49 protein-coding genes, 1 tRNA gene and 3 pseudogenes (1 of these 53 running past the window's edge) are annotated in these 57,671 nt (G+C 42.1%); 10 read left to right on the top strand and 43 right to left on the bottom strand.

The genetic code is table 11. From position 1 onward, the window contains the following. The 8 genes from ELQ35_RS14065 to ELQ35_RS14030 all read right to left on the bottom strand — a co-directional run. On the bottom strand, window positions 1-319 hold the 5' end (the start) of the coding sequence (locus ELQ35_RS14065) for an acetyl-CoA carboxylase biotin carboxylase subunit (protein WP_126865453.1). 1,040 nt of this gene lie to the left of the window's left edge; only the first 319 of its 1,359 coding nucleotides appear in the window; it begins with the start codon at window positions 317-319; the stop codon falls past the left edge of the window. 12 nt (window positions 320-331) lie between these two features. Continuing rightward, the gene (locus tag ELQ35_RS14060) at window positions 332-1,978 is read right to left on the bottom strand and encodes an AMP-binding protein (protein WP_126865452.1); all 1,647 of its coding nucleotides are present in this window, start codon (window positions 1,976-1,978) and stop codon (window positions 332-334) included. Between the two features lie 78 nt (window positions 1,979-2,056). Continuing rightward, window positions 2,057-3,199 carry an acyl-CoA dehydrogenase gene (locus ELQ35_RS14055; RefSeq protein WP_126865451.1) on the bottom strand — a complete coding sequence of 381 codons (1,143 nt, stop codon included), beginning with the start codon at window positions 3,197-3,199 and terminating at the stop codon, window positions 2,057-2,059. Window positions 3,200-3,274: 75 nt separating this feature from the next. Further along, a complete protein-coding gene (locus ELQ35_RS14050) occupies window positions 3,275-3,910 on the bottom strand; it encodes a TetR/AcrR family transcriptional regulator (protein WP_126865482.1) in 636 nt (211 codons plus the stop codon). 160 nt (window positions 3,911-4,070) lie between these two features. Next, window positions 4,071-4,874, bottom strand: coding sequence for a hypothetical protein (locus tag ELQ35_RS14045; RefSeq protein ID WP_126865450.1), 804 nt, complete (start codon window positions 4,872-4,874; stop codon window positions 4,071-4,073). Window positions 4,875-5,064: 190 nt separating this feature from the next. Beyond that, window positions 5,065-7,512, bottom strand: coding sequence for a DNA topoisomerase IV subunit A (gene parC / locus ELQ35_RS14040; RefSeq protein WP_126865449.1), 2,448 nt, complete (start codon window positions 7,510-7,512; stop codon window positions 5,065-5,067). Window positions 7,513-7,515: 3 nt separating this feature from the next. Then, entirely contained in the window at window positions 7,516-9,489 is a 1,974-nt protein-coding gene (parE, locus tag ELQ35_RS14035) for a DNA topoisomerase IV subunit B (protein WP_126865448.1), read from the bottom strand. Window positions 9,490-9,845: 356 nt separating this feature from the next. Further along, on the bottom strand, window positions 9,846-10,259 hold the full coding sequence (locus ELQ35_RS14030; protein ID WP_126865447.1) for a CoA-binding protein: 414 nt from the start codon (window positions 10,257-10,259) through the stop codon (window positions 9,846-9,848). 322 nt (window positions 10,260-10,581) lie between these two features. Between ELQ35_RS14030 and plsY the strand changes: the two genes are divergently transcribed. After that, the gene (gene plsY / locus ELQ35_RS14025) at window positions 10,582-11,172 is read left to right on the top strand and encodes a glycerol-3-phosphate 1-O-acyltransferase PlsY (protein ID WP_185861774.1); all 591 of its coding nucleotides are present in this window, start codon (window positions 10,582-10,584) and stop codon (window positions 11,170-11,172) included. 467 nt (window positions 11,173-11,639) lie between these two features. Here plsY and ELQ35_RS14020 read toward each other — a convergent pair whose 3' ends face one another. After that, window positions 11,640-11,969 carry a PadR family transcriptional regulator gene (locus ELQ35_RS14020; protein ID WP_246026079.1) on the bottom strand — a complete coding sequence of 110 codons (330 nt, stop codon included), beginning with the start codon at window positions 11,967-11,969 and terminating at the stop codon, window positions 11,640-11,642. 318 nt (window positions 11,970-12,287) lie between these two features. Here ELQ35_RS14020 and ELQ35_RS14015 point away from each other — a divergent pair, with 318 nt between their 5' ends. After that, a complete protein-coding gene (locus ELQ35_RS14015; RefSeq protein WP_126865446.1) occupies window positions 12,288-12,581 on the top strand; it encodes a HesB/YadR/YfhF family protein in 294 nt (97 codons plus the stop codon). 215 nt (window positions 12,582-12,796) lie between these two features. On the opposite strand, the gene ELQ35_RS14010 is transcribed toward ELQ35_RS14015, so the two are convergent. The 17 genes from ELQ35_RS14010 to ELQ35_RS13930 form a co-directional block, all read right to left on the bottom strand. Then, window positions 12,797-13,765 carry a sugar phosphate isomerase/epimerase family protein gene (locus ELQ35_RS14010; RefSeq protein WP_126865445.1) on the bottom strand — a complete coding sequence of 323 codons (969 nt, stop codon included), beginning with the start codon at window positions 13,763-13,765 and terminating at the stop codon, window positions 12,797-12,799. Window positions 13,766-13,807: 42 nt separating this feature from the next. Continuing rightward, window positions 13,808-14,830 (bottom strand): Gfo/Idh/MocA family protein, encoded by a 1,023-nt coding sequence (locus ELQ35_RS14005; RefSeq protein WP_126865444.1) that lies wholly within the window; start codon window positions 14,828-14,830, stop codon window positions 13,808-13,810. A 31-nt stretch (window positions 14,831-14,861) separates the two neighbouring features. After that, window positions 14,862-15,896 (bottom strand): Gfo/Idh/MocA family protein, encoded by a 1,035-nt coding sequence (locus ELQ35_RS14000; RefSeq protein ID WP_126865443.1) that lies wholly within the window; start codon window positions 15,894-15,896, stop codon window positions 14,862-14,864. 20 nt (window positions 15,897-15,916) lie between these two features. Further along, window positions 15,917-16,639: a ThuA domain-containing protein gene (locus ELQ35_RS13995; protein WP_126865442.1), complete on the bottom strand. Its 723-nt coding sequence runs from the start codon at window positions 16,637-16,639 to the stop codon at window positions 15,917-15,919. Window positions 16,640-16,658: 19 nt separating this feature from the next. Continuing rightward, the gene (locus tag ELQ35_RS13990) at window positions 16,659-17,486 is read right to left on the bottom strand and encodes a carbohydrate ABC transporter permease (RefSeq protein WP_126865479.1); all 828 of its coding nucleotides are present in this window, start codon (window positions 17,484-17,486) and stop codon (window positions 16,659-16,661) included. Window positions 17,487-17,503: 17 nt separating this feature from the next. Then, window positions 17,504-18,727, bottom strand: a complete 1,224-nt coding sequence (locus tag ELQ35_RS13985) for a carbohydrate ABC transporter permease (RefSeq protein WP_126865478.1) — start codon at window positions 18,725-18,727, stop codon at window positions 17,504-17,506. Between the two features lie 227 nt (window positions 18,728-18,954). Then, entirely contained in the window at window positions 18,955-20,256 is a 1,302-nt protein-coding gene (locus tag ELQ35_RS13980) for an ABC transporter substrate-binding protein (protein WP_126865441.1), read from the bottom strand. A gap of 26 nt (window positions 20,257-20,282) precedes the next feature. Beyond that, window positions 20,283-21,272 (bottom strand): LacI family DNA-binding transcriptional regulator, encoded by a 990-nt coding sequence (locus ELQ35_RS13975; protein WP_126865440.1) that lies wholly within the window; start codon window positions 21,270-21,272, stop codon window positions 20,283-20,285. 353 nt (window positions 21,273-21,625) lie between these two features. Then, complete coding sequence (locus ELQ35_RS13970) at window positions 21,626-21,919, bottom strand: hypothetical protein (protein WP_126865439.1); 294 nt, start codon at window positions 21,917-21,919, stop codon at window positions 21,626-21,628. 271 nt (window positions 21,920-22,190) lie between these two features. Then, complete coding sequence (locus tag ELQ35_RS13965; RefSeq protein ID WP_126865438.1) at window positions 22,191-22,607, bottom strand: acyl-CoA thioesterase; 417 nt, start codon at window positions 22,605-22,607, stop codon at window positions 22,191-22,193. Between the two features lie 4 nt (window positions 22,608-22,611). Beyond that, window positions 22,612-24,972 (bottom strand): AAA family ATPase, encoded by a 2,361-nt coding sequence (locus tag ELQ35_RS13960; protein ID WP_126865437.1) that lies wholly within the window; start codon window positions 24,970-24,972, stop codon window positions 22,612-22,614. Window positions 24,973-25,106: 134 nt separating this feature from the next. Continuing rightward, a complete protein-coding gene (tlp, locus tag ELQ35_RS13955; protein WP_126865436.1) occupies window positions 25,107-25,349 on the bottom strand; it encodes a small acid-soluble spore protein Tlp in 243 nt (80 codons plus the stop codon). 119 nt (window positions 25,350-25,468) lie between these two features. Next, on the bottom strand, window positions 25,469-25,612 hold the full coding sequence (locus ELQ35_RS13950) for an acid-soluble spore protein N (RefSeq protein WP_126865435.1): 144 nt from the start codon (window positions 25,610-25,612) through the stop codon (window positions 25,469-25,471). Between the two features lie 69 nt (window positions 25,613-25,681). Then, entirely contained in the window at window positions 25,682-25,810 is a 129-nt protein-coding gene (locus tag ELQ35_RS13945) for an FbpB family small basic protein (RefSeq protein ID WP_126865434.1), read from the bottom strand. Window positions 25,811-25,925: 115 nt separating this feature from the next. Next, window positions 25,926-26,450: a redoxin domain-containing protein gene (locus tag ELQ35_RS13940; protein WP_126865433.1), complete on the bottom strand. Its 525-nt coding sequence runs from the start codon at window positions 26,448-26,450 to the stop codon at window positions 25,926-25,928. A gap of 260 nt (window positions 26,451-26,710) precedes the next feature. Further along, window positions 26,711-29,422, bottom strand: coding sequence for an aconitate hydratase AcnA (gene acnA / locus ELQ35_RS13935; RefSeq protein ID WP_126865432.1), 2,712 nt, complete (start codon window positions 29,420-29,422; stop codon window positions 26,711-26,713). A gap of 356 nt (window positions 29,423-29,778) precedes the next feature. Continuing rightward, window positions 29,779-30,660 carry an STAS domain-containing protein gene (locus ELQ35_RS13930; RefSeq protein WP_246026078.1) on the bottom strand — a complete coding sequence of 294 codons (882 nt, stop codon included), beginning with the start codon at window positions 30,658-30,660 and terminating at the stop codon, window positions 29,779-29,781. Between the two features lie 185 nt (window positions 30,661-30,845). Here ELQ35_RS13930 and sspO point away from each other — a divergent pair, with 185 nt between their 5' ends. Beyond that, on the top strand, window positions 30,846-30,995 hold the full coding sequence (sspO, locus tag ELQ35_RS13925) for a small acid-soluble spore protein O (protein ID WP_126865431.1): 150 nt from the start codon (window positions 30,846-30,848) through the stop codon (window positions 30,993-30,995). Between the two features lie 196 nt (window positions 30,996-31,191). On the opposite strand, the gene ELQ35_RS13920 is transcribed toward sspO, so the two are convergent. Next, the gene (locus ELQ35_RS13920) at window positions 31,192-31,452 is read right to left on the bottom strand and encodes a hypothetical protein (RefSeq protein ID WP_126865430.1); all 261 of its coding nucleotides are present in this window, start codon (window positions 31,450-31,452) and stop codon (window positions 31,192-31,194) included. A gap of 185 nt (window positions 31,453-31,637) precedes the next feature. On the opposite strand from ELQ35_RS13920, the gene ELQ35_RS13915 reads away from it, so the two are divergent. After that, the gene (locus tag ELQ35_RS13915) at window positions 31,638-31,781 is read left to right on the top strand and encodes a small acid-soluble spore protein P (protein WP_126865429.1); all 144 of its coding nucleotides are present in this window, start codon (window positions 31,638-31,640) and stop codon (window positions 31,779-31,781) included. A 65-nt stretch (window positions 31,782-31,846) separates the two neighbouring features. Here the strand turns inward: ELQ35_RS13915 and selA are convergent, their stop codons facing one another. Continuing rightward, window positions 31,847-33,253 carry an L-seryl-tRNA(Sec) selenium transferase gene (gene selA / locus ELQ35_RS13910; protein ID WP_126865428.1) on the bottom strand — a complete coding sequence of 469 codons (1,407 nt, stop codon included), beginning with the start codon at window positions 33,251-33,253 and terminating at the stop codon, window positions 31,847-31,849. Window positions 33,254-33,357: 104 nt separating this feature from the next. On the opposite strand from selA, the gene ELQ35_RS13905 reads away from it, so the two are divergent. Together ELQ35_RS13905 and selD are read left to right on the top strand one after the other, a co-directional pair. Continuing rightward, on the top strand, window positions 33,358-33,762 hold the full coding sequence (locus tag ELQ35_RS13905; protein ID WP_126865427.1) for an Hsp20/alpha crystallin family protein: 405 nt from the start codon (window positions 33,358-33,360) through the stop codon (window positions 33,760-33,762). A gap of 132 nt (window positions 33,763-33,894) precedes the next feature. Further along, a complete protein-coding gene (selD, locus tag ELQ35_RS13900; protein WP_126865426.1) occupies window positions 33,895-34,947 on the top strand; it encodes a selenide, water dikinase SelD in 1,053 nt (350 codons plus the stop codon). Between the two features lie 42 nt (window positions 34,948-34,989). On the opposite strand, the gene selB is transcribed toward selD, so the two are convergent. The 3 genes from selB to ELQ35_RS13885 form a co-directional block, all read right to left on the bottom strand. Next, complete coding sequence (selB, locus tag ELQ35_RS13895) at window positions 34,990-36,867, bottom strand: selenocysteine-specific translation elongation factor (RefSeq protein WP_126865425.1); 1,878 nt, start codon at window positions 36,865-36,867, stop codon at window positions 34,990-34,992. Between the two features lie 30 nt (window positions 36,868-36,897). Next, the gene (gene coaW / locus ELQ35_RS13890; RefSeq protein WP_185861773.1) at window positions 36,898-37,707 is read right to left on the bottom strand and encodes a type II pantothenate kinase; all 810 of its coding nucleotides are present in this window, start codon (window positions 37,705-37,707) and stop codon (window positions 36,898-36,900) included. Window positions 37,708-37,935: 228 nt separating this feature from the next. Next, complete coding sequence (locus ELQ35_RS13885) at window positions 37,936-38,364, bottom strand: DUF2621 domain-containing protein (RefSeq protein ID WP_126865423.1); 429 nt, start codon at window positions 38,362-38,364, stop codon at window positions 37,936-37,938. A 212-nt stretch (window positions 38,365-38,576) separates the two neighbouring features. On the opposite strand from ELQ35_RS13885, the gene ELQ35_RS22645 reads away from it, so the two are divergent. Beyond that, a tRNA-Sec gene (locus tag ELQ35_RS22645) sits at window positions 38,577-38,673 on the top strand. Window positions 38,674-38,945: 272 nt separating this feature from the next. On the opposite strand, the gene ELQ35_RS13880 is transcribed toward ELQ35_RS22645, so the two are convergent. The 3 genes and pseudogenes from ELQ35_RS13880 to ELQ35_RS13870 form a co-directional block, all read right to left on the bottom strand. Then, complete coding sequence (locus ELQ35_RS13880) at window positions 38,946-39,521, bottom strand: recombinase family protein (RefSeq protein ID WP_126865422.1); 576 nt, start codon at window positions 39,519-39,521, stop codon at window positions 38,946-38,948. A 403-nt stretch (window positions 39,522-39,924) separates the two neighbouring features. Then, window positions 39,925-40,765: pseudogene (locus ELQ35_RS13875) on the bottom strand (RNA-guided endonuclease TnpB family protein). Window positions 40,766-41,307: 542 nt separating this feature from the next. Beyond that, on the bottom strand, window positions 41,308-42,183 hold the full coding sequence (locus ELQ35_RS13870; RefSeq protein ID WP_126865421.1) for a LysR family transcriptional regulator: 876 nt from the start codon (window positions 42,181-42,183) through the stop codon (window positions 41,308-41,310). A 192-nt stretch (window positions 42,184-42,375) separates the two neighbouring features. Between ELQ35_RS13870 and ELQ35_RS23150 the strand changes: the two are divergent. Then, window positions 42,376-42,483: pseudogene (locus tag ELQ35_RS23150) on the top strand (NERD domain-containing protein); the annotation flags it as partial. A 559-nt stretch (window positions 42,484-43,042) separates the two neighbouring features. Here the strand turns inward: ELQ35_RS23150 and ELQ35_RS13860 are convergent. The 7 genes and pseudogenes from ELQ35_RS13860 to ELQ35_RS13830 all read right to left on the bottom strand — a co-directional run bounded on the left by ELQ35_RS13860 (window position 43,043) and on the right by ELQ35_RS13830 (window position 53,318). Next, complete coding sequence (locus ELQ35_RS13860) at window positions 43,043-44,545, bottom strand: malate:quinone oxidoreductase (protein ID WP_126865420.1); 1,503 nt, start codon at window positions 44,543-44,545, stop codon at window positions 43,043-43,045. Window positions 44,546-45,137: 592 nt separating this feature from the next. After that, window positions 45,138-46,334 carry a CaiB/BaiF CoA transferase family protein gene (locus tag ELQ35_RS13855; protein WP_126865419.1) on the bottom strand — a complete coding sequence of 399 codons (1,197 nt, stop codon included), beginning with the start codon at window positions 46,332-46,334 and terminating at the stop codon, window positions 45,138-45,140. 50 nt (window positions 46,335-46,384) lie between these two features. Next, a pseudogene (locus ELQ35_RS13850) lies at window positions 46,385-47,977 on the bottom strand (long-chain-fatty-acid--CoA ligase). A gap of 398 nt (window positions 47,978-48,375) precedes the next feature. Further along, window positions 48,376-48,744 carry a DUF948 domain-containing protein gene (locus ELQ35_RS13845; RefSeq protein WP_126865418.1) on the bottom strand — a complete coding sequence of 123 codons (369 nt, stop codon included), beginning with the start codon at window positions 48,742-48,744 and terminating at the stop codon, window positions 48,376-48,378. Between the two features lie 235 nt (window positions 48,745-48,979). Further along, window positions 48,980-49,522: a DUF948 domain-containing protein gene (locus tag ELQ35_RS13840; protein WP_126865417.1), complete on the bottom strand. Its 543-nt coding sequence runs from the start codon at window positions 49,520-49,522 to the stop codon at window positions 48,980-48,982. A 223-nt stretch (window positions 49,523-49,745) separates the two neighbouring features. After that, entirely contained in the window at window positions 49,746-51,464 is a 1,719-nt protein-coding gene (cysI, locus tag ELQ35_RS13835) for an assimilatory sulfite reductase (NADPH) hemoprotein subunit (protein WP_126865416.1), read from the bottom strand. A gap of 27 nt (window positions 51,465-51,491) precedes the next feature. Next, window positions 51,492-53,318: an assimilatory sulfite reductase (NADPH) flavoprotein subunit gene (locus ELQ35_RS13830; protein ID WP_126865415.1), complete on the bottom strand. Its 1,827-nt coding sequence runs from the start codon at window positions 53,316-53,318 to the stop codon at window positions 51,492-51,494. 268 nt (window positions 53,319-53,586) lie between these two features. Here ELQ35_RS13830 and ELQ35_RS13825 point away from each other — a divergent pair, with 268 nt between their 5' ends. Next, a complete protein-coding gene (locus ELQ35_RS13825; RefSeq protein WP_126865414.1) occupies window positions 53,587-54,480 on the top strand; it encodes a LysR family transcriptional regulator in 894 nt (297 codons plus the stop codon). Between the two features lie 41 nt (window positions 54,481-54,521). Here the strand turns inward: ELQ35_RS13825 and ELQ35_RS13820 are convergent, their stop codons facing one another. Further along, window positions 54,522-55,967 (bottom strand): DEAD/DEAH box helicase, encoded by a 1,446-nt coding sequence (locus tag ELQ35_RS13820; protein ID WP_126865413.1) that lies wholly within the window; start codon window positions 55,965-55,967, stop codon window positions 54,522-54,524. A gap of 549 nt (window positions 55,968-56,516) precedes the next feature. Between ELQ35_RS13820 and ELQ35_RS13810 the strand changes: the two genes are divergently transcribed. Beyond that, window positions 56,517-56,702 (top strand): hypothetical protein, encoded by a 186-nt coding sequence (locus tag ELQ35_RS13810; RefSeq protein WP_126865412.1) that lies wholly within the window; start codon window positions 56,517-56,519, stop codon window positions 56,700-56,702. A 133-nt stretch (window positions 56,703-56,835) separates the two neighbouring features. On the opposite strand, the gene ELQ35_RS13805 is transcribed toward ELQ35_RS13810, so the two are convergent. Further along, the coding region (locus tag ELQ35_RS13805) for a GHMP family kinase ATP-binding protein (RefSeq protein WP_126865411.1) at window positions 56,836-57,671 on the bottom strand (836 nt) is incomplete at its 5' end.

The following is a 57,671-nucleotide window of genomic DNA, read 5'->3' as shown; positions in this document are numbered from 1 at the left end:
AATCGGGGCCAATGAAGGAAATGCCCTCCCTGTTACAGCGATTGGCAAACTCGCCATTTTCACTTAAAAATCCATAACCCGGATGAATCGCATCACAGCGGGTCTCCCTTGCGATTTCAATGATCTTCTCTACGTTTAAATAGCTTTCATTTACTCTCGGCCCTCCCAGGAGGTAAGCTTCATCTGCCATGGTTGTAAACGGTGCATCTTTATCGGCTTCAGAGTATACGGCAACAGAGATTATCCCCATACTTTTACAGGTCCGAATCACCCTGGCGGCTATTTCCCCCCGATTGGCAATCAGAATCTTTTTAAACATATAAAACCCTCCCTAATGTGGCGTCTCAGTTAACAGACCAAGCGATTGTTCACGAAGCTTATATTTTTGGATCTTGCCTGATGCTGTCATGGGATATTGGTCTGTAAATTGAATATAACGCGGGATTTTATGCCTGGAAATCTTACCATTGCAATATGCTTTAATTGCTTCCGGAGTAATATTTCCAGCTTCTTTCGGGATGATCCAGGCCATCACTTCTTCCCCGAACCTTTCATCAGGTACACCGATTATTTGAACGTCAAGAACAGCAGGATGCTGGTAGAGAAACTCTTCCACTTCACGAGGATAGATATTCTCGCCGCCGCGGATGATCATGTCTTTCAGCCGTCCGGTAATTTTACAGTAGCCGTTTTCATCCATGATAGCCAGATCACCGGTATGCAGCCAGCCTTCTTCATCAATCGCTTCCCTGGTTGCATCCGGATTGTTATAGTAGCCTTTCATGACATGATAGCCCCTTGTGCATAATTCACCCTGCACACCACGCGCAAGCTCACTGGATGTTCCCGGTTCGACGATTTTAACTTCAACATTCGGAAGCGCCCGCCCGACAGAGGATACACGCAATTCAATCGGGTCATCAGTCCGCGTCTGGGTAATTCCTGGTGATGATTCAGTCTGGCCGTATACAATCGTGATCTCCGAGGCACCCATCGTTTCTACGACGTTTTTCATAACCTCAATCGGACAGTTCGAGCCTGCCATAATTCCTGTCCGCAGCGAACTGACATTGTATGTGTCAAAGTCGGGAAGGTTTAATTCAGCGATAAACATCGTCGGCACGCCGTGAAGCGCTGTACATTTTTCAGCCTCTACAATCCGCAGCACCTTCTCAGGGTTGAATTCTTCAAGCGGGATCATCGCTGCTCCTACTGATACACATGCCATTGTACCGAGCACGCAGCCAAAGCAGTGGAAAAACGGGACTGGTATGCACATCCGATCTTTTGCAGTCAGCTTCATACACGCAGCAATGTTATAACCGTTATTGACCAGGTTGGAGTGCGTCAACATCACGCCTTTCGGGAAGCCAGTCGTACCTGATGTATATTGCATATTGATTACATCATCCGGATCCATGGATTCCATCCTGGCATCAAGCATTTCTTCCGAAACATTATCTATGCCCTCCATGACATCCTCCCAGGAAAAAGTGCCAGGATAGCGCTTTTTGCCCAGAACGATGACATTTTTCAATTTTGGCAGTTTTTTAGATTGTAGTTTCCCAGGCTCACACGTTTTTAATTCAGGAACGATTTCGTAAAGCGTTTCGATGTAGGAATGATCCTTACATTGTTCCATTAAAATGATCGTCGAAGTATCAGATTGGTTCAACAAGTACTCCAATTCAGAGGCGCGGTAATTTGTGTTGACTGTGACAAGGACGGCACCCATTTTAGCGGTGGAAAATTGAGTGATTAGCCATTCGGGCTTATTTGTTGCCCAAATTGAAATATGGTCTCCTTTATCAATCCCAAGCGACATGAATCCCCGTGCTGCTTCGCGGCAAACTTTTTCAAATTCGTTATACGTATAGCGCAAACCTAAATCATGGTACACGACAGCTTCTTTTTCTCCCTCGTTCCTGGCCGTTTGTTCCAAAAGCTTCCCAACAGTAACATGCAATAATTCAGACATTTGATTCCTCCCAAAATTGATTGTTGGATGAACACTTTAGGCTGATTCCCGAAGATGTGAGGCGTTCGGATTGATTGTTTAACACCCCAGTTGTCTAGCAATTACAATTCTCTGAATCTCTGAAGTTCCCTCACCGATTTCCAGCAATTTGGCATCCCGTAAAAAGCGTTCGACTTCATATTCACGCATATATCCCGATCCTCCATGAATTTGAATCGCCTGGTTGCAAACCCGGAAGGCCATTTCGCTGGCATAAAGCTTGGCATAGGCTGATTCTTTCGTAAAAGGCTTCTTGTTATCCTTCAGCCAGGCTGCTTTATACACCATGTTCCTGGCAAGCTCGATCTCCATGGCCATGTCAGCCAGCTTAAATTGAATCGCCTGAAAATTGGAGATTGGCTGCCCGAATTGCTGCCGTTCTTTGGAAAAGATCAGTGCGCGCTCAAACGCCGCCTGTGCCAGGCCAACCGCTAGAGCGGCAATCGAAATCCGCCCGCCATCAAGCGTATATAAAAATTGTTTGAAGCCTTGTTGCGGGTCTCCTAATATATTCTCCTTTGGAACACGGACATCCTCTAAAATAATTTCGCATGTATTGGAAGCGCGCACGCCCATTTTTTCGTAGTTGCTTTTGATCGTAAGGCCTGGGGTATTTGTCGGGACGATAAAGGCAGAGATGATATTTTTGCCGCGTTCGTTTTTTCCTGAAACAGCTGTGACCGTGATGGTTTCTGAATAGGAGGCATTGGTGATCCAGCATTTCTCGCCATTTATTACGTACTCATCACCGTCGAGGACTGCCTGTGTCCTCGTGCCGCCCGCATCACTTCCGGCATTGGGCTCTGTCAAACCAAATGCTCCAAGTGTTTCCCCCTTTACTATCGGAACCAAGTACTTTTGCTTTTGTTCCTCTGTCCCGAAATAATAGAGCGGGCTCGCACCGAGGGAGACGGCTGCCGCATAGCTTAAACCAGTACCGCCGCACGCCTTGCCGATTTCCTCCACTGCGATAGCATAGGAAACCGTATCGCCGCCGGAACCGCCGTATTCTTCCGGAAATGGGATTCCAAGCAAGCCCAGCTCCCCAATCTTCTTGAACACATCTTCCGCAAATTGCGAGTTTTCATCCAGTTCAATCGCAATCGGCTTAATTTCCTTGTCTGCAAATTCACGGACCATTTCCTTAATCATTTGCTGTTCTTTAGACAGTTCAAAATCCATAAAAAGCCTCCTCAAAAACATATTTTTAGGCACTGAGACCGACTGGTTGGTCTGTCAAGTATAAATGTAAGCGCTTTACTTTTTACTCGCTGTTAAGTGGTTTTCCAAAAAGTATTCTTTGAATCTAGCATCTTTCTTTGTCTGCTCTGTTAGTAGTGAATGTAAAATAAGGTCTACATAAATGTCTGCGATTTCTTCAATTGTCTTTTCCCCATCTTTTTTGTACCATTTATAGGACCAGTTCACCATTCCTAAAATGGACATGACGGTAATTTCAACAGGCAGTTCAGAACGGAATTCTCTCTTTTCAATCCCTTCCCTGATTACATCAAAAAGTACCGCCTTGTAGGATTGCCGCTTTTCCTTGATGGCATCAACATATTGAGGTTTTAAATAGATGCTTTCCTGATAGAATACAGAAATATGGGGTTTATAAATATCAAAAACTTTTACAAATGATTTGATGATCTTCTGCATTTTTTCTGTAGGATGATCGTTGGTTTCAATGGTTTCTTTAGCCTTCGTTAAAACATATGAAATAAAATAGTCATGGATGACAAAGAGAAGCTCATCCTTTGATTGGAAATGATGATAAAAGCCTCCCTTCGACGTTCCGCTTTCACTCACAATCTGGTTGACTGTGACACCATGAAATCCGTGCTGTTCGAATAGGGTAAGTGATGTTTCAATAATGCGGTCTTTTAAATCCATCCGTAATGCATCCACTCCTTAGAATCCCCTTTTGAAAGCGCTATCAAATCCTATTTCAATTCTGATTCTAACAAAACTTTCGGAATTGTCAATTGTAAATACAATGAGCTGATTCACGATACTTCTGAATCAGCTCACTCATCGATTAAGCATATTGCTATTATTTGTTTTCTTTATGACCAGAGGTTGTCTCAAAATCGGTAAAGGCCTTCGTCTTTGTCAAAAGCAATTCCCACTTTCCTTTTCGGTAAACCCATTCCGAAGATACATCAGCCAGACCATCGGCGTGATAAGCACCGCTTACTCGTTGAATGCCTTTCAGCCCCTGGCCAAGGCCTTGAATGTCAGTAATATTCAATACTGAATAAGGGTCAACCATGACTTCAGTCGGTTCGTTTAACTTTCCATTGAGTTGATATAACCCGATTCTTTCGTAATCCTTCTTTCTGTCACTCACATCCAAAGTGATTGTTTTCTGCAAAGGAACTGAAATAGCTGCCTTATAGTTGTCCAAAAATTGGCCTGTTATCGCTACAGGAGGCGGCACAGTCAAGTCAAAAGCTTTATCATTGAGAAATGTGTAGGCATAACTGTTAACAAGACCGCCGCTGGACCCTGTCGGAATCGTGATGAATACGTCATCCACACCATCCCGGTTGAAATCAGCAAACTGGAGCTTCGGCTCGTACCCGGCATCCAGAGAAACACTAACTTTTTGGGCCTTCCCTCCATTGACAACAAGCTTGATTTCCTTTAAAAATTTACTACCTTGCTCATAGGGAACTCCTTTAATTGAAATGCTATCCACTTTTCCATCCCCGGTCACGTCTAGTGCTTTCGTTACAATTGTTTGGGCATCTTGTGTTGGAGTTTTCCCAGCGGCAACTGCCTGATAACTAAATAAGACACATGAAAAGATGAATAGAAACTTCAATAAACTGTCTGGCCTTCTACCTGTTTTCATCTTCTATTCCTTCTTTCGTTTCTTTTTTTCTTATTATTTCCAAGTGAAAAGAAATTATTGGAGGTTTCTACTATCTTTGCAAAAGAAAAACTGTCCAAAAGCCTAAGCTGACTATTGCGACAGACCCTAAACGGAATAAAAGACCATAAAAAGGACCAAATCTATTCGATTTGGTCCTTTTTATCTGTTATTAAGATTCCGGGGTTCCACTGCTTTCCTCGATGCCGATTTTCCAGGTTTCCTTCGCTTTGCCGCTTTCGGTTTCATCAAGGACAAAGGAGCCATTCGTATAACGGTCATTGAATCGTAATGACGAAACATGTATTGTTTCAATCGTTCCTTTTTCGGATTCTATGAAAATCGAATCAGTCATTAAGGCCGTTTCAAAACCGACCACACGGTGTGGATTGGATTTTAATTCTCGTAAAACAACTACACCGCGTTTGGCACGATTTGATTTTTCAAACTCAGAGAGCTTCATTTTCTTAATCGCTCCCCGCTGGGTCACAATTATGATGGCTTCTACGCTTTGTTTATCCAAAATCTTTCCACCTATGACAAAATCATCATCTTTTAAGTTAATGCCCTTGACTCCGGCAGCTCGAGCACCGACGATGCCTACTTCCTCTTCGCCAAACCACAGCGCATACCCGAAGTTCGTTACCAGGAAGATGTCACCGTGCCCATTTGTTAAATGGGCATCAACAAGCTCATCGTCACCTTTTAGATTAAGCGCAACAAGCGGCTTGGAATAGCGCTGTGCTTTGTAGGAAAGAAGCTCGGTTTTCTTGACCATGCCGTTTCTTGTCGTAAACAATAAATAGCTTGGCTGTTCAAAATCCTTTATCGGAATTGCTTTGACAATTTGCTCATCACGGTCAATCGGAATGATATTCGCAATATGCTGGCCTGTTTCCTTCCAGCGGATATCAGGAAGCTGGTGTACAGGGCAATACAAATAATTCCCTTTATTTGTGAACAGTAAGATGACATCCGTTGTGTTAATTTCAAACTTTTGCAAAAGGCGATCCGAATCCTTCATGCCAAAGTCAAGGCCGCCGGATGCGGCATAAGATCGAAGCGAAGTGCGTTTGACATAGCCTTCCTTCGTAACGGTTACCATCACATCTTCACTCGCGATGAGTACCTCAAGATTTATCTTAATTTCTTCGATTTTTTCGACAATCACAGAGCGGCGTACATCATTGAACTCTTTTTTAACCTGTTTCAGCTCTTTTTTGATTACCTGAAAAAGCACTTTATCACTTTCTAGAATGTTACTCAGCCCGGTAATTTTCTTATTTAATTCCTCGGCTTCCGCCTGCAGGGCTGTAATATCTGTATTCGTTAAACGGTATAGCTGCAATGAAACGATCGCTTCTGCCTGCGGTTCGGTAAACTGGAACTTTATCATCAGATTATCCTTTGCGTCACGCTTATCCTTTGAAGAACGGATGGTACTGATGACTTCGTCCAGAATTGACAGGGCCTTCATTAAGCCGTCAACGATATGGGACCGGTCACGCGCTTTTTGCAATTCAAAACGGGAGCGGTTGATGATGACTTCCCTGCGGTGTCCGATATATGCATCGAGCATCTTGGGAAGGCTCATTAAAGTCGGCCGCTTTTTATGAATGGCAATCATGTTGAAATTATAAGGCACCTGCAAATCGGTATTTTTGTATAAATAATTCAGGACACCATTTGCATCTGCTTCTTTTTTCAATTCGATGGCAATTCTGAGGCCTGTCCGGTCTGTTTCATCGCGTACCTCAGCAATTCCTTCCAACTTGCGGTCAATACGGAGCTCATCGATTTTTTTGACAAGATTGGCTTTATTCACCTCAAAAGGAATCTCGGTAATGATAATCTGCTGCTTGCCGCCGCGGATTTCTTCCACTTCGGCCTTGCTGCGGATGATAATTTTCCCTTTTCCGGTTTCATACGCCTTTTTAATGCCCTCAACGCCCTGGATAATGCCGCCTGTCGGAAAATCGGGCCCTTTGATGACCGTCATCAGTTCATCAACTGTCGCCTCTGGCTTATCAATCCGCATAATTGCTGCATCAATAACCTCACCTAATTGATGGGGCGGAATTTCGGTTGCATAACCTGCGGAAATACCGGTTGAACCATTGACAAGCAAATTAGGATACATCGCTGGGAGAACGACAGGTTCGTTGGACGTATCATCAAAGTTCGGTATAAAATCCACAGTTCTCTTGTCGATATCACGCAATAATTCAGAAGCAATCGCAGAGAGCCTGGCCTCTGTATAACGCATCGCAGCAGGCGGATCTCCATCGACACTGCCGTTATTGCCGTGCATTTCAATCATAACCTTCCGAAGCTTCCAGTCCTGGCTCATCCGTACCATGGCCTCATAAACCGAAGAGTCTCCATGCGGATGATAGTTGCCAATTACATTCCCAACCGTTTTCGCCGCTTTCCTGAATGCTTTCTCATGCGTGTTCCCTTCCACATGCATCGCATATAAAATCCGTCTTTGCACGGGCTTCAATCCGTCCCTGGCATCTGGAAGTGCTCGTTCCTGAATGATATATTTACTGTACCGCCCGAAGCGGTCACCAATTACCTCCTCAAGAGGCAAATCACGGAAATTCTCATGTAAAGGCATAAATTACTTGCCCTCCTCTGCAACCGACATATTTTCATTATCCAAAATATTCGATTCCTCTTCGAGACCAAACGCAACATTGGCTTCAATCCACTTACGGCGCGGTTCAACCTTATCACCCATTAACGTTGTAATCCGTCTCTCGGCACGCGCTCCATCATCGATTTTGACACGGATGAGTGTTCTCGTCTCGGGATTCATTGTTGTTTCCCAGAGCTGGTCAGCGTTCATTTCGCCCAGGCCTTTGTAACGCTGAAGCATATAGCCTTTGCCGACCTTTGTCATGGCCGACTTAAGCTCATCGTCACTCCAGGAGTACTCGATGACTTCCTTTTTGCCTGCGCCTTTGCTGACTTTATATAAAGGCGGGAGGGCGATGTACACTTTCCCTGCCTCAATCAATTGTTTCATGTAGCGATAAAAGAAGGTCAGCAGCAACACCTGGATGTGGGCACCGTCCGTATCCGCATCCGTCATGATGATGACTTTATCATAATTGGTATCCTCCACGCTAAAGTCGGCCCCGACTCCGGCACCGATGGCATGAATGATTGTATTGATTTCTTCATTTTTAAAAACATCCTGGAGCTTTGCCTTTTCCGTATTGATTACCTTACCTCGCAGCGGAAGCACCGCCTGAAAGCGACGGTCGCGCCCTTGTTTTGCCGAACCGCCTGCTGAATCGCCCTCCACGAGATATAATTCGTTCTTCTGTGGATTCCTTGATTGGGCCGGCGTCAGCTTACCGGAAAGAATCGCCTCGGATTTTTTGCGCTTCTTGCCGCTCCTTGCATCCTCACGTGCTTTCCTGGCTGCTTCACGGGCTTGGAATGCCTTGATTGACTTTTTGATTAAAAGTGCCCCGGTTTCCGGATTTTCCGCAAAGAAATAGGCAAGGTGTTCTGATAGGATAGAATCAACAGCAGAGCGTGCCTCACTTGTCCCGAGTTTGCTTTTTGTCTGCCCTTCAAACTGCAGGTATTCCTCAGGAATCCTTACTGACACGATCGCGGACAAGCCTTCACGAATATCGGAGCCATCGAGGTTTTTATCCTTTTCCTTCAAAAGCCCGGCTTTTCTCGCATAATCATTAAAAGCGCGGGTCATTGCCGTCTTAGCACCGATTTCATGCGTACCGCCGTCCTTCGTCCTGACATTATTGACAAAGCTCAGCATATTCTCCGAGTACCCATCATTAAATTGAAAAGCAAAATCCACTTCCATGTCATTTTGCTGGCCTTCAAAGCTGACAACCGAATGAAGCATGTCTTTCTCTTCATTCAAATACTCCACAAACGCTTCGATCCCATTCCCAAAATGAAAGACCTCGTGCTGCTCGTGGCGCTCATCGATAAATTCAATTTTCATTCCCTTTAGAAGAAAGGCAGATTCTCTTAAACGCTCAGATAATGTTTCATAATTATATGTCGTCGTCGAAAAGATGGACGGGTCCGGTTTAAAATGGATTTTCGTACCGGACTGGTTTGTTTTCCCCAGCTTTTCCAGTGTCGTTGCGGGCTTTCCTCCATCCTGAAATCTTTGTTCATAAACAAAACCATCACGTTTAATCGTAACAACCAGCCATTCCGACAGGGCATTTACAACCGAAGCACCGACCCCGTGCAAGCCTCCGCTTGTCTTATAGCCACCCTGGCCGAACTTGCCGCCCGCATGAAGTATCGTGAAGATTACTTCCGGGGTTGGCTTGCCAATCCTGTGTATTCCAGTAGGCATTCCCCGTCCTTTGTCTGTCACACTGATGCTGTTATCTTTATGAATCTTCACAATTATATGATCGCCGTGACCAGCTAATACTTCGTCAACTGAATTATCGACTATCTCATATACAAGATGATGCAGGCCTCTGGCATCGGTACTCCCAATATACATACCAGGCCGCTTTCTTACTGCTTCAAGCCCTTCAAGGACTTGGATGGCATCATCGTTGTATTCAAATAAATTAATGTTTCTTGCCACAGAAATTCCCCTTTCCTTGCGACACACAATTTCCGGGCCAAATCATACTGCATGAAATGACTCTATTACTTATAGCAGGCAATCATATTTCTTAACTCTTTTATCGTACAAGTATAAACGATTTGCAGAAAAAGAACAAGTGTTCGTTTGTTATTCTGCTTTCCTTCCTACCTTATATAGTTGAAAAATATTTATTTTATGTATATTAAATGGTTCTAGCCTGTTTGTGTCTATGCCTTATTGTAGCGGTATTTTTCTATTTAGCAAATATCGTTTTAAAAAACAATGTCCCTTTTTTGTATAGGGAGGGGATATTTTGGGCATTAAAAAAGGAGCCTGATTGCTCCTTTTAAAGGTTATTTTGTAAGGGCGTGTTCCACTTTTATGCAGCGGTCCATAATGACCGTGTGTCCCTTATCTTTAAGAAACTGATATGCTTCTTCGTTCTCCACTCCCAATTGCGCCCAGAAAATGTCGGCATCAATCTCATCGAATTCTTTGGCAATCTCCGGCAAGTATTCGGAGCGCCTGAATACGTCCACAATGTCGACATGCCCTTCAATTTCCTTCAGCGACGAAACAGCTTTTACGCCAAGGACTTCCTTCACAGCCGGATTCACCGGAATGATTTCATACCCATTGTCCTGCATCGCTTTGGAAACCATATAAGATGTCCGTTCAGGATTATCGGAAAGCCCGACAACGGCGATCCGTCTTGCTTTTTTCAAGATTGCACCAATCTCTTCACGGCTTGGATTTTCAATTGCCATTCTCTCATCCCCTTTTACGTATTATTTCGACCTGTTAACACTGTTACTTTTTCACTTGCATTTTTTCTTACAGAGTCCCCAGGTCGACTCATTTACTGCTTTCCTTATATACATACCCTAAATGGATAATTAAAATCGCGATTAGGAAGGTTTATCGGACAAAAAAGGTAAGTAAGGAATGGTTTTTTCTTATTTACATGATAAAATAAACTGAAACTTTCTTTAGCGAACATTTTCCCCTGTTGCTTTATAGTTCAAGTGTGCGGCGGGTACTTTATTCACCGTAAGTTGCATTAACTACATATTGAGAAAGGGCAATTTTATGATCATATTCATCATTACGATCCTGCTGGCGTATCTGGTTGGCTCTATTCCTTCAGGATTAATCATTGGCAAGGTTTTTTACAAAACCGATATCCGTGAACATGGCAGTAAAAACTTAGGCGGCACCAATACATTCCGCACCCTTGGCGTAAAGGCTGGCCTAGTCGTGACAGCGATGGATATTCTAAAAGGGACTTTGGCAACGCAGCTTCCGCTTATCATGGGTGCTGATATCCACCCACTGGCCGCGGGTGTAGCTGCAGTCTTTGGCCATATGTACCCGGTCTTCGCCGGCTTCAGAGGCGGAAAGGCAGTTGCTACGTCTGGCGGCATTTTGCTTGGTTACCACCCGCTCCTATTCTTGCTGCTGGTTTGCGTATTCTTTCTTTCATTATATTTATCAAAATATGTATCTTTATCATCGATGGTTGCAGCTGCTGTTGCTCTACTCTATACGCTGATTACCGACATTCATGATATCCCGCTGCTCATCGTGCTTTCCGTAATTGCCATCTTCATTTTTATCAGGCACCGGGCAAATATCAAACGAATCATCGATAAAACGGAGCCTAAAATCAAATGGCTATAAGAAAAAACCGGGCATTGCCCGTTTTTTCTTATACCTTCAACACAACAAATTTTTTGTTACCGAATACATCTTCACTGATATCAAGCTTTGTATTAGTGAAATAAGGTTCGTCACGCGTGTGGATCAGGATGTCAATATCCTCGAAGGTAACAACGCTATCTTCACTGAGCGGCTTCTCTTCCAGAGAAAGCTTTAGCTGTGGGCCCCCTCAGCCAATTCCCATGGACGTTCGCAAATATAATTTATCTCCCTGATCTTGCTCACTTTCGATGATAGAATGAATTTTGTCATACGCAGCGGCTGTCATCTTAATCATAAGGCAACCCTCCCTGTTAGTATTCTTCTTGCTCGAAATGAGCTTGAATATAGACACTTATAAAATAACAATCCCCTAAAACTATTGCAATTAAACAAGCCTGAACATGTCATATCATTCCAGTTGTAAATCTTTTTCTTCTATAATTTGCTCACTTTCCATACTCCAGGATTTTTTTTATGATTAACTGAAAGTCTTCCCATTGTGTCACATATCCCTCTAATTCTTTCAAACCCAATTTGGTTAAATAGTAATATTTCCTGCGCGGCCCTTCGAATGAATCCTTCCAATAGCTTTTAACCAATTCCTTTTCTTCCAGTTTCTTCAACGTCGGATATAATGTGCCTTCTTTTATATGAATATAACCATCGCTTAATTCCCTCAATAATTCTGTTAGTTCATATCCGTACATGTCTTTCTCTTTCAGACGAGACAGCAAAATCATTTCGGTCGTTCCTTTTAGAAGCTCTGTTTTGCGCAAGAGATCACCCTCCTCTATATCGTTTTAGAATATAGTAATAGTATTACTATATCTTAAGACTAAATAGCATTCGAATGCAATAGCAACTAACTATCTATGAGGCTTTTTTCGCCTATCTATTTAGACACCCTCCAGGTAGCCCCACAAAGTAAATCTATTTGATTGTTCTATATAAAGAACTAAACAATCAACTTATTATTATTTAGAAATAGCAATATCGAAAAAGAGTTTGGTTCCTCTGTTTCAACCTGCTTTACTCGCTTCATTTTCGATTATCCTTTATAATATTATCATTGCTTAAGAAAGAAGGAGATTTAAATGAATCTGGTCATCTCTGACGAAGCAGCAAACTGGTATAAGGATGAAATAGGCCTGAAAAACGGGGATAAGGTTCGTTTTTTTGCCCGCTACGGGGGATCAAGTAAGGTTCAAAGCGGTTTTTCCCTTGGTGTTTCTATTGAGAATGAAACGCGCAATATCGGAGTGGAAACGAACAAACAAGGAATTATCTTTTATATTGAAGAAGAGGATTTTTGGTACTTTGATGGTCACGATTTGTCGGTCGAGTTTAATTCAACTGCTGACGAACCAGAATTTGAGTATCAGAAATAAATAGAGCAGATATCGTGATTTGATGTCGGCTTTATTCTTAAGTTCTACTTATGGTTTGACCCAGAGACCTTTCTGTAATTTTAAATAGCAAGAGCATCACTATATCTTATGTCGATATAGTTGATTTTAAGGTGTCTCGAAACTTATAACTATACGAAATAAGCAGGGGACCCTTTGGGACACCCTGCTTATTTCGTTACAATTGTTTTATAACTTTATACCCACCACATCGCGGATGGCTGCTCCTCGATCAGAATCGAACGAAGATTGCCGACAGCGCGTTTAAATCCTTCTTCAATCGACATTAACGGATCTTCGTGTTCAATGCTGACTACATAGTCATAGCCAAATGTGCGCAGCGCGCTCATCATATCTGACCATTCCTGGTTGCTGTGGCCGCAGCCGACAGAGCGGAAGGTCCATGCCCTTGTTTGGACTTCTCCATATGGCTGCATATCGGTTAAGCCGTACATGTTGACATTGTCCTGGTCAATGTAGGTATCCTTTGCATGGAAATGGTGAATCGCATTTTCTTTACCGAGAATTTTTATCGCCGCAACGGGATCAATTCCCTGCCACCATAAATGGCTAGGATCCAAATTGGCCCCAATCGCATCACATGTCAGCTCCCTCAACTTAAGCAGCGTATACGGCGTGTGGACTAAAAAACCTCCATGGAGTTCCAAGCCAATTTTCACATGATGATCCTGAGCATATTTTCCCCACTCTTTCCAATATGGAACCAGTTTTTCTTCCCACTGCCACTTCAACACATCCCCATATTCATTCGGCCATGGAACGACCGGCCAGTTCGGATATTTCGCTCCTTCCTGATCACCCGCTGTTCCGGAAAAGCAGTTCACGACGGGAACGTTCATTAACTCCGCGAGCAGGACGGTTTTCTTGAACGTATCATGTGACTCTTCAGCAAAAGCTTTGTCAGGCGAAATCGGGTTGCCATGGCAACTGAAGGCACTGATTGTAAGGCCTCTTGATTCGATCTGCTTCAAATAATCCTTCCGTTTTTCCTCGCTTTCCAATAAACCGTCCAGGTCACAGTGAGCTTTTCCGGGATAGTTCCCCGTTCCGATTTCCACTGCCGATACTCCTGATGCTTTTACATAATCGAGCATTTCCTCAAAAGATTTGTCTGCGAATAAGACGGTAAATACTCCTAGTTTCATTGCTGCATTCATCCTTTCAGCTTGTCATCGTATAGTTGTCCTTTATTGATGAGCGCTTTCGTAAATTTTTTCAATGATTGATGAAACCTGCAGCGCTTCTTCCGGTTTTACGACTTGATCTTCCAGCCCCATACAGGCATTGATAAAATTTTCTGCTTGAGGCAAGGCAGGATCATCTTCGCCCGGAATCCAGACGGCTTCGCTGTTGAAAAGCATGCCGTGTTTTGGATAATTAATCGATAACGGAAAGACGTCAAGACCACCTCTATCTCCTGAAATGCTCACGTTTTGGACAACGTCTTCGGTTATGTTGCTGGACCAGGAAGTTTCAAGCATCAGCGAAATGCCATTGGCAAACTTCATATACGCTGTTACATGATCATCCACATTAAAGGTTTTATGATTGAAACTGCCCCACTGATTAACCTGCCCCGGCGTCCGGCTTAACGCATTATAGGTCGCTCCTGTCACTTCAATCAGTTTGGGGCTGCCCATTAACCAGAGGGCAAGATCAAGGAGATGGCATCCGTAATCGATTAAGCTGCCTCCTCCCTGAAGCTCCCTATTCGTAAACACACCCCAACCAGGTACCTTCCGCCTTCTTAATGCTTGGACCCGTACAACTAGCGGATTGCCAATTTCTCCTGCCTGCATCATCCTTTTTGCACCCTGAGCTTCCTTCATGAATCGATAATGGTAGCCAATTGCGAGAATTTTGCCAGCTGATACGGAGGCTGAAATCATCGCTTCACAATCGGCGGTTGAAAGTGCCATCGGTTTTTCACAAAATACATGAAGGCCTGCTTCAAACGCCGCAATTGACATTTCAGCATGGAATTTATTTGGTGTACTGATGACAACTGCATCCACTTCATTGAACATTTCCTGATGATTTTGATAAGCCTTTGGAATGTTGTAAGTGGAAGCAACCATATTTGCGCGGTCTTCATCAATATCGCTCACGGCTGCAATTGTAACCCGGTCCGCTAGTTTTAACAAGGTAGGAATATGCCTTTCGGTAGCGATTCCGCCGACTCCGATAAGACCAATCCGCAATTTACTCATGACTACACCTCTTTTACGTATCGGTTGTTTCCTACGGGGCTACCTGGACAACCGTTTTCGTTTCATTCGCTTCAAGAGCGGCAAGGATCACGTTGAGCGATTTCATTCCCTCCGTACCGCTTACAGGCACCTCAGTATCGTTCAATAGGCTTCCGACAAACTGGTCAATCACATGGGAGTTGCTCTGTTGTCCGCCTTCTTCATTGGATTGGATTTGCTCTAATTCATACTTTACTACTTCGCCATTTTTGTATTGTGCAACTACCGAATGCTGTGGATCCTCTTCAAGCCGCAAGATAGCATGTTCCCCGTAGATGATCGTTGAATTATCTTCACTTGAAACATAGGACCAGCTGGCGGCCAGCGTCCCAATAATTCCGCTCTGTGTTTTTAGGATACATACTGCATTGTCATCTACATCAGAGTTACTCTTAGCACTTGTTTCCACAAACGCGGCCACCTCGGTAATTTCTTCAGCAAGCAAATAACGGAGGAGATCTGTTTTATGTACGCCGAGATCACCCATCGCACCAATGAACGCCTGCTCTTTTTTGAAGAACCAGCTCTTCTTCCCGTCTATACTCCAGTCTTCAGGGCCGCCGTGTCCGAATGCAGTTCGGAAGCTGTAAATTCTGCCGACTTCACCGCTCTCAATCAATTCCCTAGCCTGAACATGCGAACTGACAAAGCGCTGATTATGCCCAATCATTAATTTTTTATTGTTTTGACTGGCCGCTGTAATCATTGCTTCTGCTTCTGTTTTAGAAGTCGCCATAGGTTTTTCACATAGTACGTGCTTGCCGGCATTCAGCGCGTCAACGGTAATGGATGCATGTAAATAGTTTGGTGTGCAGACACTTACCGCATCGATTTCTTGATCCGCAAGTAAATCCTTATAGGATGTATATGCCCTGGCGTTATATTTTTCAGCGACTTCATTTGCTCGTTCCTTAACAATATCACACACGGCGACAATTTCCACGGATTCAATTGCTGCATACTCAGGCAGGTGTCGATGCTGCGCAATGCTTCCACAGCCAATCACTGCGATTTTTACTTTCTTCATGTTCATTTCCTCCCCGAATGTTATTTACTGCTGATCTTTTCCAAGGATTTTGCATTTCCGTATACTGGCCTGTTACGCTCGACAGGCTTTGCCCAGTTCACCGCATTTGCAATCACCCGCTGAATATCGGCGTTGTAATAAGTCGGAAATGTCTCATGACCCGGGCGAAAGTAAAAAACTTTTCCGTTTCCACGAGTATATGTACAGCCGCTTCTAAATACCTCTCCTCCCTCAAACCAGCTGACAAATACCAGCTCATCAGGGGTTGGAATATCGAAATGCTCTCCATACATCTCTTCTTTCTCAAGCTCAATAAATTCTCCCACACCGCTTGCAATCGGATGGCCTGGATTCACGACCCAAAGCCGTTCTTTCTCGCCCGTATCACGCCATTTAAGATCGCACGTTGTCCCCATTAGCTTCTTGAAAACTTTTGAAAAGTGTCCCGAGTGAAGAACAACCAGGCCCATGCCGTCCAGTACGCGCAGCCTTACCTTCTCGACCACTTCATCCCTTACTTCCTCATGGGCGGTGTGCCCCCACCAAATGAGGACATTGGTGTTATTTAGAACTTCATCAGTCAATCCATGTTCCGGCTCATCAAGCGTCGCTGTCCGCACCTCAAAGCTTTCCTGCCTGAGAAATTCCGCAATCGCACCGTGAATGCCCGTTGGGTATACACTTCTGACAAGCGGATTCTTGTTTTCGTGGCGGTTTTCATTCCAGACTGTCACTTTTACCAAATCAATCAGCTCCTTTACATTATTCTTTTACCGAACCTGAAGTCAGACCGGAAACAATTCGCCGCTGGAACAATAACACCATTATCACAAGCGGGACTGTAACGACAACCGTCGCTGCGGAAATTTCGCCCCAGGGGATCGAGAATTGGCCCTGAAACAGCGAAATTCCAATTGGTACCGTTTTATATTCGTCATCGGTGTTAATTGTCAAGGCAAAGAGAAATTCATTCCATGCTGCAATAAAAACAAGAATCGCGGTTGTAAATACCCCCGGCACAGCAAGAGGCAAAATTACCTTCCAATACGTTTGCATCATCGAAGCACCATCCACCTTTGCGGCTTCTTCCAAATCAAATGGGATTTTTCTGAAAAATGAGACAAGAAGCCAGATCGATAAAGGAAGCGTGATCGTTGTATAAGGAATGATCAGTCCCAAATACGAGTTGGTCAGGCCGACGTTTTTTAAAAAGATGTAGATAGGTGAAATCGTTGCTATTTGCGGGAACATCGTTACCGACAATACGATACCAAGTATCACCGTTTTTCCTTTAAAATTCAACCTTGCAATAGCGTATGCCGCAAAAGAAGCGACAATTACGGTATAAATCGTTGTAATCGAAGCGACAACGAAGCTGTTCCACAAATATCGTAAAAATGGAAAATCGACGAACACGGAAACGTAGTTTTGAAACGTCGGATTCTTTGTATAAGGGGTAAACGCCTTATCACCGAACAATTCGGTTACTGGCTTAATTGAGCTGATCGCCATCCATAAAAATGGAAACATGACGATAAGGACGAATACTGTAAGAAAAAGGTAAAAAAACGGGCCGGCTTTTTTCTGCATAATCATCCCCCACCTTCCTATTTTTCCGAGCTATCGTTCAAGAGATCCTTACCCAAAAGTTTAATGAAAAGCATCGAAATAATTGCGACACAGATAAAAATAATTACCGACAGCGCCGATCCTTCACCGAAATTGGTTTGTGAAAACATAACTTTATACGCAAGGATTGAAATCGTTTCCGTCGAGTTCGCAGGCCCGCCGCCTGTTAATACATAAATCAAGTCAAATACCCGGAAGGCATCGAGTGTACGGAAAAGCAGGGCAACCAACAGACTGGATTTTAACAATGGCAGGGTAATCGAAATAAACTGCCTCCACTTTCCAGCCCCGTCAATCGATGCCGCTTCATATAAAGAGCTCGGTATCGTTTGCAGGCCTGCCAGCAACAGTAAAGCCATATAGGGAGTTGTTTTCCATACATCAGCGAAAATAACCGAAAACATAGCTCCAGTATCTGTCGTCAAAAGTTTAGACATACTATCCACAAGCCCGATATCTTCAAATAACTTCGCGACAATCCCATTTTGGCCATCATAGAGGAATTTCCACATCAAGGCTGAAACGGCGGTAGGAATGGCCCATGGAATCAGAATGCTGGCTCTTATCAAACCACGGCCGAAAAACACTTTGTTAATCAATAGGGCAATGGCAAGTCCCAAGACAAGCTCAACTGCTACAGATATAACTGAGAACAGGACCGTATTACCAAGGGCATTCCACATACGGCGCTCTGAAAGATTATCTTGATAATGCTTAAAGCCGATAAAATTCGGCTTTATGATCGAATCCCCTAACCCGGCAGAAAGTCCGAGCAATTTTTTTTCCTGGCTAAGCTTCATTGTTGAAGCTACCTTTCCCAGTTCTTCATTTACTTCGTTCACTTCTTTAAGAACAGATTGTGCCGTATCTTTATCAAGCTTCGCTACACTAAGCTTCTGATCGATTTGTTCAAAGTTCGTCAGTTTCTCATTCACTTTATCATATTGCGTCTTTATACCTTTGGAGTCCTGAACTTTTTGATCAATTTCAGTTAACTTTTGTTTGATCTTCTCTAATTGTTCTGGAGCATTTCCGCTTCTAATTTCGTTATCAATCCCACCTAACAAAAATGGAAAATTGTTTAAATAGCGATCAAGATCAATGTTGTAGCTTAAGTGAACCTCGGATTTGGTCGGATTGTTTAATCTTAAATCAAAAAGGCTATAGTAAAAAGATTGCAAAACCGGCCAAATGGCAATCATAAGGATTAAAAGCAGTGCAGGTGCAACAAGTAAATACCCATATGTACTTTCTGATCGTTTCCATTTCCCTTTATTTTTTTTGCTTTTTTTCGTAACAACCCTCACGTCTTTATTCTCAGGGTTATTATCAATGTTCAGGGCTTGATTTTTCAAAAGCACACCCTCCCTTTTGTAGAAAGTGGAGCAGCCTCCACGGGTCGAAGGCTACCCTCATTTCCTCAAAAACATTACTTTACAAGTTTTGCTTTCATTTCTGTTTCCATATTCTTCACAGCTTGCTCAACCGTTTGCTCCCCTGCTATCGCCTTCGAAACTTGAATCTGGATGATTTCAGAGATTTCAGGATAGTTCGGTGCAACAGGTCGTGACACAGCCGAATTTAAACCTTCTACAAATCCTTTGTCAGCGAATGTTGGATTAGCCTCCAAAACTTCCTGATCCTCATAAAGCTTTGTAATTGTTGGTGCGTGTCCGCCGTATATCGCATCAATTTTTTGCCCTTCCTGACCCGTCATGAACTTCAAGAATTCCCATGCCTCTTTCGGATGCTTGGAATACTTGCTGATTCCCGCCTGCCAGCCGCCAAGCGCTGCCGCAGAACCCTTATCCCCGGCAGGTAGCGGAGCAATCCCAACTTTACCGGCGATTTTGGACTTTTCCTTGTCGTTAGCACTGGCATATTCGTACGGCCAGTTACGGAGAAATACCGTTTGCCCTTCAATGAAAGCTTGATCAGATTCGATTTCCGTGAATGTTGTTACATTGCCCGGAACAACATCCGATTTGGCGATTTCGACTAGTTTTTTCAGCCCCTTAATTGTTTCTGGAGAGTTAACGACGACATTGCCGTTTTCATCGATGAACTGGCCGCCGTATGAGGCAACAAATTCGATCGTATTACATACAAGACCTTCATATTGCTTCGCTTGTAGAATGTATCCGAACTTGGTACCGCCTTCTCCTTTCTTTTCTTTGGCACTTGCAAGCAATTCATCCCATGTCTTCGGAATTTCCTCTTCTTTTACAAGGTCTTTCCGATAAAACAAAAGCCCGCCATCAATGAACTTTGGCATTGCCCATTGCTTCCCATTGAATTGGGAAGCGGATAATGCACCTTGGTTGTAGGCGTTCAAATCAATGCCGTCCTGCTGGATAAAGCGGTCCAGCGGCAAAACGTATCCTGCCTGGGCAAACTCTGCCGGCCAGATTACATCCATATCTATGACATCAATTTCAGATGATTTCGCGTTGAAGGCGGTTACATAGGCGTCATGTGATTGACCGGTATCTGCTGGCATTTCCCGGAATTTTACATCAATATTAGGATGGGCTTTCTCAAATGCCTCTACCATCTTCTCTGTGCCTTTTGTTACATCTTTACCACGTGAATAGACGATCGTGACCTTTTTATTGTCTTTCTTTCCGCCATCTTCTTTGCTGTTTGAACTTGTTTCGTTTGAGCTGCAAGCTCCTAAAATAAGTGAGAGTGCCATAAAACCGGTAAGTAGTTTAGCCTTTTTCTTCTTCATTTTTAATCCCCCTGTTCGTTTGTGGGTTATGTTGAATGGCGTACTATCAGTTGTAACGGTAGATGAATATCCATGTCGTTTGGTTCGAGTTCGCTTTCGATCGATTTGATCATCACTTCCATGGCTTTGTAGCCTATTTCCTCAGCTGGCTGCTTGATTGTTGTTAGTGCAGGTTCCACAACACTTGCAATCGGCTGGTCATCAAAACCAATTACTGCAATATCCCCGGGTACTGACTTTCCCTGTTTCATCGCTTCTTTCACAATTCCAGTTGCAACCTGGTCACTTCCTGCAAAGAAGGCTGTTGGCGGATTCTCCATTGCCAATGAATCTCTTAATACCTTTTTTCCGTCTTCGAGATCATACACGTTTTTAAAAATGAAATCATTATTGTACGGTATTCCAAACTCCGTTAACGCTTTTTTATACCCGGCATGGCGGTCTTTTGTCAATTGCGACATATACCCGCCGCGACAGTAAGCAATCTTTCGGTGACCCTGTCTGATCAAATGGCATGTGCCTAGGTAGCTTCCTTCAAGCTGATTCAGCCGGACCATTGGAACCAGTGTCTGCTCACTGTATTCATTGCACAAAACAATCGGGCCGTATGTAGTGTAAGCAGCGATCGTTTCCCAATTGTTTTCGATTGAGGTCAAGATAATCCCGTCTACTTGTTTTGACTTTAGATAATTTAAAAAGTGAATTTCTTTCTGTTGATCATATTTCGTCTGACAAACTAAGAGCTGGTAAGCATTGTCGGTAGCGATTCTATCAATACCTTCAAGCAGGTAAGCAAAGAACGGATTCGTAAGTACCGGGATCAGCACCCCGATTGTTTGGGTTCTTTGACTGCGTAGTTTTTGTGCAGATGAGTTTGGAAAGTAATTCAATGCTTTCATCGCTTCCTGGACAAGGAACCTTTTCTCGTCTGAAACGTACTGATAATTATTGATTACCCTTGATACCGTGGCTCTTGAAAGCCCTGCCTCCTTTGCTACATCTGCAATTGTCGCCAAAGCAACCTCCCCCCTTTTTCGATTTCTGTTTTCTGAAATCGATTTCATGAAAACGATTTCAGAATTATATTACAATTTTATGAGAAGAATTACAATACGATAACTAAAAAATTTTGAATTGTTAGACTTTTTATCGATGAGAGTACAGATGCTGAGGTTTAAAATAACGAAGAGAAAGAGGTGGTTATCTCCCTTTCAAATGAATGCGTTTTTACGTACTTTTGTATTCTAGCTAGCTAGATCGGTTGAAAGCTAATCAAATTTCATCAGCTTATAAACATGATTAAGCGATAATATTCCGGAATTAAATTTGGTTGAATTCTAATCAAGCTTCGTTGAATTCCATTATTGATTTATGTAACCAATTTTTCATTAATGCCTTCTTTTTCAAGGATTTCTTTCTGCCGGTCACCGAGGAGGTCAAAATGTGAATATCCGTCTTTACGGTGGTCGATCCATTCTTTTGTTAGGCCATATTTCTTACCCCATTCCGCCAATCTGTCAAGATCACGGCAGCCAACTTTCGTTACGGTCTTACAGCCGGGAAAGCGGTCATCAAGCCAATAATGTGTCAAAAAGGCGATTTCGCCGTCATCTATTCTTTTTTTCCATTCTTGAAGCTGCTTTCTGTTAATACCAAAGGCCATCTGATCTCCCTCTTTCTAAGAAAAGCACAAGCCCAGCCCCTTGTAAAAAAAGAACGTTGCCTAACCTCAGCCACGTCTGTGGCAAATTTCAACTTCAGCATTAAGGAACGCCTCCCCAAAAGGCATCACAGCAAAAAAGTCTGTGATTTACTGTATGTCAAAGTTGAAAACTGGCTAGGCTGCTTGCGCTATACACCTTTCAAAGTTCAAAAAGTTATACGCTTATCCTTCAAAAAAACCAGGCGCAGCTATACGCCTGGTTTTTTTAAGACTATTTTTTACTTTGTTCATAGGCTTCATGCCATTCCGGATAAACGCGTTTTATCAAGATCGGACGGAAACTGTCTTTCTTTACACATACATGCATCGATGTTCCGGTAACGGACACGATTCCTGATTCAGTAAGAATTTCGTAGCCATAGGTTACCCTGAGGCCATCGTATTTCTCTATCCACGTTTTAACGATTGCTGTTTCTCCGTAATGCATCGGCTTTTTATAGGATGCTTGGATGTCTAACACAGGGGAAATGATGCCATCTGCCTCCATTTCTGCGTAGTTAAAACCAAGATCCTTAATCAACTGCGTTCGTCCAAGTTCCATCCAGATGATATAATTGGCATGGTATACCACACCCATTTGGTCCGTTTCCGCATAGCGGACTTCTATCTTTTTTTCGGCGATATGCACGATCTTACCCTCTTTCCAATTTCTCTGCTGCTCTTTTCATATCTTCAGTCGAAATCACGGTTAAATCTTGAAGACTATAGGAAGGGTCGGGCGCTGACATTACCCGCAGCGCCTGTAGCTGTAACGCTTCGTCAACCAAGCTTGTCGCATATCGGCCGTTTCCGTTGACTGTAGTATCTCCCAAATACTTTCTTAGATAAGAAAATGCGTCTTCATCGATGATATATTGAAAACGGGCGGCATATCTCTTTATGATTTCAATGATCTCGTCATTTGAGTAATCCCTGAAGTGAAGAAATTTCTTGAACCTCGATTGGAGCCCCGGATTGCTTTCCAGCAGCATATTCATTTCGTGTGGATAACCTGCCAAAATAACGACTAAATTTGCATTATGCCTTGTCATTTCATCAACAAGGGTGTCTACTGCTTCTTTTCCAAAGTCACCGGCTGATTGGCTTAAAAGGGAGTATGCCTCATCGATAAACAGTACACCACCGAGCGCTTCCCTGATTTTCTTCTTTGTTTTGAGCGCCGTTTGTCCGACATAGCCTGCGACAAAATCTGCACGGCTGGCAACGATAAGATGCCCCCGCTTAAGCATTCCAGTTTCCTTTAGCAGCTCGGAATATATTTTTGCCACAGTGGTTTTTCCCGTTCCCGGATTACCGGTAAATACGGAATGAAGCTGTACCGGTATAACCGGCAGTCCTTGAGAAATGCGGATTTGCTGCATTTTGACAAAGGAGACCAGCGATTCGATTTCTTCCTTGACTTCTTTTAGTCCCACAAGAGCCATTAATTGTTCCTCAGGTGGTACTTCAGGCAGCGTCTCGTTTAGTTGAAAATCCTCTTTTGTTAAAAGCGTAAAATGAAGGATATTTTCATTATCCAGTTGAGTGTAAGCACCTTTTTTAAAGATGGCATTGATGACAATCGAACGGACTGTGCGGGCATTTCCGAAGGTATCATCCACCTTTTCTTTTTCAATGCGTGCTTTTAGCTCTGCTGCTGCGTCGTCCGAGAGGATGTAGTCATTTTCTGCTGCGGTACGTTCAGCTATCAAGATCAGTTCTTCGGTCGAATAATCCGAAAGGGAAATATGGTTGGAAGTAGGAAACCTGCTTCTTAAACCCGGATTTGCGTCCAAAAACTGGCGCATTTCTTCAGGGTAGCCTGCTAAGATGACGGCAAATTTCCCCGCATATTTTTGACTGGTCATGAAGGAAACAAGTGCATCGATTGCTGTTTGCCCATAATCGTTTCCAGATTGGCCCTCTCTCTTCAGGCTATACGCTTCATCGATGAACAGAACTCCCCCGAGAGCGCGCTCGACAATGTTTTTGACATTTTCTTCTGTTTGGCCAATATACGAGCCAACCAGCTGGGAACGATCAACTTCGAGAACTTCTCCGCGGGGCAATACTCCAAGCTCATGATAAATTTTTGCTAACAGCCGGGCAAGCGTTGTTTTTCCTGTTCCCGGATTGCCGCTAAGGACCATATTCAAGCTCTGTTCATCTCTCGACTGCAAGCCCAGTTCTTTTCGTTTTTTCTGGTATTGCAGGAAATGATAAAAATCATCAATTCGTGTTTTTATTTCCTCCATCCCAATCATTGAATGCAACTCGGCAAGCGGGCTTTTATCTTGACCATTGGCATCTTCAGACTGTACAGGAAAAAGCGAGTCCCATTCAAATTTCAATTCCTCAATTTGATCCAGATGTACTTTCATATCCTGAAAAAACGCGGAAGTATGAAACACGCCGGAAATCGACTCTTCGTATTCCCTGGAAGCCTTTAATAAAGCGGACAGTTCACCTTGAATCCGCGAAACACACTGGACGGCCTGCTCATATTTTCCTGATAGTTCTGGATCATGATTCCATTTTGCCGCCAGCAGGCCTCTTTTCAAATCTTCCGTGGTTTCTTTCAGATTTTCGATATATTCCTCACAGATGTCAATATACTGCTCGGCCATTTTTTTCTTAGCTGTCCGATTATCGGTCTCACGAATCAACGGGAATAGCAAATTTTTCAGTAAAGACCGGTTTTTGTTCCATTTCGAGACGGACAGGAGGCCGTTTGCTCTTTTATTCGAAGGATCAGCTTTTAGTGCTTCCTGAAGCCAGGAATCATATAATGAATCTTCACCCTTGCTCATCTTTCGGGATGCAGCAAGCATACTGAGCAAATCACTTCTCAACTGCTGCTCTCCATGGGTTTCCGGTTTTTCCCCAACCAAGGTGATCATTTTCAATAATTCATCGTGATTCTCTATAAAACCATTTTTATCAAACTCAGCTGTTAACGAATCCAACTTTTCTTTAATGATCAAATTTATATCGGTTTTTCCTTTAGAATTCATGTGATCAGTCATCATCCATTCGCACAGTTTCATCTTTATCTTAACATAAAACACTGATTTATCACTCAATCGTGTTTTTATTCAAATAGAAAAAAAAGAGCGGGAACAAGTCCCCGCTCTTCCTTTCATCTATATTATTTTTCGTCGCTGAACCCGTTTGTCCGGGCAGCACTTTCATCCTGTATTTCATTACGGAAAGCCTCAATGCTTTCTTCTCTTCTTCTGTTTTTTTGCTTAATCTGCTGGCGTTGTTCGCCAGTTGCTATTTCGAGTGAATCATCAGCTTCTTCGATATTTTGGATCGTATTTTGAACCATATCCTGCAGTTTTTCGACATTATCAGATCGGTCATCTGGATTTGGTTTGAAATTGGCCATATTCATTCCTCCTCAAAAATTGGGTTACGATATTATTCTGACCTGATTCCTTTATAATAATAAAGGAAATACTTGTTGACTTAACATAATATTATTATGTTAACAAAATCAGGCTTTTCTCATTCACCCTTTGTTTGTATTATCTGAGGATGTTGGCCTGACTTATCCTGCATTTGTTTTCCTTTATTGCCCCCGGCTGCACGTGGTTGAGTGCCCAGATGGCTTGGAACAAAATGTTTAGAGTCTTTTTTAGGATTTCCCATGATCTATCCCCTCCTATTCTTAACTTCTGCAAGTAGGAGATAAACATGAGTGTTAATTTTTGATAAGTTTTAATCGGCTTTTTTTAAATGTCTTTTTTCTAGCCGTTCTTCAATCTTATCCATTAACTTTACATCTTTCAGAACTTCCAGTTTATTTTCATTGACTAATTCCTCAAAAGAACGTTTCCTTCTTTTCATTGCTTCCACCTTTTCCTATATTGTTTAAAATATATCATTTCCAAATTGACGTAAAATTATGACATTCTCAGCAAAAATTTTTTGCAAAATAAAATAACGGCCTCCGCCTGAGCCGTTATTTGATCTTATTCATATGGCTTTCCATCTGTGTCAATGTCATGCCGCCAACAAACTTATTCTTAATAACACCTTCTTTATCAACAAAAAAAGTGGTTGGCATAGCCATAACCTGATACTGTTCATTTACCAAGTCTTCTTCCTGATCTAACAGAATTGGAAAGGTCACACCTTTCTCGTCGACAAATCCTTTTACATCATTTTCCGGGTCTATATTTACCGCGAGGATCACAACATCACTGCCAGCCTTCTGATGGAATTTTTCCATTTCAGGCATTTCCTTCTTGCACGGTGGACACCATGTTGCCCAGAAATTAATCATTACCTTTTTGCCTTCATAGTCGGAAAGGCTTACCTTTTCCCCGCTAAGCGTCTTTAATTCAAAATCCGGGGCTTTAGCACCAACTTTCAGTCCACCGAGATTATCGTTACTGACTTCTTTTTCTTCATGATCCATGGATTGTACAATCGCAACCGTCAGTAAAACGATAAGCAAGGCTGCGCCGAATATTTTTTTGAACATGTTTTGAAGATCCTCCTTGGATATATGGCGAGATGATTTTTCACTTACAAAAAAGCATCCTATGTATTTTTATTCAAAAGAAAAACGATTAAGAACATCTTACACGAAACGATACATCGATTTCCTTAATACCAAGAATCCGTGAAGCATTGAAGCAAATCGAGAGAAAAATGGTTTCTTTTTTCGATTCTGGAATACTTCGCAGATAAGAAAAGGCAAACCCGCTTAAGGAGTTTGCCTTTTCTTATCTTGCAAAGCAATTATGCTTTCAATTTATCGCGTAATACCATTTGAAGGATTCCGCCATGGCGGTAGTAGTCAATTTCAACATCGCTGTCGAAACGGACGAGTACTTCAAATTCCTTCTTATTGCCGTTTTCGTCAGTAGCTGTAACTTTGACGATGTCACGCGGTTTTACGTTCTCATCGACATGAACATCAATTGCTTCAATTCCTGTCAAGCCAAGTACTTCAGCGTTTTCGCCTTTCTTGAATTGAAGCGGAAGAACACCCATAAGCACGAGGTTAGAACGGTGGATACGCTCGAAACTTTCAGCAATGACTGTCTTGATGCCGAGCAGGTTTGTACCTTTGGCTGCCCAGTCACGGGAGCTTCCCATACCGTAATCTTTACCGGCAATAACCGCAAGTCCAGTACCGTCGGCTTTGTAATTCATACAGGCATCATAGATCGCCATCACTTCGCCAGTTGGCCAGTACGTTGTGTAGCCGCCTTCTGTGCCAGGAGCGATTTGGTTACGGATACGGATGTTAGCGAAGGTACCGCGCATCATGACTTCATGATTTCCGCGACGAGAACCGTATGAGTTGAAATCACGCGGCTTAACACCGTTTTCACGCAAGTATTTACCCGCAGGCGTATCTTTGCCAATCGCACCAGCAGGTGAAATGTGGTCAGTTGTTACAGAGTCGCCGAATTTACCGACTACACGCAAGCCTGATAGTGCATTAACTTCACCAGGATCAGGTGATAACCCCTCAAAGAATGGAGGGTTTTGGATATATGTTGATGTATTATCGAACTGATAAAGCGCCTCATTGCTTGTTTGGATTTCATTCCAGCGTTTGTTGCTGCTGAAAACTGTATCATACTCTTTACGGAACAAATCAGGCGTAACTGTTTGCTTAACAGCTTCATTGACTTCTTCATGGGTCGGCCAAATCTCATGTAAGAAGACATCGTTGCCGTCTTTATCTTTACCGAGTGAATCTTTTTGAAGGTCAACATCAACACTTCCAGCAAGTGCATAGGCAACTACTAATGGCGGAGATGCAAGATAGTTGGCCTTAACTAGTGGATGGATACGTCCTTCAAAGTTGCGGTTTCCAGATAAAACAGATGTTACCAGAAGATCCGCTTCAGCAACTGCTGCTTCGATTTCGTCTGCTAATGGACCAGAGTTTCCGATACAGGTTGTACATCCGTAACCAACCAGATTGAATCCTAGTTGTTCCATATATGGCAACAACCCTGAATCACGAAGGTAACCTGTAACTACTTTAGAACCGGGAGCCAAAGATGTTTTCACATAATCAGGGACAGTAAGGCCTTTTTCAACTGCTTTTTGGGCAACAAGGCCCGCACCAAGCATAACATATGGGTTTGATGTGTTTGTGCAGCTTGTGATCGCAGCGATGGCGATTGCACCAGTTTTCATGGCAGTTTTGCGGCCGTTCTTAAACTTAACAGTCACTTCTTTATCGATTTCTTCAGGCTTTAAGCCAAATCCCTGGTTGCCCATGGGCGCATTGAGAGCATTTTTGAAAGCTGTTTGCATCCCGGAAAGCGGAATCAAATCCTGCGGGCGCTTAGGACCGGATAGGTTTGGTTCGATTTCGGAAAGGTTTATTTCCACAACATCAGTATAAGTAGGATCTTCTTTATCCGCCGTGTAGAATAAACCATTTTCTTTGCTGTACGTTTCAACGATCTTGATTTGTTCTTCATCGCGGCCGGTTAAACGCAGGTAAGCGATTGCTTCACTGTCAACTGGGAAGAAACCGCAAGTAGCGCCGTATTCCGGTGCCATGTTGGCAATGGTTGCACGATCAGCTAATGGAAGATAACCAACCCCTGGACCGAAGAATTCCACAAATTTGCCGACAACACCATGTGCTCTTAAAACTTGAGTTACTTTCAACGCAAGATCTGTCGCAGTTGTTCCGTTAGGAAGCTTGCCAGTCAGCTTAACACCGATAACTTCTGGAACCGGGAAGTAAGAAGGCTGGCCAAGCATGCCTGCTTCCGCTTCGATACCGCCGACGCCCCAGCCAAGAACACCGATACCGTTGATCATAGTTGTATGGGAATCTGTGCCGAATAACGTATCAGGGAATACTTCTCGATCTCCGTTTGGAGTTTCCACTGATTGAACTACATTGGCAAGGTATTCCAGGTTAACCTGGTGGACGATGCCGGTTGCAGGCGGAACTGCACGATAGTTATTGAATGATTTTTGAGCCCAGCTTAAGAACTGATAGCGCTCCGTATTACGTTCGAATTCAAGATCCATGTTCACTCCCAATGAATCCGCTGTCCCTGCCTTATCTACCTGTACAGAGTGGTCGATGACAAGATCAACGGGAATGTCCGGATTGATTTTGTCTGGATCTCCGCCAAGAGCAGCCATCGCGTTACGAAGAGAAGCAAGGTCCACGACTGCAGGTACACCAGTAAAGTCTTGCAGGATGATACGGGAAGGCTTGAATGGCACGTCAATTTGCTTTTGTTCATCTGTGCCCCATTTCGCAAGGTTGTCAACGTGCTCTTTTGTAATCACTCTGCCGTCTACCTGGCGAAGCACAGCCTCAAGTAAAACTTTGATGGAATATGGCAGTTTGGAAACGTGGCTTGCCCCTGCTTTTTCCAAAGCATCCAGACTGTAGTAGTTGTAGCGTTTTCCGTTAATTTCAAAGGAAGAACGCGCTTGATAAATATCATTTTTTGTCATCAGAATACTGCCTCCTATTAGACTGTCAGATTAAAATCTGAACATGAGAAGTAAAACGTGGCCTGTGTCAGTGCACAAAACCATGTTACCTTAAATAAATATAAGTAAAACCAGTTAATTTGTCGAAAAGTTTGAACCATTTCCATCCTAACTTTTCCTACAATTAAATAGTAATATAAGAAATGCAATAAGTAAATAACAAGAAAGTTATTATATTTGATAAGTTTTTCTTATGAAGTTCACTTACTTTACCTTTCACTTCCTTAGTTCTTCTTCTCGAGCAACAAAACAGAAAAGCCAATCAATTTTCCAGGATAATATTTGATACTTTCATAATTGAATTTATACAAGATGTGTCAGTTCGCAAAAAAATCACCTTTCACATTATTCAAATGTGTTTCGACACCAGACATGGAAAGTGCTTGCCTTAAGGAGCCAAAGGTAGAAATGCCGCTGAAATCCAGTCCCAATTGGATTGAAGCTTGGGCCACTTCAGGGGGGATACCGGAAATAACCGTTTTTATTCCTAATAAACCGAGTATTTTCGTTAAGTTGAATAATTCATTGGCCACAAGCGTGTCGATGATTGGAACCCCGGATACATCAATAAATAGTTGGCTTATTTTATTTTCTGTGCATTTTTGCGGAGTGGTCTCCAAAATGAATCGTGCCCGTTTTGTATCGATATCGCCAATAAGCGGCAAAACAGCAGTTTCTTTCAGAATAGGAATAACAGGAGAACCTAATTCGTTGATTAATGACTGCTGGTCCGTTAATCTGCCATGGGTAAAGTGATAATATTTCTTAGAAAACTTATAATTCAATTGGTCAAAAGCAGCGTGATAAATAGCACTCCATTTCGCAATGATACCTGTAGTGACAGTTTCTTTGTTTTCAAGAATAAATTTCTCGATAAATCCCCATACCGTTTCCCTGGTTTTGCTAAGAGCCTCGAGAACCTCATGTATCGGGATATTGTGTTCCACTCTGCTCTGGGCAACTGTGTTTGCCCACCTTTCCAGGTATTCATTAAAAAGATCACTATTTCCGGAAAAGGCACTAGCAATGGTGTTGATTGTTAAAGCATGTTGTTCGCTTAATTCTTTCTCAATTGTCGGTTTAGTATTATTGTGATAATACTCTCCAGCCATTTCTTTTCTTTGCAGAAACCACTCCTCGGTAATTTTCTTGGAGTTTTCGATAATGTATTTGTATAGTTGTTGGTTGACAGAATTCAATTCATTTCCCCTCTTTATGTAGCTTCGTTAAGCTGTAGCTCTTCATCTAGAGCTGTAGCTCTTCATCTAGTATAAGTATATACCTTCAAAGGAAAAAGTAAAAATTCTTTGCGGTTCTTTCCTTTTTCATTCAAGTTACATAATTAGGCTTCTTAGTCCACAAGCTAAACATGGAGGTGTTGGAAATGGCAAAACGCAAAGCGAATCATGTAATTCCGGGCATGAATGCAGCAAGTGCACAGGGCATTGGTACCGGATACAACCAGGAGTTCTCCAACGAGCCCCTGACAGAGGAGCAAAAGCAAAACAATAAAAAACGCAAGAAAAATCAATAAAAAAATTCATGTTTATTGACGATATTTAACTTAAATCAGACGTTGAAAATATCTTACCTGAGCCGGTCGACAACAAACCAAAACGTTTGTTACGGCCGGCTTTTTGTTTATTCTTATATCATTGAATGAGTCTTACTAATTTTTATATGGTGGTAAAAATAATAGAAGCAGCAGCTCCCTCTTAGGCATGAATTCATCAATGGGATTCATTTGTTTTGTCGATCATAACTTTAAGGTCATCTAAATATTGCATTAATTGATCCCGCTGTTGCTCTGAAGCATTCTCGAGTGCATTTTCAATTTGCTGGATCGCTTCGTTTACTTCCTGCTTGACGTACTTTAATTGGCTTGCGTAATCTTCGTCATCACGGACGAGGCCCGAATAAACATCGGCCGCTTCCTTTACCCCTTGTTCTGCGGCCTGAAATGACTGCTGTTTATCTTTATGGTACGGCATAATGAATCAACTCCTTTTTTTAGCGTCTAACTCCAGTGTTAGGGTTCGCATTTCCCACAATTTTATGTACAACAAACAGGCGGTTGACAGAATAGAATGAGACATTCCGGAGCAACTTACTTATGTAAACCTTTTAGGTTTACTCGATTTCACTTTCAAAATTCAGGTACCTGGAGGGGATTTGTTTGAATAAAAACGATGCTAAGGATATGCGCAACAATGCTGCCAAAGGCCAAAATTCCGGACAACCTGAACCGCTGAGCGGATCGAAAAAAGTAAAAAACCGCAATCACAGCCGCCAAAAACATAACAGCAGTCATGATATGTAGAAAAGCAGAATAACCTCAGTTGGACAAAAAAGCAGGAGTCCTCTAAAAAGGATTTCCTGCTTCTTTTACAAATTTCCTAAAACGATCGCGATTTCCTCAATTTCCTTGCGTGTGACAGTTCGCATATCGAAGAAAACCTCTTCTTGTTTAATCCTTGTTATAACAGGCGGATTCGCCATTCTTAGTCTTTCGTGAAGTTCATGAGCCGATCTATGGCTGTGCCGAAGGACGACCACATATGTTGAAATTTCTATCCCAGGCATCGTTCCGCCGCCGATCGCGCTTGTTTCCTGAACGATTTCCCCCGAAAATGCCTGCTCTGTTTCTTTTACCAGTTCTAGAAAAAGTTTGGCTTTCATCAGCAATTCTTCTTCACTCTGCATGATATCCCGAATCGTCGGAATGGAACTGGCAGCGGATCGTCCCAAGACATAGTCCGCTAAAGTAGCCTCCAGTGCTGCCAGTGTCATTTTATCCACACGAAGAACTCGTGCCAGCTGATGCTTTTTCAGGATGTCAATATAATATTTCTTGCCGGCAATAATGCCAGCCTGAGGACCGCCAAGCAATTTATCGCCACTGAATGTAACAAGATCTGCTCCCGTCTCAATGACTGCCTTTACTAACGGTTCCTCCCCGATCCCTTCTTTGGCCAGATCAAATAATACACCGCTGCCAAGATCTTCATAGAATAAAATATGTTCATGCTTGGATGCGAGAGCTGCGAGCTTATGTGCTTCGACTGCTTCCGTAAAGCCGATCATTTTAAAGTTCGATGTATGCACCTTCATCAACATAGCCGTCTCTTCCGTAATCGCTTGTTCATAATCGTACAGATGAGTTTTATTCGTCGTGCCGACTTCAACTAGAGTGGCCCCGCTTTCTTCCATGATTGACGAAACCCGGAAAGATCCGCCAATTTCGATCAATTGGCCGCGTGAGACAACCACCTCTTTTTGTTTGGCAAGAGCCCGCAGGACCAGATAAACGGCAGCCGCGTTATTATTCACCACCATTGCCGCTTCGGCTCCGGTTATTTCCGAAATCCACTTCTCAATATGGCTATGCCTGGAACCTCTTGTTCCTTCTCCAAGCTTATATTCAAGATTGGAGTAGTTTCTGGCGACATCTGCTACATGCTGAATCGCAGCTTCACTCAATCTGGAACGGCCTAAATTCGTATGTATGACAATACCGGTTGCGTTAATGACCCTTTTCAACCGATAGGAGTATTTCTGGTCTAAGGTTCGTTGGACAGCATCAAACAAGCTCTGCACAAATGCATCCGTACCAGGCTCAGTATCTTTCCATTCGCCTTTCTGAATCAGCTGCCGTACCTCTTGAAGCTTCTCTTTGATGACAGCCGTCACCGTTTTTTCATCATACTGGTAATTGTTTATTAAATCCTGGAACCGTTCATGCTTTTGCAGCTCATGGACGGGAGGGATAAGTCGTAAAAGCTCTTGAACCACACAGGTCCCTCCTATATGTTAATAGGTTTGATTATCCATTATATCATTTTCACTAAATTGCGGGAAATACATAAAATAGAACAAAGGCGTATGGAGGTTTTACGATGTCGAACGATTATCATAAAGATAGCAATCCGGAAACAGGCAAATTTGACAAGTTTATGGAAAATTATTTTCTTGACCCCAACACCAGTTTACTCGATCAGCTTACGTTTAGAGTGGACCTATATGAGTGCGATGAAGAATACGTGGTTGAAGCTTTATTTGATGAGACTAAACCTGAAAAAATTCACATAAAAGTCAATAACGAACAATTGATCATCGCTGCCTTTCCTAAGATACAGAACAAAGCTCCTATGGAACGCACGGTTCCCTTTCCTTTTTCAATCAATAATAAAAAAATAATCGCCGGATTCAGTAATGATATTTTGGAAATCAAGATTTCCAAAATATCCGATGCAGGTCCACCAAAAAAGGAAATGATTATTATCTGCAATTCCAAAGGATGAATCAATCGTCCTTTTTTTAATTTGACCATTTCCATGTCGCTTAAATCCATTTATCATATAAATAAATAGCTTATCCCTGGCGTGTAAATAAAAAAATGAATTATACTAAGAAGGATGGAGGTGGAGAAAACAATGACAGACCGTGAAAAAATTCGGCTTACAGCTATGTCGACGAAAGCTGGTTGAGGCTGCAAAATTGGTCCCGAGGACCTGACGCAAGTTTTGCGTCTCTTACCAAAACAGAATTCTGTTCCTGAGCTGCTGGTAGGTAACGAAACCGCAGATGATGCAGGAGTTTATCAATTGACCGATGAAATCGCCCTTATCCAGACTGTCGACTTTTTTACTCCGATTGTGGATGATCCATATATGTTCGGCCAAATAGCCGCTGCAAATTCCTTGAGCGACGTTTATGCCATGGGCGGAGAACCAAAAACCGTGCTAAACATTGTCGGTTTTCCGATTAAAAAACTTGGAGGCGAAATGCTCGCCGAAATCCTTAAGGGGGCACAGGATAAAGTCGCAGAAGCCGGTGCGATCACTGTGGGCGGCCATTCGATCGATGACCAGGAGCCAAAGTTTGGCTTATCGGTTACAGGCATTGTCCACCCTGATAAGATTTGGAAAAATATCGGCTCCAAACCGGGCGACCTGCTCGTCCTTACCAAACCAATAGGTGTCGGAATCCTAACTACTGGCATTAAGCGCAATGTTGTCAGTCTAGAACAGGAAAAAGCAGTTACTGAAACGATGGCGATGTTGAATAAGCTTGCCGCAGAAAGTCTACTGCCGTTTCACCCCAATGCTGTTACGGATGTAACAGGTTTCGGTTTATTGGGACATGCAAGTGAGATGGCTGGAGGCAGCGGTGTTAGCATTGAGATTTTCAGTGACAAGGTTCCTTTATTGGACGGCACCCGCAAGCTTGCCGCAGAAGGAGTGATTCCTGGCGGTACAAAATCCAACCATTCCTGGCTTTCTGATACTGTTTTATATCCAGAAAACATGCCTCTTGACGAACAATTAATCCTTTGCGATGCAGTCACTTCCGGCGGGTTGCTCGTAAGCATTCCGGAAAGCGAAGCAAACGAATTCGTCGCTAGATTGCATGAAGCAGGATTACAGCATGCTTCTATTGTTGGGGCTGTAACGAAAAAAAGAGAAAAAACGATATCTGTCCGATAAACAGAAAATCCGTTTGACCTTTGTGTCAAACGGATTTTCTCTTTAAAGCCATATTCTCTTGTTTCCTTCGCGGCGGGTCACCTTTTCCATATCAAGCCGCTCCAGGAAGGGGATCATGTATTTCCGTGACAGCCCCAATACCGCTTTAGCATCGCTCACCTCGAAAGAACCTTCTGTATGTTCCTTAAGATTATCCACAGCTTCAGAGAACATATCGGCAGAGAGATAGAATCTATCATCGAGCGGCATTAGCAGCTTTTGTTCCACCAGAAAATAGGTTAATTCTGGACGGATCGTTTCCGGAATGCCGGCATCATGCAAGTAATTTTCTAAATAACGAACTTGAAGCCGGTCCTGCTTAATCGCCTGAAGCATTCCTTCCACCCGCTTGCTCCAGTTTTTCGGAACAGAAGGAGTAAAATCAGCCGTAGCGAAAAATTGCCCGTTTCGTTTCCAGGTCCCTTTTTCTTCACCCAGCCTTAATACAAATTCAAGCAACGCTTTCGGGAAAACAGCATGGAGACCCTGAATGATCTCTGCCTTGTTAATCCCCTTCCTCATCGGGTTTGCCAGCTGATATTCCGACAGCCGGTCATACATTCCTTCTGTAAGGCTTTCGATTTCTCTCCCAGTAGTGTACTGGTCCCGGGCATAGGAGACGAATTCCGGTTGATCTAAAACCTGGATGATTTCTGCTTCGTCAAGGGAAGTGCGCGTCATTAATTCGGTAATGGAAAGACCCTTTGATTCGACCATTGCAGAGATAATCCGTTCCTCCGGTTTTCCTTCTTTTTTCCTGGCCAGCTCTTCAATCGTTTTCATTCCGAATCTGTATTTATCGCCTTGCGGATCAATGACCCAGCCGCCGCCAATCGTTTCCGGGGGGCTAGGACGGCGCAAAATAAAGCGATCGCCCCGTTTGGTTACGATTTCTTCCTCCAAGCGCAGCTGGCACAAAATCTCCCCGGTTACTGAACTAATTTCATTTCTGTCAAAAAAGACAATCCGTCCCATGACCTCTGAGGTGCCAATATGGCATTTAATCGGCATTCTTTGTTTGACCATATGCTCCAGATCACCCGTTATCCTCAGCGAAACGTCCAGACATTTAGTAACGTTGAAATGCTCAGAAGATACAAGGACATCTCCCCGTTGGATCTCCTCTTTAGCAACACTTGAGAGATTGAGCGCGGCCCGCTGGCCTGCGAATGCCTGTTTTGCAGGCTTGTGATGAACCTGTAGCTGGCGTGCTTTCGTCTCAATATGATGCGGTAGGATCAATAAGGATTTCCCCTCTTCCACCGAGCCTTCATAAACCGTTCCCCGGACAACCGTTCCCTGCCCTTTTACGGTGAACACCTGGTCGATCGGCAGCCTGAACGGTCCCTTTGTATCCCGGGATTCGAGGCCCGCCAGCTCTGAAAGGATTAGCTCTCGTACTTCGTCTATTCCCTTTTGAGATAAACTGTCGACCATAACCACAGGAGCCATTTTAAAAATGCTATCCTCCAGCTCGAGCATAATCTCTTCCTTAACCAAAGCAAGAAAGTCCGCTTCTACTTTGTCGATTTTAGAAATGGCGACAATCCCTTTTTTGATCCCTAAAAAGTCCAATATCTGCAGGTGTTCTTTTGTTTGTGGCATGACCCCTTCATCAGCTGCGACTACAAGGACAACTAAATCAATGCCGGCCACTCCTGCAATCATCTGCCGGATAAATCGTTCATGTCCGGGGACATCAATGACCGATACCTGCATTTCTTCATTTTCATAAAGAGGGGCAAACCCCGGTTCAATCGATATTTGTCTTTCTTTTTCTTCTTTTAAACGGTCAGTATCCACATTGGTCAACGCTTTTGTTAGCGACGTTTTGCCGTGGTCAATATGCCCGGCCATTCCAATTGTAAAATGCTTTTTCATGAAGGACACCCTTTTATTTTAAAAAACTGATTATTGATGAAGAAGCGCTCCCACAGCCCCGCTATATTCACCTTTTTCAAGGAAAAGCGGCGTGCAGCCAAAAGCTTCCGTAGCCTCGAAAAGCAGCGATCGAAGCGGTCGATTTCCGGCTACCGCGCCTCCAAAGTAAACGATATCCTTTACCTGATGGCTACCGGCAGCCTGCACAGCCATCAGCATAACTGTTTCCGCAATCATGCCGGTTACAGCCGCCAACATATCCTCTGGTTTGGAAGCACTTAAGCCCGCGGCCTTCCCAAAGTTACTTGCTGTAAAATATCCCGGAATCGGGGGTTCTAATGGTTCATATATATCTTTAACCAGAAGGTCCAATTTAGAACGTTTTCCCTCTTCGGCAAGGGAAACAATGTCTCTAAATTGATCTGTTCCTGTAAGCAAATAGGCTAACCCAAGTAATGTCCCGCCGCCCACACCGGTGCCGATAATCCTCTCAGCAGCATCATTTGTAAGCAAATAAAGAGAGGTTCCAGTTCCAACATTCACAAGAATGCAACGGTTTAATGATTGTTTAGCTTCCTGTTTCAGCAGAAAGGCGGCCCCTTGCGCCGTGGCCTCAAATTCAGCGATTTCTTTAACAGGAGATTTGACCTTTTCATGAACAAGAGTGCTTTTTCCGCCTGTAACACAAACAATGGCCTCCGGGGCGATGATCGAAAGCCACTGAATAAGCGAAGGAAGGTCATCGTAGGAATAGGTTTTCACATGAAGCTTTTCTTCTTCAAAATAAGCCATTTTTAAAAGCGAACTGCCTGCATCGATCCCGATTCTTTTCACTGGCATCTTAAGGTCCCTCATTTCAGCTATCGTTTTTCGCAAGCGGCTGTTTGTCAGAAAGTGCACCGCTTGAAAGCTTGCTGCTGGAACGATTATAGCATGTTTCTTGCCGGTATGAGCTATGGAGTGGACTCGTGTTATAAAAGATATCACTTTCACGAGATTCCGTACATACGTCCAGTAATTGTTACCAAAAAAAAGACAGACCGAATAGCTGATCTGCCTTTTTTATCTTTAATTGAAAAGATGCTCATACGGAGTCATATTCACTTGTCTTTCCGTAAGTTTTTTTCGCAAAAATTTATGGTCGCGCTTTGGAGTTGCCATAATATAACCCCTGATGACCAGATCCTCGGTTATCGAAGAAACCTTTTCATCCACAGCCAATGCCCCGATTTTACCGGCAATTTTTTGACGGGCTACATCTCTGAACAATTCAGGAACAGGGCTCACCAAATCTTCAAGCAGCTCTTTTTGATCAGCCGGCCAAAGATCCCTTGTCTCCCCCACATAATGTTCTTCCCAATCCATATCGGATTTCCCATCTTCCTTTGGCAGCCTTTTAAGAAACTTCCTGAACATAAAAAAGCCGCCAATCGCAAACAAGGAAATCAATACCACTATCCAAAAAAGGATAAACCATAAAAACCAGCCACCCAGCATGGCGTTCACCCCAATTTAATATGATTACAATTATGTTTATTATAGACTTGATATACTTCCTTTTTCAAGGAAATAATCTACTTTCCCTCTATATTTAGATAGAGATTGCCAAGGGTTTAGGCTGAAGTTTCCTGCTTCCTGGCACTCGTTAAAGCTTACCTGTTGATATTTCCATTTTGCATCTATATAATAGAAAAGGTCTCTACGAATACGGGGTCGGAAGGGTAGCTGGTGCGCTCCTCGGTCTTCAAAACCGCGTGAGAGGCTCGTGCAGTCTCTGGTGGGTTCGATTCCCACACGGTCCCGCCAACCCTTATAATATAAGGGTTTCCAAGGAAGAGGAACTTGCATCCAGAACTATTACTGATTACTACACTAACTTTGAGTACCTTAATAAGTATGTTGTTGAAGATATATCCGCTAATGAGATTAATATAGATGTTTTCCGTGGTTTTATTGACTACATGCTACATGGACAATCTTGTGTTATCTTATAGGGCCGAATCCAAAGTGACTTTTAGAGAAATTGTACATTTTAATTCACCTGCGCACTATATACGATTCACTAAACAGGTCACGATTCATTCAATGGACTTCTTTTGTTCTATATATCTATAAATGGTCGCCCGTGCTAAACCCGTTGCTTGAGTAATCTCCTTCATGGTATATTCTCCTGAACGATACAATTCATAAGCCTTTTCCTTAAGGAGTCTGTTAGCTTCTTTCCTTCCTAGCTTAACTCCCTTTTCTCTCGCGTTTTCGATTCCCGCTTTTATCCTTTCAACGATTAGCTCCCTTTCGAATTCTGCGCAAACTTCAATCATATGAAAGACCATTCCGCCCCTTTCAGCCGAGGTATCAATGTTTTGTGTTAAGGAAATAAGATCAATTTCTCTCTCCTTCAGCTCATTTGTTATTCGATGGAGATCTTGGATGCTTTTTGCTAGTCTATCAAGTTTGTATACGATTACAATGTCTCCTTCTCTTGCGTATTCCAGCATTGCTTTTAATCCTTCTTTTTCTGTGTTGTTTTGTATGTCAGTAAAAATCTTGTAGCATCCACTTTCGGTAAGAAAACTTATCTGTTTATCCAGAGTTTGTTTACCTGTAGAGGCTCTCGCATAACCCAGCTTAGCCATTACCTCTCCTCCTTCCATATATTATCAATTACTTAAAATGTATCATAAATATGTCTCGCACATTTACATTTACAATAAAAAGATATATTTTTGAGACAATATTATATTTTTAGTACAATACTCCTAATTTTGTATCTAAATTATATGATTTTTAGATAAAAAGCAAAATTGTGGACAACTGACGGGTCCAGGGGATAACTTTATTTCATTCCTGTTACGAGCTGCAAATCATATTTTCGTATCATAAATAAGTAATTTTGAAACATTCAGAAGAAATGTGGACAACTGATGCCTGGTGTGAATAATATTATTTCATTCATGTTACAGGCGGAGAGCAATTGAACTACCCCCGCTTATCGACTTTTCGGTCCGATTGAAGCGGGGGATTCCTAAGAACACCAGTGCATCCACCAGTTATTGATTAGGCTATCCCCGTAGTCCCTACGGTTAGAAGCCTTATGGCTTCATTTTTAAGGTTTTGTCCTGCGTTAACATCTCGATTATGATGAGTCCCACAAGAAGGACATTTCCATTCGCGTAATCCGAGATGTTTAACGTCTTTGTGTATGTAGCCACAGCTAGAACACAGTTGACTAGAAGGAAAGTTCTTCGCAACAGTAACGATTTGTTTGCCATACCAGTTCGCTTTGTATGCCATCATTGTTTTGAATTGTGCCCTTGGTTTTAGGCAAATCGGCTACTTCTGTTTCGGTTGCTAATGAAACAAAATATTTGCCGGAAGGGTTGTGTCTAATGGTTGCACTCATAATGCGTCCTCGTACTTCACGACTTTTAGCAAAACGTACAAGACCTAACTTTGGCAATTTGATATGATGATCTATCACAGGGATATTTCCATTTGTATGCTTCGTAGTGTAAGACTGGACAGGGTTCTTTTTCGATTTAAAGCGGGGTTGTTTGTTTTGTTTTTTGTAGTATCTGCTATAGGCATCCGCTAAGTTTTCAACAGATTTCTGCAAGGCAATGCTATCCACTTCTTCTAGAAACGAATAGTTCTTTTTTAGTTCAGGGAGTGCTTTCACTGTTTCATATTTGTTTAGATACTCACCTTTCCAATTGTTGGTTGGAAGCTGGCCATTCTGTTTCATTTCTTCACAAACATGCCAATAAGCATCTTTATCTTTTTGCTTATTAAGAAAGAAATTAAATACAAACCTTGAACAGCCAATGATTTTGTTAATAAGCTCAGTTTGATGTTGATTAGGGTATATACGAAATTTATATGCTTTGTTAACAATCATGAAATTCACCTCACTCCCGAAAGGAATGTTTGTTCCCATTATAACATAATGAGGAAGGTTTTGGCACCGACATTCATCTCCCACTCACTCATTGGGCTACGCCACATTCCTTGAAGTGGGGAGTCTTCTCTCGGGGAACGATAAAAACCACAGCTATGCCGTGGCAACAAATCATACCTATTAGTAAAATTTTGGCCCTTTCATAAGCTTCATGGGTATCAATAACAAACAGGATCCCTTTATCATTTACAAGCAGTTGTTTACAATTCGGGATTTTTCCCTTATCGTCGTGCCTCTTGGTCGCCCTCTACCTTTGTCTGCCGATTAAGGAAAATACATGGGAAGCAGGTATGCTGCTTGTCAGTCTTTTACCCCCCTGGCTCCTGCCGTTTTTTGTTGCTTACTCTTTTTCTGTTTACCTTTACATTTACATGCTACGCTTATTTTAATATGAAAAATAAGCGTACTCCCTCCCCCGGGTTCCAATAAATATCAAATTTACTTTAGATGTGTACCATAAGAAAAGGGCATAATTACGAGAATCATGTGAAATGTTCGTTTAACCATAAGGTCGATGCTGCTATAAATTTTTCGGCAGCTGGCGGAAGATTTTTGAAGGATATCGAACCAATGCCGATGGAGAAAATTGCTCGATCATCTGAAAGAGGTATTTTTTTTACACCATCAGGTAGATTATATAAAGCGATGTCTGGCAGGATGGCTACACCAAGGGAGTTTTTTACCATCGAAATAACAGCCTGTTCATCATCTAAATGAAAAGCAATTTCAGGAGAAAGTTTATTTGATTTCAAAATGTTATGTATGATTTTAAGGGTAGAATTTTGGAGAATCAGCTTTTCTTCCTTCAATGCATTCGGCTTTATCGAATTTTCAGCACCAAGATGGTGGGTTTCCGGCACAACACAGCAAAACGCTTCTCGCTTTAAATGGAGAACCTCCAGATCGGCAGCAGGCGGCATTAAAAAACCGAAATCTACAATCCCCTGAGAAATCCACAGAGAGATTTCCTCCTGTTTCCCCTCCACAATGTCTACTTTTATATGCGGATATTGATCCATGAATTTTTTCAATATTCCAGGAAGCCATACAGCAGAAATAGATGAAAATGTGCCGATCCTAACAGTCCCTATTTCTAGTCCTCTTATTTCCCCAGCCTCCTGAAGCATTTTTTCATTCAAATATAGAATCTCCCTAATATACAACAACATTCGCTCACCGTTTACGGTTAGCCTGATGCCTGCTTTATTACGGGTTAATAAGGAAAACCCCAGCTCTTTTTCCAAGCTGGAAATGGCATGACTTACCCCTGATTGGGAAATATTTAACGATTCACTTGCTTTTGTTAAGCTGCCAAGTTCTACAACTGTATGAAATATTTCATATTTGCCTATCGACAAATTCATCCCTCTTTATATTAGTTTTATTCATAATATAACATAAAAAATGAATTTTTTTCATCACTTTCCGACAATTAAAGAGACTGCTTGAGCAGTCTCCCTATGCTAGACCCTCCTACTCCATATAAATAATTTTGGTCACATACAAGAAAGAATCAATGATAATTGCAAGTAACTAAAAGATATTTAAATAATTCTTCAGTCGTTTTTATCAACCCCGAATTCACCTTATACCAAGCACCTCTTAACAAACCATTTATTTTCCCAACTCAGGTTAACCGCTATTGTTCATCAATCAATGGTCTTTCTACGAATAAAAAATATCAAACTACAGAAGATGCTTCTTCCTGCCTTCTTGTCTTTAAAACTCTAAAGAAGCATTTTTTTCATCACCTATTTGATTTTGCCCCTCAGATACCATATGAAGGCCTTTCCTCTCACTTATACTTAACTATTGATTTTGGTCCTTCATCAACCACATGAAGACCTTTCTTTCCCTTATTTGATTTTGGTCCTTCAGCTCTCCTATGAAGGACTTTTTTCACTTATTTACAGAATTTTATCCTTCCCCTTATGAAGACCTCATACAAAAACCCCATTTACTTATGATACGGTTCACTGTAACCTCTCTAACTGCGAATTTTTTAAAAAAGAACCTTCAATCCAAAGATAGATTAAGGGTTCTATGTTTTATTTTCAATGATATTCTATTATTTATTCAATTCTTTAAGTGAACTTTTTTATCTCTTTTTTTCAATAATTGCCTTTTCAATCTCTTCATCATAGAAACGATTGTCCATTGATGAAAAATGTTGTTTAAACTTTTGCATTAAATACCTTTGTTTCTACATCCACAGAATTAACTATAGACTAGCTCTTTTTCGCTTAGGCCAAGCGTCTCTGCTGTTGAAGTATGAATTTCGTGCAGAAGCTCTGGGTTTTCCATTAGTGACACGCCATAAGAAGGAATCATTTCTTTGATTTTTGGTTTCCACTCTGTCATATGTTGTGGGAAGCACTTTTCTAATACCTCAAGCATAACGTTAACGGCAGTAGAAGCACCAGGAGAAGCGCCGAGCAATGCAGCAATCGAGCCATCAGCAGCAGTAATCACTTCCGTACCAAATTGAAGCGTTCCTTTGCCGCCTGCTTCTGTATCTTTGATAACTTGTACACGTTGGCCCGCTACTACTAAATCCCAATCCTCAAGCTTGGCGTTCGGGATAAACTCTCGTAACTCTTCCATGCGCTGTTCTTTCGATAACATAACTTGCTGGATCAGGTATTTTGTCAATGACATCTCTTTTGCGCCTGCCGCCAACATAGTGAAGACATTATTCGGTTTTACGGAAGTGACTAAATCCAACATTGAACCCGTTTTTAAGAACTTGGGTGAGAAGCCGGCAAATGGTCCAAATAGTAACGATTTTTTGTTGTCAATATATCGTGTGTCAAGATGCGGAACAGACATTGGTGGAGCACCAACCTTCGCTTTGCCGTATACTTTAGCATGATGCTGCGCTACAACTTCTGGATTATTACATACCATAAATATTCCGCTAACCGGGAATCCGCCAATATGTTTTGACTCAGGAATACCAGATTTTTGCAGTAAATGCAGGCTTCCGCCCCCACCTCCGATAAAGACGAATTTTGCCGTATGGCGCTCAACGCTACCGCTATCGACATTACGCACTTTTAATTCCCACGAGCCATCGCTAGTACGTTTTATATTATCAACACTATGTTTATATTTGATATCAACGTTTTTAGTCTTTAAGTGGTCAAATAACATGCGTGTTAAAGTACCAAAGTTGACATCCGTTCCAGTGTCGATTTTTGTTGCCGCTATCGCATCATTCGATGGACGGTTTTGCATAATAAGCGGAATCCATTCCATCAGCTTTGCTGGGTCATCAGAAAATTTCATCCCTTGGAAGAGGGGATTGTTTGACAGTGCTTCAAAACGTTTCTTTAAAAACGTTACATTTTCTTCCCCTTGTACCATACTCATATGAGGCAATGGCATGATAAAGTCCTGCGGATTATTGATCAGCTTGTTGTTTACAAGATAAGACCAAAACTGCATTGAAACCTGGAACTGTTCATTAATTTTAATCGCTTTGCTAATATCTATAGATCCGTCTGGTTTTTCGACAGTGTAGTTAAGCTCGCATAGTGCAGCATGCCCTGTTCCCGCATTATTCCATTCGTTAGAGCTTTCCTCGCCTGCTTTTTCGAGCTTCTCAAACACTTTGATTTCCCATTCTGGTGCTAACTCTTTCAGAAATGATCCCAAAGTCGCGCTCATGATTCCGCCACCAACCAAGATAACGTCTGTTTTTTTCTGTATGTTGCTCATTATAACCTTCCTTATCTCCTATATTTGCAAAAAAGATGTAGGCGCTCCTGCTTAGGTGTCACAAAAAGCCAGGCACGACCTAGGAACACACCTTTTTTGTCTCAATTATAACTATATCATATTCTATTATAATTATTTATAACACTTGAAGAAACAAGCCTGATGGCTTGTCTTTGTCGTATTTAATGGACATCTTCTCCCTTTATTGAATAATATATGGTCAAATTATTTCTTGAACTCTTATACTGATGTATAATTTTAATATATTGGAATTTTATAGATGAGGCCTGGATAGACTGGTACAAAGTTACATTTACAAAAACCACCCCAACCACAACCTGCTTGCGTTTTGTCCCGGAATTCTACAAACATAAAAAACTGCAAACCCGGTTAAGCATTTGCAGAAATTGTCGGTAACTTATAATGACTAGCATTAAAAAGGGAGAGAATAAAATCCTTTTCACCAGTCTAATCGGATTTGGTTGAACATAGATTTCTCCCTACTTTAGAGAAATTTTTGGTCTCATACAATGAATAATTAAGATAATTGTTAAAGATTTGATGTGATTTAATTATTGATAAAGCTGAAGTTCTAGCGACTTTGATGTTTCTCTGCCAACCCAAACAAGTCTTTGTCTATCAATTCGTTTATTTGATTTTCATCTAAACCTATTTGTTGAAGTACTTCTAATGTATTTGCTCCTCGCTTTCCGCCAATGTATTTGTATTGTTGCTTATATGCGGTTGACTTAATTGGAGATGCGATTTGTCTTTGGGATGTTCCGTTATTCCTAGGGACATCCACGATCATGTTTCTTGCTTGTATTTGTGGATGCTCAATAGTCTCGGAAAGTTTAAGTACAGGCTCTACACAAGCCTCCACATCTTTAAAAATATTCAGCCATTCACCATATGTTTTTTCCAAAAAAGCTTCTTTGACTGCTTCTTTAAAGGTCCTTTTGTCTTCAGGTTTTGTATTTCCTGCTAGATTAACCATATGCGGAATGCCTAATGCTTCACATAATTTTTTTCTAAATGAGGGTTCAATGCTTCCCACTGAAAAATATCGTTTATCCTTCGTTTCATAATAATCATAAAAGGACCCGCCATTCAGTTCCGTTGCTTCCGATTTTGGCTCAACCCCACTAGTCAAATAACCAGAACCAAACATTGCATTTAATGCAAAAGATGAATCCATCATGCTGAGATCAATATGTTGACCCTCGCCGGTGTGTTCACGGTGGATAACCGCAGACAAGATAGCAATCACACTATGCAAAGATCCACCTGCCATATCTGCAATTTGAATTCCCATTGGAACAGGACGCTGATTTTCGCGTGTTGAGTAACCAGCCACTCCGGCGATTGATAGGTAGTTGTTATCATGTCCTGGCCGATCACGATATGGACCTGTCTGACCGTAACCAGAAAGAGAACAATAAATAATTGTTGGATTCACCTCTTTAAGAGATTCGTAGTCGAGGCCAAGCCGTTCCATTACACCAGGCCTGAATTGTTCCAAGACAATATCATAATCAAGAATAAGTCGTTTAACAATCTCAACTGCCTCCTGCTTTTTCAAATCCAAGCTAATTGATTTCTTAGAGCGGTTCAAATGTTGATGTGTTGCCGAATCTTCTCCATCTAATGGTTCTAGTTCTCTTATAAAATCCGGCAAATTTGGTGATTCAACACGTAATATTTCAGCACCTAAATCAGCCAGCATCATCGTAGCATATGGACCAGGTAATAACTTGGAAAAATCAAGTATTTTTAAAGAATTTAACACTATTTTCTCACCTCTACTAAAAAAATGTAGCTAAATCCATTTCAAAGCTATTAATTTACCTTCTTCTGTCCGATCCAATGCATTTCCCTCAAACGGTATTTTTGTAGTTTACCCGTAGCTGTTTTTGGTAAAGAATCCACGAACTCAACAGCTTTAGGTGCTTTAAAGTGTGCCATTGCAGATCTGCAAAAGTGAATAATCTCCTCTTCCGTCACATTTGCATCAGGCTGTAACACAATGATTGCTTTTGGTACCTCACCCCATTTTTCATCAGGAATGGCAATAACCGCAGCCTCCCTGATAGCCGGGTGTTTATACAAAACACCTTCCACCTCTGTAGAAGAAATATTTTCTCCTCCTGAAATGATCAAATCCTTGGCGCGATCTTGTATCTCAATGAACCCATCTGGATAAGTGACCGCCAAATCGCCGGTATGGAACCATCCATCCTTGATTGCAGCTGATGTTGTCTGCGGATCCTTGTAATATCCCGTCATCACAACGTTGCCACGAGTAATGATTTCTCCTAATTCCTTCCCATTCCAAGCGACTTCTCCCCCATCTGGATGAACGACCTTTGTTTCCCCATTAAAAGCGAGTTCAATCCCTTGTCTTGCCTTAATAGTTGCTTGTTCATCCGCCGATTTTGAATCAAATTCTTTTTTCCACTCACAATAAAGAATGAAAGGAGAGGTTTCCGTCAGACCATAGACATGGATCATATGTAATCCAAGGATTTCCTGTGCTTTATGAATCAGAGCCGCCGCTGGAGGTGCACCAGCTGTCGCCATGCGCGGGCGTGTCTTAATATTAATTTCCTTAGCTTTGGGCTCATTTACAAGCATATTAATGACAGTCGGAGCACCACATAATAGAGTGATATTTTTACTTTCAAACAACTCGAGAATCACAGGTGGCTCCACCTTTCTCAAACATACATGGGTGCCGCCAGTCGCAGTGATCGCCCAAACACCGCCCCAGCCATTCGCATGGAACATCGGTAATGTATGAAGATAAACATCATCGTGGTTGACACCAAGGTGATACATGAAATTAGCCGCGTTCATGTAATTACTGCGGTGGGTTAACATCACTCCTTTTGGTTTTGATGTCGTTCCGCTAGTATAATTCAATGTTAGGAGTTGATTTTCATCGATTTCAACCTCTGATGGTACGGCTTTTTCTGGAGCATGTTGAAGAAATGCCTCTTAATCCACTCCATTTAGAGAAGTCTCATGTCCTGCAACAGAAACGATAACGAACTGTTCCAATGATAGGTTACCCTCGATTTCCTCAATCGGCTCGCTAAACTCTTCATCTACAATTAACATTTTCGAATCACTGTGATTGATTATGTACTCCAAGTCTCCTGCTGATAACCGGTAATTCAAAGGTACCATTACAGCGCCAAGTTGACAGATACCGTAAAAGCACTCCAACATATAATGAGTGTTGGGCAACATTACCGCAACGTGATCACCTTTTTGGATACCTGCTTTATGCAAGGCAACCGAAAGCTGATCTGTACGTTCTCCAAATTCCTTATACGTAAACTCCTTCTCTCCATCGATAACAGCTGTTTTTTGCGGATAATATTTGACTGCCCTTCGCTTCCAGTCAAGTGGGGTTAATGGGGAAAACAAATTAACACAGCTCCTTTTTAAAATATATTTGAATACATCTCAACCTTTTTGACACGAACATTCCACATTAACTTCACGAATCGTGCCATTCCATATTTTGATTCGTACCCATAAATGCTTTTTAGATAGCCATAATCCAGGATGATGTTCGGTGACGGAGCAAATAGCTTATTCTTGAAGTTAAATAACGCCTACAATAAAAATAATAATCTAATTGCTTCTTTCTTTAAAGAGAAAATACAGAATTTTTATAGTAATTAGACAAATATATCAAACCCACATTCGGCAGGTCCCAAGTCAAAAAGTGAGTCACAGATGTTCTGCACTTAATAAACAAAGAGAAAACAGCACCATTCCTTAACTCTGGCACTGTTTTTCAATTAATGAATAACTATTTTCTACCGTATATTCCTCTTAGGATTGGGCGGGGTGGTATTTGCATGTGGCGGCGCCCCGTTACCTCGTATGTTGGTTGCCTGTTTGACCGAGTTTGTGATGTTGTGGATCACATCACCCACATCCTGGGCAGATTCCAGCAAAGGATCGACTGTCTGCATTTTATGTTTCACATCGACCGTGATTTGATTTGCTGTGTGGATCAGCTCCCTGGATTCTTCCGTCAGGCCATGTACCGCGTTCCTCACTTCATCAAGGGTCCGGTTGGTTTCACCCAGCGTCACCATCCCCTTTTGAAGCAATCCTATTAAAAATACAACAAGCCAGATGAAGGCTATTGCGATGGCTGCAATACTGAATTCAATAAGCATAAAAGAAGCTCCTCCTTTTTAACCATTTTATGTACAAGCTCCGCAGATATTCCTTCCTTATACTTTCCAAATGGATCTACTTATCAGCTTCTCATTACACATATTCCTACAAAAACAAAAAAACACAAATGCTGCACCCCTTTACACTCGGGAAGCAGCATTTGTATGTAACTAAAAATATAAGGTAGTGTAACGTATCCATACTTCCGGTGAAGTTGAGGACTGGAATACACAGTTAATTAATCCTTATCTTCACACCCCCATCTGGTTTGGAGCTGGTTGTGCTTGTCGGATGGTCGTTATTGGGTTTGTAGACGGTTGGGTCTGGCGGACTATCATGACTGGGTGTGTGGCTAATTGTGTTTACAGGAGTATCGTTACTGGGTGTATAACTGTCTGCACTTGCAGGATGGTCATTACCAGGTGCTGAACTGGCCGTAGTTGCGGGATGATTATTTGTGTCAATGGTTTCGCTTCGAGGAGTCTCGTTGTTTTGAACGGTCCCGGCCCGTTTTACTGTATCTGTTACACTGTGGATCACTTCGCCTACATCCTGGGCGGATTCTAACAGCGGCTCAAATGATTTGATTTTACTTTGGATATCGACAGTGACCTGGTTGGCGGAATGAATTAACCTTTGGGATTCCTCTGTCAGGCCAGTGACGCTGTTTTTCACCTCCGCAATTGTGCGTTGGGTTTCCCCGAGAGTTTGGATCAATTTAGCGGCCAAACAAACAAAGGCAACTGAAGCGCTGGCTACGCTGACCTTAATAATCATGAAGCTTCACTCTCCTTCCGTTCATTTTATGTACTGGCCGCGAGCTATATTCCTCAAGTTACAGGATTGAAATCAAGTTTGGGCATTACCAAGACTGTCTTTGGATACTTCTTAAGATGATACAAAAGATAGTTAAAGGCTGAGGTAATAAAAGGGTGTGGGTCATTAACAGGACAATAATAAAAAGAGAGACAGGAATGAGTTCCTGTCTCTTTGATCTTAATCAATCATGAAAATTCATTCCGTCTGTAGTTGCTTTGATAACACCAGCGCGGATGACAAAGTCACCGAAGTGCTCGCCTTCCTGCCGTTCTTTCGCATAGCGTGGAAGAATCACACGCAGTTCGTTCAAAATTTCTTCTTCATTGATGTTTTCGCGGTACATTTTGCTTAGACGGCTGCCGTCAAATGCAGCACCGAGATACATATTGTATTTGCCGACCGCCTTGCCGATAAAGGCAATTTCGCCGAGCGCCGGACGGGCACAACCGTTCGGACAGCCAGTCATACGGATGGTAATTTCTTCGTTTCTCAAGCCGTTTTCATCAACAATGGCCTCGATCTTTTCAAGTAGAGCCGGTAAATAGCGTTCTGCTTCCGCCATTGCCAATCCGCAAGTAGGTAAAGCGACACACGCCATTGAGTTGCGGCGGAGTGCTGAATAATGCTTGCCATCTGTCAAACCGTATTGTTCGATCAGTTCGCTTATCTGTTTCTTTTTCTGGCTTGATACATTGGCAATAATCAGGTTTTGATTTGCTGTCAGACGAATATCACCGGTATGGATTTTGGCGATTTCGCGCAAGCCGGTCTTCAGTTTGTAATCATCGAAATCCGCGACGCGGCCGCCTTCAACAAACAGCGTAAAATGCCATTTTCCTTTAATGCCTTTCACCCAGCCGTATCTGTCGCCGTTATTGTCAAAATGATACGGCTTCGCTTTATCCAGGCTCCAACCGAGGCGGTTTTCCAGTTCAGCCTTGACCGTTTCAAGCCCAAGTCGGTCCACTGTGTATTTGAACCGGGCATTTTTGCGTTCAGAACGGTTACCGTAGTCGCGCTGAATCGTAATCGTTTTTTCAGCCACATCAAGAATTTGGTCCGGCGTACAGAAGCCGATTACTTTGGCAAGCTGCGGATACGTCGCTTTGTCGCCGTGTGTCATGCCCATGCCGCCGCCAATCGCCACGTTAAAACCGACAAGCTTGCCATCTTCAACAATCGCTATGAGTCCAAGGTCCTGTGAAAAGACATCAATGTCATTCGATGGCGGAACAGCGATACCGATCTTAAATTTTCGTGGCAGATAAAGCGGTCCGTACATTGGTTCAGCTTCTTCCACTTCCGGAGTTCCGGCCACTTGTTCTTCATCAAGCCAAATTTCATGATACGCTCTCGTCCGGGGCAATAAATAATCACTCAACCGTTTCGACCATTCATATACTTCGGAATGGATCTCAGATTGATCTGGATTCGAAATGCACATGACATTCCGGTTCACATCGCCGCATGCAGCAATCGTATCCAAAAGAGACGCATGGATTTCCTGAATCGTTTTTTTCATATTCCATTTTAAAATACCATGCATTTGAAACGTCTGTCGTGTTGTCAGTTTTAAGGTGCCGTTGCCGTATTTTTCGGCAAGCTCATCCATGACAAGCCATTGATCCGGTTTTGCTACTCCGCCTGGCATACGGACGCGCAGCATGAACTGATACGCAGGTTCAAGCTTTTGCTTTTGGCGCTCATTGCGAAGATCCCTGTCGTCCTGCAAGTAGCTGCCGTGATGTTTCATCAGGCGATTGTCATCATCAGGAATCCCGGCGCTGATCGGTTCTAGCATCACTTCCTTCAGTGTGCCGCGCAAATAGTTGCTTTCTTCTTTGATGCGCTCAACATCGCTCGGCGGGCCATCCGGCGATTTTAGAATTGGGTTCACCATGTTGAAAAAACTCCTTTCAATCTAAAATCAATATACATCACGCTGGTAACGTTTTTGCTGTTGCATGTCGGCAAGATAGTCTTCCGCTTTTTCACGGCTCATGCCGCCTTCTTTTTCGATAATATCAATAAGCGTGTTATGGACGTCATGTGCCATGTTTTTCTCATCGCCGCAAATGTAAACGGCTGCTCCTTCTTGAAGCCACTCGAACAATTCTTTGCTGTGCTCAAGCATGCGGTGCTGCACATACACTTTTTCATCCGAGTCACGCGAAAACGCAACATCCATTTTCGTCAGGACACCATCTTTCACCCACTTTTGCCAGTCGGTCTGGTAAAGGAAGTCGGTTACAAAATGCTGTTCGCCGAAGAGCATCCATGACTTTCCTTGTGCTCCCATTTCTTCACGTTCCTGCATAAAGGAGCGGAACGGTGCAATGCCTGTTCCCGGCCCAACCATGATGATCGGCGTATCCGGGTTCTTTGGCAGCATAAAGTTTTGATTATGCTGAATGTAAACCGGAAGCGTGTCCCCCGGCTGCAGACGTTCTGCGCAAAGAATAGAGGTGACTCCCTTTCGTTCCCGTCCGTGTGTTTCGTACCGGACGGCGCCGATTGTCAAATGCACTTCATCCGGATTCGCGGATAAGCTGCTCGCAATCGAATAAAGACGGGCCGGCATTTTCCGGAGAATGGAGATAAGCTCTTGCGTTGAGACACCCCATGGGCCAAAGTCACGGACCAAATCAAGCAAATCGCGGCCTTCAAGATACGCTTTTAATTTCTCTTCATTGCCCGGCGATAAAAGCTCCCGTAAATCCTCATTCGTTGAAAGCTGCACCGCTTTTTCAAGAAACGGTTTTGTTAGAACCGTAATTTCAAAGTGAGAGATGAGCGCTTCTTTAAGCGGACGAACGTCTCCCTGTTTATTGACCGTCACAATTTCTTCCGGATCCCATTTCATTTCTTCAAGAAGCAGGTCTACAAGAGCCGGATCGTTTTCCGGATAGATCCCAAGGCTGTCACCCGGTTCAAATGTGAGGCCAGACCCTTCAAGCGATAACTCAAGGTGGCGTGTTTCTTTATTCGAGCCGCGGCCGTTCAAATTTAAATTCTCAAGTACTTCCGCTTTAAACGGATTTGTTCTGGAATACGCAGATTCAACTGCTTGAGGAGCTGAGACATGAGCAGTTGCAGGAGCAGCACTTCCTCCCTGTGCTTCACTTAAGCCCACAAGGACTCCATCAAGCCATTCGGCCGCCGGCTCATCATAGTCAAGGTCGCAGTCAAAGCGCGGATAAAGCCGTGTACCGCCGAGCTCTTCCAACCGTTGATCGAATTCTTTTCCCGTCTGACAGAAGAACTCATACGAACTGTCTCCCAGCGACAAAACAGAAAAGCGGAGATCGTCAAGCTTTGGTGCCCGTTTGCCAAGAAGAAACTCATGGAAAGGCAACGCGGTATCCGGCGGGTCGCCTTCTCCATGTGTGCTCACGACAATAAGCAGGTTTTGGACTTTCTTCAAATTGTTCGGCTTAAAGTCGCTCATCGACGAGACGGTTACTTGAAAGCCGCGCCCCTCAAGCGTCTTGCCCGCATTCTCCGCAAGCCCCTGCCCGTTTCCTGTCTGTGATCCGTAAAGAATGGTCACTTCTTTTGAGATTGTCTGCCCGGTGCTCCCGGCAGGAAGCTCTGCCGCAGACGCGTCTGGTGCTCCCGGAACGGAAGCAGACTGGGACGCGGCCAGATAACCGCTCAGCCAAACTTTTTGTGATTCTGTTAAGGTCGGCAGAAGACGGTTAAGGAGCTCTGCCTGCTCCTGATTAAACGGACTGTTCATTACCTGAAGTTGCAACGATATCCACCTCACGAAGGAATATAAACTTATTGTTTACGTCATTTTATTTTTTAATGACTGATTTCAACAATTCTTGCCATTCACTTTTTAGTGAAAAAATAATTAATTTTTCGCATCTCTATTATCCCTATAAATTAAGTCGGTTTTAATTATAAGCCATTCGAAAATGCTTTAATAATTAAACTTTACCGGAAGACAAAACATTAGTAAAATACATATAAATTATTATAGCTATTAAGATTACTAATAACAAGGTGGGATTTTCTTGTACTATGACGCGTTAAAAACATTTGTAACCCTTGCAGAAGTTAAAAATTTTACAAAAACAGCTGAAATACTTCTCATGTCACAACCAAGTGTAAGTTTACATATAAAAAACTTGGAAAAGGAATTCCAAACTAAATTATTTCTACGTTCCCCAAAATTCTTAAAAATTACTCCAACTGGCGAGATTTTATACGATCGCGCAAAGCAAATGATCACTATTTACGAACAGACCAGACAAGACATTCTCGAACACCATAACTCGATAAAAGGAGAATTAAAGATAGGCGCAAGTTTTACAATCGGCGAATATATTTTGCCTTCCCTACTCTTTGACCTTCAAAACAACTATCCAGAACTTGAACTTCAAGTGATAATTGGAAATACAGAAGAAATCGTTCAATCTGTCCGGTTGTTTCAAGTAGATATAGGTTTAATTGAAGGTCAAACAAATGAAAAGGAGCTTTCCGTACACGCTTTTATGCAAGATGAGTTATTTATTGTTGCTTCGAACGATCATGAACTCGCTTGTAAAGATGAAGTTCCAATTGCTGACCTTCAGAATCAAGCATGGGTAACCAGAGAAGTTGGATCAGGTACGCGTGAATATCTTAACCACGTCATTCGTTCAAATGGTTTGAAAGTGAAATCTTTTCTTACCATAAGCAGTAATCAAGGAATTAAAGAAACAATTATAAATGGTATGGGGTTATCTCTCCTATCCCGTAGTGTTATTGAAAGAGACGTACAGCATAGGAATCTTTCTATTATTCAGTTGAAAGATCAATCCTTTAACAGAACGCTTTCCTATGTTTATTCCCCCATTATGCAAGATAAAAAGAACGTTGTGACATTTATAAGTGCATTAAACAAAAAATGGCCTAGTTGTCAGTGAATTGATTTTTGCATCTTAAAAGAGCGCATTATCCGCATTAATTACTTAATCGCCTTGCTAACTTTCAGCTTCTTTCCTTTGATTGTTGTATTCTCCATAGCTTGTAAGACTAACGAGCCTTTTCCATTAAGAATATCAACATATGACAAATTATCCTGGATGGTTATAATTCCAATATCATCTGCAGTTACTCCAGGAATTTTCGCAATAGTTCCAACAAAATCTACAGCTCGAATCTTCTTCTTTTTTCCGCCGCTGAAATGGAGTTTCATGATATCTTGGTTTATTCTGGCAGTTCTATTATTTTTCACGACTCGGCGGCCGCCGATTTTTTCTTCGAAAGCGGCTTTTCCTCTAGCAACCTCCTGATGTCTAGGAGCTTCCATTGTAGGGATCTCAAAGCCAATGTATTTTTCAATTGCTTTAATAAATTTCCCTTCATAAGGTGTCGCAAACGTAATCGCTTTTCCTTTATTGCCGGCACGCCCGGTTCTTCCTGTTCGGTGGACATAGCTCTCTTTTTCCATTGGAACGTCATAGTTGATGACAAGTGTCACATTATCAATATCAATTCCTCTCGCTGCTACATCGGTGGCCACAAGATAACGGAAGTTCCCCATTTTGAAACCATCCATAACGGCAAACCGATCTTCTTGTTCTAATCCTCCATGAAGTCTTTCACAAGAATAATTGGATTCTTCCAATTCGGTATACACTGTATCGACGTGTTCTTTGGTTCTGCAAAAAATCAAACAGCTCTCTGGGTTTTCAACGACCGTAACGTCTTTAAGCAGTGAAATCTTTTCTTCTTCTTTCACTTCGATTAAATTATGTTCAATTGTCTCCGTCGTTATCCCTGTAGCAGCAATCTCGATATTAATAGGGTTTTTCATATATTTATGGCAGAGATTTTCAACATCTTTAGGCAATGTAGCAGAAAATACCATCGTTACTCTGTTTGAAGGGAGTTCTTTTATAATCGCTTCTACTTCGTCGATAAAACCCATATTAAGCATTTCATCAGCTTCATCTATAATAAGATACTTTGTTTGGTCTAAAACTAGGGTTCCTCTTTCGATATGGTCCATCACACGTCCAGGTGTACCGACGACTACATGAGTTTTTTGTTTCAATTCTTCTTTTTGTTTCGCAAAAGGTTCTTTTCCATAAACGGCCATAGCTTTAATCCGTTTAAACCTTCCAATATTCGTTATATCTTCTCGAACTTGAACAGCAAGCTCCCTTGTTGGTGTAAGAATTAATGCCTGTGGTCTTTTTTCCTCCCATTCAATCATTTCGCAAATAGGTATACCAAAGGATGCAGTCTTGCCACTGCCTGTTTGAGATTTTACTACAAGATCCTGATTTTCCAATGCCACTGGTATTACTTCACTCTGAACCTCTGTGGGAGTTTCGTATTTCAACACAGCAAGTGCTCTTCTTATTTCATCGCTTAAATTATAACCCTCAAAACTTGTTTCACTCATGTATTAACCTCGTTTTTTTTGTATTATCCGACTTATATATAGGATTATCTCAGGAGAAATATCTTATGCAAAATCTGACTATGGTTCATTATACTTGAAATGCCTGACAAATCGGCTTTAATTTTGAATGATAAAAAACCTTAAACATGATATTATGAAAATATAATATATAGAGGTGGATTATTGGTTTGAAAATGGCATTAACATTATATATCTAATGCATGGAGCAAGTGTAATTGAAGGAATTGAAGAAAAAACATAAAGATTACAGTTTTTTTATTCTTGGCTCAAATTCGCATCATACAACCACCTTTGTCATTTCGTTAAACTTGACCCAAATCGTTTATTACTATTTCATCCCTTTATTATCCACTTCCTTCTTGGTAAGAGTAATAAACTCCCCCCAGTAATTGTACTTCTTTCCTCAGGAATTAATCCATTTTGAAATCAAACAAATGTCTATGAATGTTGTTGTTTCTTTGATTGGACAGCAACTTTATGCAATTCACCGATTTATTAAGCAATATAACCATTAAAGGAGGTCACGAAATGCAATACTTATGTATAAAGGATTGGGAATTGAACGGTACAGTATATTTCAAAAAGGATAAAAGCTACAAAGGCAGAGAGGTCAAGTTAGTCGTCGATAGGCAAATAAACAGTATAAAAATGATTGGTGAAAACAATTTGCGAATAAAATTCCAAAAAGATAATGAGTATTTTAGTATAACATAATTACTATGAATACTATAAAAATTAATATAGTTAACTAGGATTCAAAGAATAAATAAACGAATGACTTTACAGTGAATACTGTAAAGTCATCCATATAAATCTTTCAAAATTGTACCCTATTTGCACCTGAGCTTTATTTCTTATAATTCATATATCCCCCAAAACAATAAAATGTTTTTATTCTAGTGTTATTTATAATAAGTGATATTTGTTTTGAAATCTTTGAAAAAACATCAATAATATTAGGAACATTTGAATCTAATAAAATCCCCAAAACAGTTCCACTATGAGCTATAAAAAGCCCACCCTGGAATACGTTGGATAACCTTTCAAATTCACTAAAGTAAGGTTTTGGTAGTATTTTTTGGTTAATATGAGCACTAATCGTAGCTGCCTTACAAATTAAAGATAAATCTTTATTTCCCATTCCTATCTTTACTAACTCATACGCCTCTAAAAACTGATTTCGATCCCGCCCATCATACGGTTTCAATAATTGATTAAATTGAATGGTATCTACCATTCCCCCTACATCAATACCAATTAACAAGAATGGGGGTAAATGACCCAAGCTTTCAATAAGTTGGCCATTTAGGTAGTCATAAGCAACAACATCATCATACATTACTCCGTCTGTAGGCTCGATTTCACTCGCAATTGAGGATATAATATCTTCTGTCAGCGGCAGGGAGTAACTATGGGCAGTTGCTTTGATTGCAGCCACAATATCCGCCGAACTGCTCGCCATTCCCTTGCCGACTGGAATATTTGAGTGAATCCATAGACGTCCTCCACCCTTCATATCAAACCATTGAAGTAACTTTTTACAAGCTTCTATGGCCTTAGTATTTGAGCGCGAGCCAGTAATCTCAATATCTGTTTTATCTGGTATGAAGCTAGCATTACTTCTTAATGTTGGTATTGGCAGCGTTATTAATAAAGTAGGGAAACCACTCTCGTGGCTTCCCC

It is taken from the genome of Peribacillus cavernae, assembly GCF_003989135.1.
GTDB classification, from domain to species: Bacteria; Bacillota; Bacilli; order Bacillales; family DSM-1321; genus Peribacillus; species Peribacillus cavernae.
Note: the sequence above shows the minus strand (reverse complement) of the source record. Positions and strands in the feature narration are given on the sequence as shown.

Bases quoted from the DNA above. Each gene is read 5' to 3' on its own strand.
- ELQ35_RS13990 (WP_126865479.1), bottom strand. From the start codon at position 17,486: ATGCAGAAAAAAGCCGGCCCGTTTTTTTACCTTTTTCTTACAGTATTC.
- ELQ35_RS13920 (WP_126865430.1), bottom strand. From the start codon at position 31,452: ATGCCGTACCATAAAGATAAACAGCAGTCATTTCAGGCCGCAGAACAA.
- ELQ35_RS13985 (WP_126865478.1), bottom strand. From the start codon at position 18,727: ATGATTGCCATTTGGCCGGTTTTGCAATCTTTTTACTATAGCCTTTTT.
- ELQ35_RS13860 (WP_126865420.1), bottom strand. From the start codon at position 44,545: ATGAGCAACATACAGAAAAAAACAGACGTTATCTTGGTTGGTGGCGGA.
- plsY (WP_185861774.1), top strand. From the start codon at position 10,582: ATGATCATATTCATCATTACGATCCTGCTGGCGTATCTGGTTGGCTCT.
- ELQ35_RS14000 (WP_126865443.1), bottom strand. From the start codon at position 15,896: ATGAAGAAAGTAAAAATCGCAGTGATTGGCTGTGGAAGCATTGCGCAG.
- cysI (WP_126865416.1), bottom strand. From the start codon at position 51,464: ATGGTGAACCCAATTCTAAAATCGCCGGATGGCCCGCCGAGCGATGTT.
- ELQ35_RS14010 (WP_126865445.1), bottom strand. From the start codon at position 13,765: ATGAAACTAGGAGTATTTACCGTCTTATTCGCAGACAAATCTTTTGAG.
- acnA (WP_126865432.1), bottom strand. From the start codon at position 29,422: ATGACAAAAAATGATATTTATCAAGCGCGTTCTTCCTTTGAAATTAAC.
- ELQ35_RS13945 (WP_126865434.1), bottom strand. From the start codon at position 25,810: ATGAAAAGAAGGAAACGTTCTTTTGAGGAATTAGTCAATGAAAATAAA.
- parC (WP_126865449.1), bottom strand. From the start codon at position 7,512: ATGCCTTTACATGAGAATTTCCGTGATTTGCCTCTTGAGGAGGTAATT.
- ELQ35_RS13845 (WP_126865418.1), bottom strand. From the start codon at position 48,744: ATGCTTATTGAATTCAGTATTGCAGCCATCGCAATAGCCTTCATCTGG.
- ELQ35_RS14030 (WP_126865447.1), bottom strand. From the start codon at position 10,259: ATGGCAATTGAAAATCCAAGCCGTGAAGAGATTGGTGCAATCTTGAAA.
- ELQ35_RS13960 (WP_126865437.1), bottom strand. From the start codon at position 24,972: ATGAATTCTAAAGGAAAAACCGATATAAATTTGATCATTAAAGAAAAG.
- ELQ35_RS14015 (WP_126865446.1), top strand. From the start codon at position 12,288: ATGAATCTGGTCATCTCTGACGAAGCAGCAAACTGGTATAAGGATGAA.
- ELQ35_RS14055 (WP_126865451.1), bottom strand. From the start codon at position 3,199: ATGGATTTTGAACTGTCTAAAGAACAGCAAATGATTAAGGAAATGGTC.
- ELQ35_RS13940 (WP_126865433.1), bottom strand. From the start codon at position 26,450: ATGTTCAAAAAAATATTCGGCGCAGCCTTGCTTATCGTTTTACTGACG.
- ELQ35_RS14005 (WP_126865444.1), bottom strand. From the start codon at position 14,830: ATGAGTAAATTGCGGATTGGTCTTATCGGAGTCGGCGGAATCGCTACC.
- ELQ35_RS14050 (WP_126865482.1), bottom strand. From the start codon at position 3,910: ATGGATTTAAAAGACCGCATTATTGAAACATCACTTACCCTATTCGAA.
- ELQ35_RS13810 (WP_126865412.1), top strand. From the start codon at position 56,517: ATGCAATACTTATGTATAAAGGATTGGGAATTGAACGGTACAGTATAT.
- ELQ35_RS13885 (WP_126865423.1), bottom strand. From the start codon at position 38,364: ATGCTGGGTGGCTGGTTTTTATGGTTTATCCTTTTTTGGATAGTGGTA.
- selB (WP_126865425.1), bottom strand. From the start codon at position 36,867: ATGAAAAAGCATTTTACAATTGGAATGGCCGGGCATATTGACCACGGC.
- ELQ35_RS14045 (WP_126865450.1), bottom strand. From the start codon at position 4,874: ATGAAAACAGGTAGAAGGCCAGACAGTTTATTGAAGTTTCTATTCATC.
- tlp (WP_126865436.1), bottom strand. From the start codon at position 25,349: ATGGCCAATTTCAAACCAAATCCAGATGACCGATCTGATAATGTCGAA.
- ELQ35_RS13820 (WP_126865413.1), bottom strand. From the start codon at position 55,967: ATGAGTGAAACAAGTTTTGAGGGTTATAATTTAAGCGATGAAATAAGA.
- sspO (WP_126865431.1), top strand. From the start codon at position 30,846: ATGGCAAAACGCAAAGCGAATCATGTAATTCCGGGCATGAATGCAGCA.
- coaW (WP_185861773.1), bottom strand. From the start codon at position 37,707: ATGCCAGTGAAAAGAATCGGGATCGATGCAGGCAGTTCGCTTTTAAAA.
- ELQ35_RS13840 (WP_126865417.1), bottom strand. From the start codon at position 49,522: ATGATTATTAAGGTCAGCGTAGCCAGCGCTTCAGTTGCCTTTGTTTGT.
- ELQ35_RS13880 (WP_126865422.1), bottom strand. From the start codon at position 39,521: ATGGAAGGAGGAGAGGTAATGGCTAAGCTGGGTTATGCGAGAGCCTCT.
- ELQ35_RS14060 (WP_126865452.1), bottom strand. From the start codon at position 1,978: ATGTCTGAATTATTGCATGTTACTGTTGGGAAGCTTTTGGAACAAACG.
- ELQ35_RS13950 (WP_126865435.1), bottom strand. From the start codon at position 25,612: ATGGGAAATCCTAAAAAAGACTCTAAACATTTTGTTCCAAGCCATCTG.
- ELQ35_RS13980 (WP_126865441.1), bottom strand. From the start codon at position 20,256: ATGAAGAAGAAAAAGGCTAAACTACTTACCGGTTTTATGGCACTCTCA.
- ELQ35_RS13970 (WP_126865439.1), bottom strand. From the start codon at position 21,919: ATGGCCTTTGGTATTAACAGAAAGCAGCTTCAAGAATGGAAAAAAAGA.
- ELQ35_RS13905 (WP_126865427.1), top strand. From the start codon at position 33,358: ATGTCGAACGATTATCATAAAGATAGCAATCCGGAAACAGGCAAATTT.